Source organism: Gelidibacter algens, from assembly GCF_001678675.1.
GTDB lineage: Bacteria > Bacteroidota > Bacteroidia > Flavobacteriales > Flavobacteriaceae > Gelidibacter > Gelidibacter algens.
Window position 1 is genome coordinate 57,672 of record NZ_LZRN01000012.1, and the last position, 53,552, is coordinate 111,223.

The 53,552-nt window shown below is 36.0% G+C and carries 51 protein-coding genes, 1 tRNA gene and 2 pseudogenes; 21 read left to right on the top strand and 33 right to left on the bottom strand.

The genetic code is table 11. The annotated features are described in order from the left end of the window. Window positions 1–77 precede the first annotated feature (77 nt). The 7 genes from A9996_RS07860 (at window position 78) to A9996_RS20495 (ending at window position 5,363) form a co-directional block, all read left to right on the top strand. The gene (locus tag A9996_RS07860; RefSeq protein ID WP_066433052.1) at window positions 78–983 is read left to right on the top strand and encodes a leucine-rich repeat domain-containing protein; all 906 of its coding nucleotides are present in this window, start codon (window positions 78–80) and stop codon (window positions 981–983) included. A 166-nt stretch (window positions 984–1,149) separates the two neighbouring features. Beyond that, window positions 1,150–1,222, top strand: a tRNA-Met gene (locus tag A9996_RS07865). Between the two features lie 575 nt (window positions 1,223–1,797). Further along, the gene (locus tag A9996_RS07870) at window positions 1,798–2,412 is read left to right on the top strand and encodes a hypothetical protein (RefSeq protein WP_066432957.1); all 615 of its coding nucleotides are present in this window, start codon (window positions 1,798–1,800) and stop codon (window positions 2,410–2,412) included. A gap of 108 nt (window positions 2,413–2,520) precedes the next feature. Further along, window positions 2,521–3,144, top strand: a complete 624-nt coding sequence (locus A9996_RS07875) for a hypothetical protein (RefSeq protein WP_066432960.1) — start codon at window positions 2,521–2,523, stop codon at window positions 3,142–3,144. 7 nt (window positions 3,145–3,151) lie between these two features. Beyond that, entirely contained in the window at window positions 3,152–3,937 is a 786-nt protein-coding gene (locus tag A9996_RS07880; protein ID WP_066432962.1) for a hypothetical protein, read from the top strand. 34 nt (window positions 3,938–3,971) lie between these two features. Next, entirely contained in the window at window positions 3,972–4,571 is a 600-nt protein-coding gene (locus A9996_RS07885) for a hypothetical protein (protein WP_111625958.1), read from the top strand. 564 nt (window positions 4,572–5,135) lie between these two features. Continuing rightward, the gene (locus A9996_RS20495) at window positions 5,136–5,363 is read left to right on the top strand and encodes a DUF3995 domain-containing protein (RefSeq protein WP_248912329.1); all 228 of its coding nucleotides are present in this window, start codon (window positions 5,136–5,138) and stop codon (window positions 5,361–5,363) included. Window positions 5,364–5,733: 370 nt separating this feature from the next. On the opposite strand, the gene A9996_RS07895 is transcribed toward A9996_RS20495, so the two are convergent. Continuing rightward, on the bottom strand, window positions 5,734–6,000 hold the full coding sequence (locus A9996_RS07895; protein WP_066432969.1) for a DUF3601 domain-containing protein: 267 nt from the start codon (window positions 5,998–6,000) through the stop codon (window positions 5,734–5,736). Window positions 6,001–6,518: 518 nt separating this feature from the next. On the opposite strand from A9996_RS07895, the gene A9996_RS07900 reads away from it, so the two are divergent. Continuing rightward, on the top strand, window positions 6,519–8,885 hold the full coding sequence (locus A9996_RS07900; protein WP_066432971.1) for a TonB-dependent receptor: 2,367 nt from the start codon (window positions 6,519–6,521) through the stop codon (window positions 8,883–8,885). 4 nt (window positions 8,886–8,889) lie between these two features. Continuing rightward, window positions 8,890–9,735 carry a DUF4249 domain-containing protein gene (locus tag A9996_RS07905; RefSeq protein ID WP_066432972.1) on the top strand — a complete coding sequence of 282 codons (846 nt, stop codon included), beginning with the start codon at window positions 8,890–8,892 and terminating at the stop codon, window positions 9,733–9,735. 677 nt (window positions 9,736–10,412) lie between these two features. On the opposite strand, the gene A9996_RS07910 is transcribed toward A9996_RS07905, so the two are convergent. The 6 genes from A9996_RS07910 to A9996_RS20505 form a co-directional block, all read right to left on the bottom strand. Beyond that, window positions 10,413–11,327, bottom strand: coding sequence for an acyl-CoA thioester hydrolase/BAAT C-terminal domain-containing protein (locus A9996_RS07910; protein WP_066432973.1), 915 nt, complete (start codon window positions 11,325–11,327; stop codon window positions 10,413–10,415). A 437-nt stretch (window positions 11,328–11,764) separates the two neighbouring features. Continuing rightward, window positions 11,765–12,334 carry a pyridoxine/pyridoxamine 5'-phosphate oxidase gene (locus tag A9996_RS07915; protein WP_066432974.1) on the bottom strand — a complete coding sequence of 190 codons (570 nt, stop codon included), beginning with the start codon at window positions 12,332–12,334 and terminating at the stop codon, window positions 11,765–11,767. 1 nt (window position 12,335) lies between these two features. Next, window positions 12,336–12,734: a GNAT family N-acetyltransferase gene (locus A9996_RS07920; RefSeq protein WP_066432976.1), complete on the bottom strand. Its 399-nt coding sequence runs from the start codon at window positions 12,732–12,734 to the stop codon at window positions 12,336–12,338. Between the two features lie 117 nt (window positions 12,735–12,851). After that, window positions 12,852–13,550, bottom strand: a complete 699-nt coding sequence (locus tag A9996_RS07925; protein WP_066432978.1) for a LytR/AlgR family response regulator transcription factor — start codon at window positions 13,548–13,550, stop codon at window positions 12,852–12,854. A gap of 224 nt (window positions 13,551–13,774) precedes the next feature. Then, on the bottom strand, window positions 13,775–14,131 hold the full coding sequence (locus A9996_RS20500) for a sensor histidine kinase (protein ID WP_248912330.1): 357 nt from the start codon (window positions 14,129–14,131) through the stop codon (window positions 13,775–13,777). Continuing rightward, window positions 14,128–14,514 (bottom strand): hypothetical protein, encoded by a 387-nt coding sequence (locus A9996_RS20505; protein WP_066432981.1) that lies wholly within the window; start codon window positions 14,512–14,514, stop codon window positions 14,128–14,130. Before A9996_RS20505 ends, A9996_RS20500 begins: the two co-directional genes overlap by 4 nt. 257 nt (window positions 14,515–14,771) lie before the next feature. Here A9996_RS20505 and A9996_RS07940 point away from each other — a divergent pair, with 257 nt between their 5' ends. Continuing rightward, window positions 14,772–15,635: an ABC transporter ATP-binding protein gene (locus A9996_RS07940; protein ID WP_066432982.1), complete on the top strand. Its 864-nt coding sequence runs from the start codon at window positions 14,772–14,774 to the stop codon at window positions 15,633–15,635. 59 nt (window positions 15,636–15,694) lie between these two features. Next, the gene (locus A9996_RS07945) at window positions 15,695–17,242 is read left to right on the top strand and encodes a hypothetical protein (RefSeq protein ID WP_066432984.1); all 1,548 of its coding nucleotides are present in this window, start codon (window positions 15,695–15,697) and stop codon (window positions 17,240–17,242) included. Between the two features lie 309 nt (window positions 17,243–17,551). Here A9996_RS07945 and A9996_RS20100 read toward each other — a convergent pair whose 3' ends face one another. The 10 genes from A9996_RS20100 to A9996_RS07995 all read right to left on the bottom strand — a co-directional run bounded on the left by A9996_RS20100 (window position 17,552) and on the right by A9996_RS07995 (window position 26,308). After that, the gene (locus A9996_RS20100) at window positions 17,552–18,715 is read right to left on the bottom strand and encodes a hypothetical protein (RefSeq protein ID WP_211272641.1); all 1,164 of its coding nucleotides are present in this window, start codon (window positions 18,713–18,715) and stop codon (window positions 17,552–17,554) included. A gap of 95 nt (window positions 18,716–18,810) precedes the next feature. After that, window positions 18,811–19,449, bottom strand: a complete 639-nt coding sequence (locus A9996_RS07955) for an alpha/beta fold hydrolase (protein WP_245905334.1) — start codon at window positions 19,447–19,449, stop codon at window positions 18,811–18,813. Window positions 19,450–19,986: 537 nt separating this feature from the next. Beyond that, the gene (locus A9996_RS07960) at window positions 19,987–20,346 is read right to left on the bottom strand and encodes a DUF4406 domain-containing protein (RefSeq protein ID WP_066432987.1); all 360 of its coding nucleotides are present in this window, start codon (window positions 20,344–20,346) and stop codon (window positions 19,987–19,989) included. 18 nt (window positions 20,347–20,364) lie between these two features. Then, complete coding sequence (nudK, locus tag A9996_RS07965; RefSeq protein WP_066433054.1) at window positions 20,365–20,943, bottom strand: GDP-mannose pyrophosphatase NudK; 579 nt, start codon at window positions 20,941–20,943, stop codon at window positions 20,365–20,367. Window positions 20,944–21,071: 128 nt separating this feature from the next. After that, a complete protein-coding gene (locus tag A9996_RS07970; RefSeq protein WP_066432991.1) occupies window positions 21,072–21,743 on the bottom strand; it encodes a CPBP family intramembrane glutamic endopeptidase in 672 nt (223 codons plus the stop codon). 91 nt (window positions 21,744–21,834) lie between these two features. Then, a complete protein-coding gene (locus tag A9996_RS07975; protein ID WP_066432997.1) occupies window positions 21,835–22,755 on the bottom strand; it encodes a serine aminopeptidase domain-containing protein in 921 nt (306 codons plus the stop codon). Window positions 22,756–22,791: 36 nt separating this feature from the next. Beyond that, the gene (locus A9996_RS07980) at window positions 22,792–23,991 is read right to left on the bottom strand and encodes a S41 family peptidase (RefSeq protein ID WP_066432999.1); all 1,200 of its coding nucleotides are present in this window, start codon (window positions 23,989–23,991) and stop codon (window positions 22,792–22,794) included. Between the two features lie 48 nt (window positions 23,992–24,039). Further along, window positions 24,040–24,714 carry a hypothetical protein gene (locus A9996_RS07985; protein ID WP_066433000.1) on the bottom strand — a complete coding sequence of 225 codons (675 nt, stop codon included), beginning with the start codon at window positions 24,712–24,714 and terminating at the stop codon, window positions 24,040–24,042. A 201-nt stretch (window positions 24,715–24,915) separates the two neighbouring features. Beyond that, a complete protein-coding gene (locus A9996_RS07990; protein ID WP_066433006.1) occupies window positions 24,916–25,905 on the bottom strand; it encodes an ankyrin repeat domain-containing protein in 990 nt (329 codons plus the stop codon). A gap of 37 nt (window positions 25,906–25,942) precedes the next feature. Beyond that, window positions 25,943–26,308: a hypothetical protein gene (locus A9996_RS07995; RefSeq protein WP_066433008.1), complete on the bottom strand. Its 366-nt coding sequence runs from the start codon at window positions 26,306–26,308 to the stop codon at window positions 25,943–25,945. A gap of 147 nt (window positions 26,309–26,455) precedes the next feature. Between A9996_RS07995 and A9996_RS08000 the strand changes: the two genes are divergently transcribed. From A9996_RS08000 to A9996_RS08015, 4 genes are all read left to right on the top strand, one after another. After that, window positions 26,456–27,160 (top strand): LytR/AlgR family response regulator transcription factor, encoded by a 705-nt coding sequence (locus tag A9996_RS08000; protein WP_066433010.1) that lies wholly within the window; start codon window positions 26,456–26,458, stop codon window positions 27,158–27,160. After that, window positions 27,157–29,139 carry a tetratricopeptide repeat-containing sensor histidine kinase gene (locus tag A9996_RS08005; protein ID WP_066433012.1) on the top strand — a complete coding sequence of 661 codons (1,983 nt, stop codon included), beginning with the start codon at window positions 27,157–27,159 and terminating at the stop codon, window positions 29,137–29,139. The genes A9996_RS08000 and A9996_RS08005 overlap by 4 nt, the downstream gene beginning before the upstream one ends. A gap of 312 nt (window positions 29,140–29,451) precedes the next feature. Continuing rightward, the gene (locus tag A9996_RS08010) at window positions 29,452–30,642 is read left to right on the top strand and encodes an ATP-binding protein (protein ID WP_066433014.1); all 1,191 of its coding nucleotides are present in this window, start codon (window positions 29,452–29,454) and stop codon (window positions 30,640–30,642) included. A 278-nt stretch (window positions 30,643–30,920) separates the two neighbouring features. After that, on the top strand, window positions 30,921–31,331 hold the full coding sequence (locus tag A9996_RS08015) for a hypothetical protein (RefSeq protein ID WP_066433015.1): 411 nt from the start codon (window positions 30,921–30,923) through the stop codon (window positions 31,329–31,331). A 514-nt stretch (window positions 31,332–31,845) separates the two neighbouring features. Here the strand turns inward: A9996_RS08015 and A9996_RS20510 are convergent. Further along, window positions 31,846–32,030, bottom strand: a pseudogene (locus A9996_RS20510) (site-specific integrase); the annotation flags it as partial. A gap of 469 nt (window positions 32,031–32,499) precedes the next feature. Between A9996_RS20510 and A9996_RS08020 the strand changes: the two are divergent. The 3 genes from A9996_RS08020 (at window position 32,500) to A9996_RS08025 (ending at window position 36,377) form a co-directional block, all read left to right on the top strand. After that, complete coding sequence (locus A9996_RS08020) at window positions 32,500–33,588, top strand: NAD(P)-dependent alcohol dehydrogenase (RefSeq protein ID WP_066433017.1); 1,089 nt, start codon at window positions 32,500–32,502, stop codon at window positions 33,586–33,588. 48 nt (window positions 33,589–33,636) lie between these two features. Next, window positions 33,637–33,807, top strand: a complete 171-nt coding sequence (locus A9996_RS19855) for a hypothetical protein (RefSeq protein ID WP_157487196.1) — start codon at window positions 33,637–33,639, stop codon at window positions 33,805–33,807. A 470-nt stretch (window positions 33,808–34,277) separates the two neighbouring features. Next, window positions 34,278–36,377 carry an amino acid carrier protein gene (locus A9996_RS08025; protein WP_066433022.1) on the top strand — a complete coding sequence of 700 codons (2,100 nt, stop codon included), beginning with the start codon at window positions 34,278–34,280 and terminating at the stop codon, window positions 36,375–36,377. A 93-nt stretch (window positions 36,378–36,470) separates the two neighbouring features. On the opposite strand, the gene A9996_RS08030 is transcribed toward A9996_RS08025, so the two are convergent. Further along, entirely contained in the window at window positions 36,471–37,448 is a 978-nt protein-coding gene (locus A9996_RS08030; protein ID WP_066433023.1) for a L,D-transpeptidase, read from the bottom strand. Between the two features lie 303 nt (window positions 37,449–37,751). Between A9996_RS08030 and A9996_RS08035 the strand changes: the two genes are divergently transcribed. Genes A9996_RS08035 through A9996_RS08045 form a run of 3 tightly spaced genes read left to right on the top strand, consistent with a single transcriptional unit; the run spans window position 37,752 to window position 40,278 of the window. After that, window positions 37,752–38,534: an MlaE family ABC transporter permease gene (locus A9996_RS08035; protein WP_066433024.1), complete on the top strand. Its 783-nt coding sequence runs from the start codon at window positions 37,752–37,754 to the stop codon at window positions 38,532–38,534. Further along, a complete protein-coding gene (locus tag A9996_RS08040; protein ID WP_066433025.1) occupies window positions 38,535–39,287 on the top strand; it encodes an ABC transporter ATP-binding protein in 753 nt (250 codons plus the stop codon). It begins immediately after the preceding gene. Window positions 39,288–39,291: 4 nt separating this feature from the next. Further along, window positions 39,292–40,278, top strand: coding sequence for an MlaD family protein (locus A9996_RS08045; RefSeq protein WP_066433026.1), 987 nt, complete (start codon window positions 39,292–39,294; stop codon window positions 40,276–40,278). A gap of 202 nt (window positions 40,279–40,480) precedes the next feature. On the opposite strand, the gene A9996_RS08050 is transcribed toward A9996_RS08045, so the two are convergent. The 14 genes and pseudogenes from A9996_RS08050 to A9996_RS08105 form a co-directional block, all read right to left on the bottom strand. Beyond that, a complete protein-coding gene (locus tag A9996_RS08050; RefSeq protein WP_066433028.1) occupies window positions 40,481–42,199 on the bottom strand; it encodes an efflux RND transporter periplasmic adaptor subunit in 1,719 nt (572 codons plus the stop codon). Between the two features lie 137 nt (window positions 42,200–42,336). Further along, a complete protein-coding gene (locus A9996_RS20830) occupies window positions 42,337–42,459 on the bottom strand; it encodes a hypothetical protein (RefSeq protein WP_262510712.1) in 123 nt (40 codons plus the stop codon). A 122-nt stretch (window positions 42,460–42,581) separates the two neighbouring features. Continuing rightward, the gene (locus A9996_RS08055; protein WP_066433030.1) at window positions 42,582–43,073 is read right to left on the bottom strand and encodes a DUF305 domain-containing protein; all 492 of its coding nucleotides are present in this window, start codon (window positions 43,071–43,073) and stop codon (window positions 42,582–42,584) included. Between the two features lie 21 nt (window positions 43,074–43,094). Then, window positions 43,095–45,842 carry a heavy metal translocating P-type ATPase gene (locus A9996_RS08060; RefSeq protein WP_066433032.1) on the bottom strand — a complete coding sequence of 916 codons (2,748 nt, stop codon included), beginning with the start codon at window positions 45,840–45,842 and terminating at the stop codon, window positions 43,095–43,097. A 73-nt stretch (window positions 45,843–45,915) separates the two neighbouring features. After that, a complete protein-coding gene (locus A9996_RS08065) occupies window positions 45,916–46,473 on the bottom strand; it encodes a helix-turn-helix domain-containing protein (RefSeq protein WP_066433033.1) in 558 nt (185 codons plus the stop codon). A 1-nt stretch (window position 46,474) separates the two neighbouring features. Further along, window positions 46,475–46,768 carry a phosphoribosylpyrophosphate synthetase gene (locus A9996_RS08070; RefSeq protein WP_066433035.1) on the bottom strand — a complete coding sequence of 98 codons (294 nt, stop codon included), beginning with the start codon at window positions 46,766–46,768 and terminating at the stop codon, window positions 46,475–46,477. 21 nt (window positions 46,769–46,789) lie between these two features. Then, window positions 46,790–47,245 carry a heme-binding domain-containing protein gene (locus tag A9996_RS08075; protein WP_066433037.1) on the bottom strand — a complete coding sequence of 152 codons (456 nt, stop codon included), beginning with the start codon at window positions 47,243–47,245 and terminating at the stop codon, window positions 46,790–46,792. Between the two features lie 69 nt (window positions 47,246–47,314). Further along, complete coding sequence (locus A9996_RS08080) at window positions 47,315–47,974, bottom strand: DUF3347 domain-containing protein (RefSeq protein WP_066433039.1); 660 nt, start codon at window positions 47,972–47,974, stop codon at window positions 47,315–47,317. Between the two features lie 54 nt (window positions 47,975–48,028). After that, window positions 48,029–48,415 (bottom strand): DUF302 domain-containing protein, encoded by a 387-nt coding sequence (locus A9996_RS08085; protein WP_066433041.1) that lies wholly within the window; start codon window positions 48,413–48,415, stop codon window positions 48,029–48,031. Window positions 48,416–48,420: 5 nt separating this feature from the next. Then, on the bottom strand, window positions 48,421–48,510 hold the full coding sequence (locus tag A9996_RS20515; protein ID WP_245905336.1) for an SHOCT domain-containing protein: 90 nt from the start codon (window positions 48,508–48,510) through the stop codon (window positions 48,421–48,423). Window positions 48,511–48,632: 122 nt separating this feature from the next. After that, entirely contained in the window at window positions 48,633–49,259 is a 627-nt protein-coding gene (locus tag A9996_RS08090) for a hypothetical protein (protein ID WP_066433043.1), read from the bottom strand. Window positions 49,260–49,292: 33 nt separating this feature from the next. Then, window positions 49,293–50,606, bottom strand: coding sequence for an APC family permease (locus A9996_RS08095; protein ID WP_066433045.1), 1,314 nt, complete (start codon window positions 50,604–50,606; stop codon window positions 49,293–49,295). 2 nt (window positions 50,607–50,608) lie between these two features. Next, window positions 50,609–53,092 carry a multicopper oxidase domain-containing protein gene (locus tag A9996_RS08100; RefSeq protein ID WP_066433047.1) on the bottom strand — a complete coding sequence of 828 codons (2,484 nt, stop codon included), beginning with the start codon at window positions 53,090–53,092 and terminating at the stop codon, window positions 50,609–50,611. 94 nt (window positions 53,093–53,186) lie between these two features. Further along, a pseudogene (locus A9996_RS08105) lies at window positions 53,187–53,552 on the bottom strand (transposase); the annotation flags it as partial.

Below are 53,552 nucleotides of genomic sequence, written 5' to 3' on the forward strand. Positions count from 1 at the left end.
AGTTCATCGAAAAAAATTGGATTTTCATCGGCATTATTATACATTCGTTTATAATTGTGCCAACCAAATCTATTTTTATGAAAACTTTCAAACTTACACTACTGCTTTTTACAATGACCATAGTGTCTTTCGGTCAAATTTCAACACAAGAAAAAAATGCACTTATTGCACTTTATAATTCCACCAAAGGGCAAGAGTGGCAAAACACTTGGGACCTTCAAGCTCCAGTTGAGACTTGGTATGGGGTTAAAGTTGTAGATGACAAAGTTGTGGCAGTCAATTTAGATTACAATAATTTGAATGGACCATTGCCAAATGAATTGGGAGACTTGGTTTACTTAGAGGAGTTAAGTATGTTCAGAAATTCAGTTTCTGGAAACATTCCAACAACCATAGGTCAGTTGGGTTCCTTAAAAGAAATCAATTTGAGCTTTAATAAATTGGAAGGCACCATACCTTATGAGCTGACTACTTTAGCAACTTTAGAAACTTTGAGATTATTTATGAATGAACTCTCTGGAAGTATTCCTAAGTCTATCGGAAATCTTGATAACCTAAAAATACTAGAATTATATAGTAATAATTTAAGCGGAATACTTCCAAAATCGATAGAAGACTTAACCGAGTTAGAAGAGTTGCTTCTCAGTAGTAATGCGTTTATTGGGAAGTTGCCATCTGATTTTTCTAAACTCAAAAACCTAAAAGTGTTAAGCGTTTTTGACAATCAATTAATGGGTACCATCCCAGCCTCTATCGGAGATTTGACAAATTTGGAGGAGTTAGTGCTTTCTAACAATGCATTTTATGGCGATTTGCCTTCAGAATTGAGACAGTTAACAAAGCTTAGAGCCCTGCTGTTAGGTAGTAATAATTTTAAAGGAGAATTAGCACAGTTGGGAAAAAGTTTTCCTAACATAGTAGAGTTTGATTTTGCAAATATAAACTCTGTAGGAGTGCTTGCAACCTTAGACACAGAAGATTAACCTTGACGTCAATATTTATTGAACTCCTAGCTTAATATGTTAGGAGTTTTTTATTTAAAAATGTTTTTGTTATCGGAAAAAACCTCATATATTTGCAATCCTAAAATGGTCCAGTCGGCATTATGAACCGAGAGTTAAAAGCTAAGAGAACCTTTAGAGTTTACATCGCGGGATAGAGCAGTAGGTAGCTCGTCGGGCTCATAACCCGAAGGTCACTGGTTCGAGTCCAGTTCCCGCTACTAGCAAAGACAAGGCTTCACAGAAATGTGGAGCCTTTTTTGATAAAAAACAACGATTTCACTGGTTCTCCCGACGCTTCGGGACAGTTCCCGCTACTAGTAAAGACAAGCCTTCACAGAAATGTGGAGCCTTTTTTTATTAGGATAGGTACAACATAGGTACAACATTTTGATGTTTTTCGAATTTCCTAAGAAAAAAAATGACCAGGCCAATGAAATTAAGGCTCATCTTAAAGAATTTCAGTGATGATAGGAAAGGGAAAAAGCATATCGCACACCAGGGCATGTATTTTTCTATTCAAAAAATGATAACGTATTTCTGCTGATTCAAAGCGCCTATAAAATCAAAATCATTAAAATTTCTTTAAACAGGACTGAAAGATAAGGGGAACAAACTCGTCATCAACTATCACGTTACAATTAAAGTTTGCAATTTCTTCAATCGTATATTTCAATATCTAGTCAAAATAAAACGTTGTCTGCATATTTAAAACGCCGTTCGTCTATTGCTTGTTTTTTAAAGTTTACTTAAAACTTACTTTTGAGCAAAATATCTAAATAAACAACAACAGATCATGTCAACAAAACAAAAACAAAGATCAGCATTAGTAATGTCAGCAATAGTGCTTATGTGTGTCACTACTTTTAGCCAAACCAACAAAAAGCCTTCAGATTATTTTAATGTACCAGGACCGATTATGTTTGAGCAAAACTCCTACCATCTGAACTGGAGCAGTCATCCTTCAGCGACGTATTACAAGCAAGAATATATTCCAAAAGGAGAAACCACAGAAGCCTTCAAAACAATGCTCATGCTGGAAGTACTTACTTCAGGAGCTGACGCAAAAACTGCAGTTGCCAATAAACTCGCAGAATTGAAACAGATGAAAGCTGCTAACCCTTTGGTGCAATTTTCAGAAATCAATAACCCTAATAGCGGCGAATATATGATTGAGTTTGTTTTAACCGCCAATGCAGCTGATGGTACTGTGACTATAGCAGAGCGAAATGTGTACCGTTACAAATCTTATGCTGGTAAATCAGGAAAAAAGGGAGTAGTTTTATTTGCAGTGAGTAGCCGAGCCTATGGAAAAGAGGTGCCTGCGTTTTTTTCGTCATTAAAAACGAGTCAAAATAGCTTGGTGAAGAAAGTGATGTCATTTAAATTTCCAGAAATAACGATACGCTAAAAGCAAGTTGAGTATTTCTGAACAAAATACAGGTTTCTGTTTACCTTTTTATCGTGAATGTATTCCATAAAAAATTGATTTTAATCTTAATAAAATAAACTTCATACGATGTATAATTTAACTTCAAAGGAATTGTATTTGGCAAACAGCGGGCAAAAACTGTACATATATAAAGATGGTTTTGGTGATGTTTATAATGCCACTCCAGAAGAAGAAGCCGAATGGGCAAAGGAAGTGGTAGCAAAAAATTTGGTCAAAAATCAAACTGAAACTAACAGCACAAGTTTGCAGTTTGCCATTGAGGCATTGCAGTATCATAAATATCCGGAGCTGGAAGATTTGCTCCTACAGAGTTTAGAGCATACGACTGCGGTATGGCAAATTGTTTTTGCTTCGGCATTATGGACTATGGTGAATAACCAACAAAGTTTTGATATCATTTACCAGAATCTCCTGCAACATAGAGTTGACTGTTTAAACGATGTATTTTTAGGGCTTGGGGATTTTAAAAATCACAATGGAGCAAGACGTTTTGTAATAAAGTGCCTGGAAGGAGATGATGATGAACTCGCTGTTAAAGCGAATGTAACACTTTCAATTTGGGCATGGTCTGGATTGCCGGAGTTAAGAGAAAACAAGTTATTGGACATGCTACAGCCTGAACATAAACAGCAGCCAACATTTAAGCCAGCAATCGAACAATTGAAACAACTATTAAACATCGTAAATTAAGTAGAAGATGGGACTATTTGATTTTTTAAAACCGAAAGTTGAGCCAAGGCAGTCGATACAGATAATTCCTGCAAACCGGCTGGAATGCGATAGCAGCAAAACAGCTATTGTAGCGGCACTTTTCAAAACTCCAAAAGAGCAAAGAGATGCAGTTTGGGACAAAACATTTTACGAAAATGTGGCCCACGCAAGTTTCGCATGCGCTACGCCACAGGTTTTAACTGGACCTGATGGATTTCCTTATTTTATTTTGAATACTCCCGAAGAAAACAAACCATTCGAATCCTTCTGTATCAGCAATATGAAAGATGATTTTTTATTGGCAAATGGATGGGGCGTTGTGTTTAATCCGACAGCATATAATTCTGCTGATTGGGTTTTTACTTACGGCGATATCGTCGGGTTGCATCTGAACAACAAATTTATTGATGAAACAGATCCGTCCGATATAGAAAATATTGAATTTACGAAAACGGTAGGCGCACTAAAAAAGGAAGAAAAAGTCATGATTGCCCAGCCTTCTGTAGACTATCTCCCATTTGCTACGCGCCATGCACTGAAATTATTTCTTCAAAGTAAGGGAATTAAAAAACCAAAGCTGATGTTATTGAATTGTTATACAGAGAGTAAAGTGACTCGTAAACTGGCCTTTAATATTCATCCGGAAGATTATCCCATCACAAGTCAATTGGATTATCTAATGCAACAGGTGGGTTGGTTTCTTCCAAGGCAATACATCATCATTCCTTTACCCAAAAAAAGTCCGCTGGCTTCTGGTTTTTATGACATGTAAAAGATTTAAAATTTTAACTAAAAACTAAAAACTAATGAAAATAAACAACATACATCGCCTTTTGGCAACATCAATCCTAACATGCAGCCTTTTCCTTTGTTTTTCTTGTGGTGACGCAGTGGCACATAATAAGGAGAAAATCGCAATGGTACAAAACAATCCAGACACTCCAAAGCAAGTGATCATCAAGTTTTTGAATTGGTATAAGATCAATTTGAACAAAGCCAATAATTTCCCTTTTCTGATAAAAGATAGTGCGGATAATTTTATGGTTAACACATCGGCCTTTACCGACTACCTGAACTTTCTTGAAACCAGTGACTGTATTTCGCAACAATATATTGATGACTGGACTGTTTATTTTAATGATAAAGCCGAGGAATTAAAAGAGCATCCGCTCCAATCTGATGTCCCTGAAGGTTTTGATTTTGATTTTGTTTTGATAACGCAGGAACCGGATTTATTGTTGAACCAGATTGACAGCATCATATTCACCCCCATTTCTGCAACTGATTCTGTCGCCTTGATCGGTTTGAAATGGCCCGGAGAAAATACTTCGGAATATGAATTTGAAATGTATAAAACAAAAGCCGGTTGGCAAATCGGTTACATCTCGACACCAAATTATGACTAATCAATAACTTCAATCAATGGTGTCCGATAAAGACTTAAGACCGCTACAAGACATAAGACTTGATTCGCAAACATTTGAAAATTAAGGAAATCTAATTTTCATTTTCAAACTCAAAACTTAAAATAGATTTTAGAACTTTAGCAAGGTGTTATATTTTAAAATTTATCCGATATAGAGACTATTGAATTTACGAAAACGGTAGGCGTACTAAAAAAGGAAGAAAAAGTTGTGATTGCCCAACCTTCTGTAGACTAACTCCCATTTGCTACGCGCCATGCACTGAAATTTGTTCTTCAAAGTAAGGGAATTAAAAAAACAAAACTGATGCTATAGAGTTGTTAGCACCAATTTGAGAAAAACGAACTGAAATTATGATTTTATCAATTTTATTAAGCTTAAAATTAATTGGACTTGGAATGATTCATTTCAATTGGGTAATTGGAGGGAAATTTGGATTTTCGGAATCATTACCGACCAAAAAAAACGGAGAAAGAGTCTTGAATACCGAAAAAAATTGATTGCGCTATCGTTGGATTTGGATTAACAGTATTCGGAATTTTTTATATTCTTAAGTCTGGACTTATTGAATTCAATTTACCTGAATGGATTATGACATACGGAAGTTGGATAATTCCTATAATATTTCTTTTACGAGCAGTTGGAGAATTTAAATATGTTGGATTTTTTAAGAGCGTAAAAAAAACGGATTTCGGAAAATTGGACACAAAATTCTTCTCGCCTTTGTGCCTTATAATCGGAATATTTGGAATAATAATTCAACTAATGAAATAAAAAATTGGAGCTAACAATGTATAAAAATAAAGGCTCAAATTTGTGCTTAACCAAAGGTCGATGCAGGTTCACTACATCTGATTTTCCTGCGGAAAATCCTCGCACACAAGCCCGCAACCATTCTTATACAAAACTGTTATACAGAAACTAAAGTGACTCGTAGACTGGCTTTTAATATCCATCCGGAAGATTATCCCATCACAAGTCAATTGGATTTTCTGGTGCAGCAGGGTTGCCAGCTTTAAGACCTATGACCATGGATATGGTGATGAAGATGCAGAAGTTGCGTCTCATAAATATCTGAAGGGTAAAAAAGTGTCCGAGGAGTAAAGTTCAAACAACGTATTCTATGTTATTTCCCTCTGGAAATTTAGATTTCAATTAGTTCTACATAGTTCATAAATGTATTCAATAGCTCTTGTTGTTCCTCTGGTATTGCTTGGAAGCGATAAATTACATCTTTGCCATTTTCAATTACGAACAATGAAAGTCCAGAATGATAGGGTAAAAATGTCGTTTTGTCAAAAATCCATTCTTCTCCAATTTCATGGATTATTCTATCATAATCAGCAAATTTGGTTATAACCCTATATGGTTTGCCTTTCGTTAGTTTATTGATATCTGATTTATATTCCATAATTTTTGATACGACTATTTCAGTATGCTAATGCAAAATAGCAAACAACGTTTACCAAAATTTTTGGTAACAGGTTTCATATTCCAAAATTCGCTATTTCCGCTTTGACAATAAAATTATTTTGTTAACCATTCTCCTAAAACGGGCATATCTAAAATTAAAAAAAGGGATTTCTATTTTTCTTTTTCGATAATTATAAAAACTTTTCTCCCGATTCAAAAAAGAGCAAGACTATTAAGACCAGAAAATTCCTTGGCAAAGGAAAGAACCGTAAGTCTATCTCTCTTATTATCATCAATAATGATAGAATTAAACGTTGCAATTCATCATTGATTTAGCTTCAAATATAAATAGTTACTAAACTTAAAATGTTGTCTGCATAATTAAAACGTCGTTCATCTATTGCTTCTATTTTAAAGATTACTTGACAATTACTTTTGTGCAAAATTTAAATAAATCATGAAAATAAAATCAATGATTTAATACAATTAATATCAATTTTAATAATCAATCAAATCATGAAACAGTTAAGCTTACTAATTATTTTATTCACATCACTTTTATCAGCACAAGAGAATTATACCATAAGTGGTACCATTAAGGATGTAAACAATGGAGAAACCGTATTTGGAGCCTCGGCGTATTTTAAAGATACCACAACGGGCGTATCGTCGAATGAATATGGGTTCTTTTCTCTCACCGCCCCAAAAGGCACTTACACGCTGATAGTCTCTTATATGGGATATACTGACTATTCCAAAACTATTGTCTTGGATCAAAATCAAAGCTTTGACATTGAGCTTACGGAAAACTCTACCCAATTAGATGAGGTCGTCATCACTTCGGAGGAATCAGAGCAAGTGAGCATCAAAAAACCGCAAATGAGTGTCACCAAGTTAAATGCTACTACCATAAAGCAAATGCCAGTTGTTTTGGGAGAAGTGGATCTTATCAAATCCATCCAAATGTTACCAGGAGTCACCAATAATGGAGAAGCCTCCAGTGGTTTTAATGTGAGAGGCGGCGCAGCAGATCAAAATTTAGTTCTTCTGGATGAAGCAATTATCTACAACACTTCCCATCTATTAGGATTCTTTTCCGTTTTTAACGCCGATGCCATAAAAGATGTCAAATTATATAAGGGTGGCATTCCTGCACGATTTGGTGGACGCGTTTCATCCGTATTAGATGTCAGACAAAAAGATGGTAATAATAAAGAATTTGCTCTTACAGGAGGCGTTGGTATAATTTCAAGTCGGTTAGCAGCCGAAGGGCCATTGTATAATGATAAGGGATCATTTTTAGTAGCAGGGCGTAGTTCGTATGCACATTTATTCTTAAAAATGGCAGGAGAAAAAAATAGCTTATCATTTTACGACCTTAATCTCAAAACCAATTACAACATAAATGATAGCAATAAGATATTCCTATCAGGCTATTTTGGTAGAGATAATTTTGATTTTTCTGGGAATTTTAAGAGTAACTATGGCAATCTATCTGGAAATTTACGTTGGAATAAAATTTTCAATGAAAAATTGTTTTCAAACCTATCACTTATTTACAGTAAATATGATTATCAGGTTATCTTCGACGCTGAACAATTGGATTGGGTTTCGGATATCAAAAATTACAATGTCAAGTATGATTTTAAATACTTTACCAGCCCCAAAATAAGTTTTGATTTTGGAGCAAGTACAATTTATTATGAATTTAATCCTGGGGAAGTAAAACCCACTGGCGATGATTCTTCAATAAACTATTTAAAGTTAGATCAAAAGCGCGCTTTGGAAAGTGGCTTATACCTAAATGCAGAACACAAAATTACCGATGTGCTAACCGCAGAATATGGGATTAGACTCAGTACGTTTTCAAGATTGGGTGGTCAGACCTTAAACGAATATGAAAATAATCAACCAGTGGTTTACAACGACGTTTTAGGTGTTTATGAAAGCGGAACCGCTATAGGCGAGACGGTTTATAAAAAAGATGATGAGATTGAATCTTATAGCAATTTAGAACCACGTTTGGCGCTCTCTTATCAAATCAATGAAAATTCATCAGTTAAGGCCAGTTATAATAAAGTGTCCCAATACATACATCTTCTGTCAAACACGGCATCGGTAAGTCCACTCGATGTTTGGGCACCAAGCGGTAAATTCATCAAACCCCAAATTGCTGACCAGTTCGCAATGGGCTATTTTAGAAATTTAAGAGATAATTCATTGGCACTTGAAGCAGAGGTGTATTATAAAACTGTTGACAACCGAATCGATTATATCGACGGTTCCGATTTAATTGGTAAAAACAATATTGAGACGCAAATTCTAAATGGAGAATCAAGAGCCTATGGACTGGAACTGTTATTAAGAAAAAGCAAGGGAGATTTTACAGGCTGGCTGGCTTACACACTTTCTAAATCAGAACAAAGAGCCTTGGGAGGAAACGCTGGAGGACCTGGTATCAACAATGGAAATTGGTACAATACTGCTTATGATAGAACCCATGATATATCATTCACAGGGGCTTATAAATGGAATGACAAATGGACCTTTGGCACTAATTTGGTGTTCCAAACAGGGCGACCAGCAACCTTTCCTAATGGGCAGTATCAGTATGAAGGACAAAGCATTGCCAGTTATTCTGAAAGAAACGCCAATAGATTGACTAATTATCACAGGTTGGATATTTCAGCCATATATACGCCAAATAGAAAGCCGGATAATAAGTTGAGAGGTGAATGGATGTTTGGTATTTATAATGTCTATAACCGTAAAAATGCAGCCTCAATTTCATTTGGTCAAAACAAGGATTCGGGCGAAAATGAAGCCACTCGAACAGCTATTTTTGGTATCGTACCATCAGTAACCTATAATTTTAAATTTTAATATCATGACAACATTAGCAAAATATATATTTTTAGTAATTACACTCACATTCATGTCTTGTGAAGATGTAATCGATTTAGACCTACCAGCTGCAGCACCACGCTTGGTCATTGAAGCCTCTTTAGATTGGGAGAAGGGAACCTTGGGCAATGAGCAAACCATAAAATTGAGTCTGTCAAAACCGTATTTTGATGCCGATGGCATTACTGCTGTGATTGGTTCATCAGTTAAGGTCACCAATGATACCGATGGAACCGTATTTGTGTTTATAGACCAGAACAATGGTCTTTATACGACTGATAGTTTCATACCCATCCTCAATCAATCCTATACACTGGAAGTTATCCATAATGGAGACACCTATATAGCTCATGAAACACTGATGCCAGTGGTGGATATTCAGGATGTTAGACAATCTTTAGAAGGCGGTGATGACGATGAAGCTTTGGATGTGACCATTTACTTCAACGACCCAATCGCAGAAACCAATTTTTACTTACTCAAGTTTAAAGAGCAAGGTGATTTGTTTCCAGCCCTGTTTGATTTAAAAGATGAATTTACAAATGGAAACCAAATGTCTGCATACTTTGAAAAATTCAATGATGAAGAATCCGATGAGGAAGAATTTGTATCAGGCGATGTGGTAGATATTCAATTTTATGGAGTTTCGCAACAGTACTACAATTACCTGCACATATTAATTGGGCAACTAAATTCGGGTGGTGGGCCATTTGGTTCAACTCCTGTAGGTTTAAAAGGGAATTGTCTTAATACGTCAAATCCATCAAAGACGGCATTTGGATATTTCAGATTGACACAGGTAGTGCAGACTTCTTATATATTTCAATAACTTAATGAATTCATTTATTATGAAACCACTTATAAAGACTATAAACAAGCTATTCAATGATTTTTTCTACAGTGTCTATTTACAGTAATTACTGTTGACACTTAATAATCCCAACCTTTCAAAAAAAAGAGCCCAATTCGTTAATAAGAACATCCTATTTTAAGGGTGTTGGGTTGGGCTGTGGAGAGTCTCGATGCACAGCTCTCCAAATAAAAAATGGCTTTGGGGAATCCGTAGACTTTCCAAATGGGTATATCCAAAGCCATGGTTTATAAGGTGTTAGCTGTAGTTGTATTTTTCATCAACATTCAACATAACGTCAGACTATTTTTTATTAGGCTCGACAAAATGGTAATATTATTTCATCTCTTTGTCGATTCTTTTTCTTGCTTCAATTTCAGAAAAACCACGCTTATTGATGTTTGCTTTAAACCTTAATTGCCGTAACGTTTTATCATTTGGTTGTGCATTTCAATAATTCTGACTAACGTTTATGTACAGTTTTGATGGCAGCTATTATTTCCCAACACTCGGTATTTCCGATTGGTCAAGAAAGATTATTTTATTTTCTTGCCTTCCAACGTTCACCATTTCATCTGCACCTGTCGAAGCTCCACTCTAAAGCTGCGGTTAGATTTACCCAATATCGATGCTGGATAAGATTTTGATTTTCATGATTATTTAGTTTTTTCAAGTTGAGACAAAACGAATTCTACACTTTTGGTCATGGCTTCTTTAAAGGCGTCAATCGTTCCACCGAAGTGGGCAATCACGTTATTCATCTTTGAAATAATTTGCTTTTTATCTTCTTCAGTTGCGAAAGGAACGAGGAACCCGTGTCCTGCATCTGGAAAGTCAAGATGTTTTACATCATATTTGTATTCTTTAGCTTTTAATCGATGCTCAATATTATTTGCCATTGCAGTGGAAGGCCAGAATTGATCTTGGCCTCCCGATAATAGAATAACCACTGCTGCTGAATTTTCCATAGGAATGATTGTCTTTTCATCTATTTGTTTTTCCATTGCACCCAAATAGAAATTGACGATGGGATAATAACCACGACTATAATCATAAAGAAGAAAAGGCAAAGGAAGACCATCTTTTGTCCATGAAGATTTTGGAGTAGCATATCCTTCACGATTAACACTCTGCCACACCGCATGACTGGGAGAAGCTGCAACAACTAACTTGATTGACTTGTCTTCAGATGCTAACAGCAAAGCTGCTTCCGTTCCTTTGGATACGCTGATGACGCTGATGTGATTGCCATCTACACCAGGCAATGTTTTTAATTTGGATAAGGCAGATTGGAAATATTCAAGTGGCACTTCTTCCAATTGAGCAGGAAGACAGGGTTCGCCAAAGTAGGCGAGCGCCATGACACCAAAACCTTTTTGTGTCAATACCTTTGCCCATTGTTGTCCAAAGTTCAGTCCACCTTCAGAGCCACCCAAAACGAGCACTGCAGGAAATTTTTGAGATTTTGGTGGAAACCATTCATAAACGAGTGCGCTTGTTTTTGTGTCCTGTACTTGTACAGCATGAGTAATGCCGATTAGAAAAATGACAGAATAGATAAGTGATTTCATACTTGTGTTTTTTTAGCTTTTGTTGTTTCTGCCTTATTTTAAGCTTTCAATTTTTAATTTTTTCGCTTCTTTGAACCAAAATATTTCGAGAATTATTGTGACTACTCCTAATACAATGGCTACTGGTGTATTGTCTGTCCATAACCATTTTATTTCTGTGTTGCTAAAAGTAAACGCAAAACATAAAAGCCCGCACATTAGTGTAGAGCTCATAAATAAATTTCATTTTTCATTGTATTGAATTTTAGTTTGACATTCATTTGTCGATACAAAAGTATGTCGCACTTAAATTAAACGAAAGAAAGTTGGGGTTGAAAAAAGGTTGATGGTAGGGTTGAAAAAAGGTAGGTTATTCGTCTGAATCGTTTATGTCTTTGTATTTCTTCAAAAAGGTAAATTTCACTTTTCCCAAATCAAAGTCGGTAAAATCTGCATTATCATGACTGAAGTTGTTTTAAATTCCACTCGCCATTTTCAATTTCGTAAAGTTTCCTATCGTGATAGCGTGTCTTTTTGAAATCCATGAATTCAATTCGTAAGGGTTTAATTGAAAATCCACCCCAATTATTCGGTCTTGTAATTGCGGTCTTTTCCGAAACTTTTTCCAATACTTTCTTTTCCAGTTGTTCCAGATTGTCAATTTCTTTTCCTTGCTCACAAATCGAAGATACAGCTTGGGAATTCAAGTTGCGTTCGCTGAAATAGTGGTCCGCAAGTTCTTCGGATAATCTTGATGCTATTCCTTGAATTCTGATTTGCCGTTCTGTTTCTGTCCACCAAAATGTCAAAGCCACTTTGTCATTAGTCTCCATTTCAATTCCTTTTCTTGAATTTAGCGAACCTGTAATAATGAAGCAATTATAAATTAATTCTTTATAGGAAACAAATCTTGCGTTTGGAAAAGAATCCATTCCGATAGTGGATAAACTAACTGCGGAAGAAATTCTTGCTTTTGATAGTTTCAATTCTTCGTCAAGCCATTTTTTGAAAATTTCTATTGGTTCCATTCTATTCTTTTCGGTTAATGATAAAACTACTGTCCTGTTTCGTAAAACCTACTTTTGGATAATAGCCCATTGCTGTGGGTACTGAAAGTAGAAGAACCATACATTGTTCACCAACTTTTTCTTTGGTCAACTCAATTAATTTTTTACCTATTCCGAATTTTTTGTAGTCGTGTCTTACGGCGAGGTCAGCAAGATAACAGCTCCAAACCCAATCCGTAATATTTCGTGAAACACCTACCAAAACTTCGTCGTCCCAAGCTGTAATAATGAGGTTAGAATTTTGAAACATTTTTTCTATCCTTTCTTTGTCATTTGTTGGTCTTGGCAACCCAGAATTTTCGTAAAGTGCGATAATTTGTTCCGCTGTTGGTGTTATATCAAGTTTATAGTGTATGTTCATTTTCGATGGTTGTGTAATCTTTTTAGTTTGAAGAGAACTTAAAACAAATCAATTGTTTGGAATGTTTATTTTGCTTGGGTTATAGGTTTAAGATGCTTTTTTGAACCACTTGACGAACTAAATCTTATCTAAAACATCCTTTCTATAGGATTTCCCAATGGGTAATTTGACACTGTTAGATAAGACAATTTGATTGCCGTCAATCAACTTTAAGTGATTGAAATTTATAATATAAGATTTATGTATTTTTAAAAACTCTTTAGGCAACTTGGTCAACACATCTGATAGTGTTTGTGGTGTTAAAATCATTTCATTGGTAAAAATTTTGATATAATTACCGAATGCCTCAATATATTGAATGTCATTAAAGTTAATTTTTATTATTTTCTTATCACTCTTTACAAATAATGAAGTGGTCAATTCTTCCTCAACAATTGGCACCGTACTATTTTGAGTTGGAGATTTTTTCTGCACTTTCAAAACAGCCTTCAAAAAACGTTCAAATGAAAAGGGTTTCAGTAAATAATCAGCAACTGAAAGCTCAAAGCCCTCAACCGCATATTCAGGGTAAGCAGTCGTAATAATAACATCAGGCTTTTGCTGTAGTGATTTTAATAAACTTATGCCTGAAAGTTTAGGCATATTAATATCCAAAAATAAAATGTCCACGTGTGTTGACTGCAAAACCTCCATCACTTCAAAAGCATTTTTGCAAGATGCTGCCAATTCTAAATTGGGAACTTCTTGAATATAATTTTCTAAAATTTGACGAGCAATCGGCTCATCGTCTGCGATAATGCATTGCAATGTTTTCATCTATTTTTTTTTGGCAACTACTTGTTTAAACATAGATACTTAAAGATACACAATATTCGTTTTTCTCTCTCTGTATTTCCAATGTGTGCTTCTCGGGGTAAATTAATGATAACCGTTTTTTTACTATTTAAAAGTCCTATGCCACTTTTCCCCTTTTCTATAGTATCTTCTATTTGAAAAGTATCACTATCAAACGTATTGACACATTTAAAAAAGAGTTGCTTCTATCTATTTCGATTGAGACAACACTCGGTTTTTTTATTTCCAGAAACACTTAAATGCTTGAAGGCATTTTCAACAAAAACAATTAACATCATAGGTGCTATTCTTTTTGTTATATCATTTACTTTATTTTCGAATACAATCTCTGTTTGGTCTTCCAACCGGATTTTTTCCAACTCCATGTAATTTTCCATATAGTGAATTTCTTTTTCCAATGAAACCATAGCTTCTTTAGTTTCATACAAGCTATAACGCAATAAATCCGACAACTTTAGCATCAAACTTGGTAACTTATCTGATTTGGTTACGGATAGACCGTATAGGTTATTTAGTGTATTGAATAAAAAATGGGGATTCAGTTGTGTCTTTTAGCTAATTTTAATTCTGCTTCTTTTTCTTGTTGTCTTCTCGTAAAACTATCCCTTGCAATTTTAATCGTTGAAGCAAAAATTAATGCCAAGACCATCACTCCTAAAAAGTTGATAAACATATTTCCCTTAAATGGCTGATTTGTTACGACTGTGATAAGAAAAACTGCGATTATGGTAAATAGTAGAACATTCAGAATGAATAGAAGGAAAAATACAATTCGGTTTTTAGCAAAAAAAGGAAGGATAAACAAGTTGTTAACATACACGGAAGGAGCCAATAAAAGTATAATCAATAGAGAAGAAGAGACTCTATTTTCAGCTTGAATAACCGACAATAAAATTAAAAAAAGAAAAAACCAAATAGAAGACATTTTGAATAATTTTATTATCTATCCATGTATCTAATTTCGACATTCTGCTTGTATAAAAAATTATTTCAAAAATAGCATATTATAACTCTCATTGCATTTTTTAATGACAAAAGGCACTCGTTTAAGTTTGAACCTTCTTTTTTAAGTGATAAAGGTTATAAGAGGGTTTAGTCATTTTTAAAAGATGGTTGGTCATTCTTATTTTTGTTTAACAACCAAACTTCTCAATTTTGATGTAACAATTAAACCTATAAAAAATGCAATTAGTAATTCATAATGTCTCGAAAAAATACAACAAAAGCAAATACGGAATAAAAGATTTTTCCATAACAATAGAAAACGGGATTTTAGGCTTGCTTGGGCCAAATGGCGCAGGGAAATCGACCTTGTTAAAAATGATAGCAACAGTGAGCAAACCTACCGACGGTATTATAACTTTAAATAAAAACAACATTATTAAAGATGCCAACTATATGAGAAAACAGGTCGGATTTCTACCTCAAGATTTTGGCGTGTATCCTAATTTGAACGCTTTTGAGTTTTTGGAATATATGGCAGCCATGAAAGGCGTTGGTGGCGAAAATCTAAAGATGAGAATTGCTCAATTGTTAGAAGGATTAAATTTAATTGACGATGCTAAAAAACCTATTGGAACCTATTCGGGTGGAATGAAACAAAGAATCGGCATTGCACAGGCCTTATTGAATGACCCCAAGATTATAATTTTTGATGAGCCAACCGTAGGTTTAGACCCAGAAGAACGTGTACGTTTTCGAAATCTAATCTCCGATTTGGCGAATGATTGTATCGTCATCCTATCGTCGCATATTGTATCTGATATCGATACCATTGCAGACCAAGTAGCCATCATGAAAAACGGCCAATTGCTGACTTATGGCAATCAAGAGAATGTCATTAAATATGTAGAAAACAAAGTATACGAGGTTATCATTGAAAAAGAACAATTGTCAGTTTTTAAAACCGTACATATTGTAGTCAGTACAAGCCGAAAAGAGGGGAGGTTACTGGTGCGTTATATTTCTGAAAAGCCCGTAGACATGTCAAAAAGCAAACAAGCGAATTTAGAAGATGCCTATTTATATCTAATTAGAACAAATTAAAATTTTGTCTTTAGTCTGCCTAAAATTTTCAACCAATAACTCTTACAAAACTTTGAATTATGAATTCATTTTTCACCATTATAAAATCCGATTATTTGCAACGAACCAGAAGTTATTCGTTTTTAATAACCTTGTGCGCAAGTTTGGCCATAGCCTATACATTTGTTCCTGAACCAAACACCAATTATACCACAATAAGAATTGCAGATTATGTTGGTTATTACAATTCGGCTTGGTTTGGTTATATCACGGCAATTATGGCGAGTGTCTTTTTGTCGCTTGTTGGTTTTTATCTTATTAATAGTGGCATTAAAAAAGATATTGACCTTAAAGTTGGTCAAATCGTTGCATCCACTTCTATTTCCAATTTCAAATATTTGTTTTCAAAAGTTTTAAGCAACTTTTTAGTACTAATGACCATCATTTGCATTGTATTTACAATGAGTATAATTCTTTTCATGCTCTATAACGATGGATTTCCTTTCGAACCATTTCAATTTATAAAACCTTATTTTTTTATCACAATTCCGACGATGTTCTTAATTTCTGTTTTAGCTGTCGTTTTTGAAGTCTTATTCGGAACCTATTCAGTGCTGCAAAATGTTGCATTCTTCTTTTTATTCACAACCATTATGTCATTGTCAGCTAAAACAGGAAGTGACGCTTCACTGGATTTTTTCGGGAACGATAGTGTGTTGCGCAATTTGGAAGAAAAGGTTAGAGAGATTTCCAAATCTGATGAAAAACCAAATTTGACAATTGGTTATACTATGGGAAATAGGGACGAAAGCAAAAAATTTCATTTCAATGGAATTGATTTTCCTACAAAATTCATCTTTAGTCGATTGGTTCTAATTTTATTTGGTACAATTATAATTGTAGTAATATCTCCCATATTCCATAGGTTCAATGTCAAAGAGCAAGCAGCTTCAAAGAAGTTAGAACCCATTATAGAAAGACAAAAAGTAATAAAAGAAATAAGTCTGCCCAGCCTGCCAAAACCTCAAATAAACTTCGCTATTCTTCCATTGGTAAAGACAGAATTTTTGCTGTTGTTGAGAAAAGGTAAAAGATGGCTTTGGCTACTTAATTTAACAGGAATGATTCTTTTGGCTGTACTTCCATTAAAAATAGCTCATCAAATGGTTCTTCCAATACTTTGGTTTTTGCAAGTTAGCCGATTATCCGACTTAACTACTAAAGAAATAACTAACAATATTCAGTATTTTTCATTAGCATCTTACAGACCGATTAGTAGGTTATTTGTGTCACAATTATTAGCTGGTATCGTTTTAATGCTATTGACAGCGTTGCCGTTAATCGTCCGGTTAGGACTGCTATCAAATTTTTCGGAAGCAGTCTCCGTAACATTAGGCGGAATTCTAATCGTGGTGTCAGCAGCTTTATTCGGCATTATATCAAAAGGAACAAAACTGTTTGAAGTTTTGTTTTTTATGATAACCTATGCCAATATCAATGGTATTGTTTTGGTTGACTATTTCGGGGGGTTTGAACATCATTCATATTATATGCTACAGATAAGCGCACTTATAATTATTGGAATGAGCATTAGTTTTATCAAGAGAAACTATCAGTTGAGACAATGAGATGTATTGTGATCTTTTTTAGTTTTTGTAAAACAAAAATTGCATGTTTATTTCTATATTAGATTTAGGAATGCCATTTCAAATCAGATTTTCAACATAAAAACAGAGATGTTACACTAAGGCTACGTTCAATATTTAGTTTTCTACAAAAAAACGAGACTAAAAGTGGCACAACAAAAACCTTCTTCCTTGCCAAGGTTCTCGCAAACTTCTCGAATTCCGCCTTATCTACAAAATCCGGATCAGTCAACAAATTATATAGCGCTAGCCTATCGGTGCGCCATATACTTAGTTATTGGCAACTAGTTTTTATTTTAATTGCTTTTCTAAAAGTTGATTAATCATATTTAAATCAGACCCAAACATTTCTTTTCCTAATTCTGGATTTGATATTTTCGCATAAATCAGAAACATTGCAAGACCTTCATCTTGTGACCACCATTTACCACCACGCCTCATTCCCTTAACAGCTTTTTGAATATCTAAATTTCCGCCTTTTGGATGGGTTAACCAAGCCACAGTAGTATATTGTCCGATTCCTTCCATTGTTAAAAAAAAATCATCAAGTGTATTATAGATTGCTCTATCATTAACGAAATATTCTTTTTGTCTTCTATTATACATTTCTAATCCTTTGGTGGCTAATTGTTTGGTTTCTAAAATGTTATTGGCATGAAAGGCATCATAAAACATGTTTATTTCTGCTTTAATCTTTTTTGTATAAATACTGTCTTTTTCAAAGTCTTCTTGAATCATATCATCGCTCAACTCAAGCTTAAATTTATTATCACGGTCAAACTGGTCAAGTTTTACTCCAAATATTTTGTTTTGTTGGGTATGTGCAAATTCGTGAAGGAAAACGCTTGTATATAAATTTTCATCTCCAAGTTCTTTGCTCGTTACTTTAGCATTTTTCCAAAATAAAGGAACACCCATAACAAAAAATGCTTTTTCCGAGCCATTACTAATTGGTGCAGTAAACGACATAAGTCCGATTGGAACTCGTTGGTTCGTGGGAAGTGTAAGACTGTCATTGTGTTTGAATTTAGTCCAATTAAGCTCTTTTCCGAAAAATTTTGGACCGTTTATTTCAATACTGTTTTTAGGTGGTTCGTTTGAATTCGTATATACATATTCGTCATCAAAAAACAACATCAACGGTGGCTCGTGAGGTTGAATTTTCAAAATGTCATTTGCAGTTAATTTCCAAGCATTAAACCACTTTTGTACTCCAACTAACTCAAATTCAATTTCTGAATTATTCCTTTCTTTATTTTGTTGTTTACAAGAGCATATCGAAATTAGTATTAAAACAATAACAAGGTTTTTCATTGATAAATATTTTTTCATAGGACGACTGGTCTTTTGCTTTGTTACGCTGTTCATTAAATTGTTGCCAAAGTTTTGGCGCCTACCGAGGTGGCGATTTTCACCACCAAACTTGATGCGGAGAACCAATGTTTGATTAGCCACAAAACTGTCTGCGGAGTACTGAACCGCCACTTTTGCCGGTTCCGTTCAACCGCGGCTTCATAGTATGTCTTTCAGACGCAACGAAGCCTTTGCTGTTAGTGGTAGTTTTTTATTTGTTTTCCAATATAGTTCAAAGCCTTATCGTGTGTTTCAATTCCGTGCCCGACATTATTAAATACTTTTACTTCTTTCAATTTGTTTATTTGTCTTTTTGCATTTTCAATAGACTTTTTAAATGGAAATAAAAGGTCTTTATCCCCTTCAAGTAAATATATATCAACATCAACTTCTTCAAGTTGTTTATCCATATAATATGGTTTTTGTGTATTGTCCTTGTAACGGCTAATGGCAAAAACTTCGTATTCCACCAGCATTTTTTCAGAGCGTTCAGAGAGTTTATGGTTGGGTTTTGAAAAAACAGCTTTGTCAAGAAATTTCAATACATTCTTTTCAGTTGGTTTTAGTATTGGTAGAAGATTAAAATATAGATTTTTAAATGTCAAAGAAAAAGGCTGTAAGCAACCGGGATTTAGTAAAAATGCAGCTTTGATTTTTTCAGGATTTGCAATTCCAAGTTTCATACATATTAATCCGCCAAAAGAAGCACCAGCGATATATGTTTTTTCGATTTTCAACTTTTCTAAAACTTCGTTTGCCCAGTAGCCATAGTCCAAAGATTTAATGTCTGGTGTTTGACCACCACTTAAATTTGGAAGTCCGTTAGTTTCTACCATAAAAATGCGCATTTTATGATTGAAGTTGTCTAGTCCTTTATCAAAGTCCCATATTAAAGCGGTTGTTCTTGCTCCTGGAAAAATTACTAAGGTGTCTAAGTGTTCTTCTTTTGTAAAAAGTCCGCAAACGTGTGTTTTACCAAGGCAGGTTTCAATTTCATATCGCTCGTAGTGTCGGTCGTTATTTTTCTCTAGTTGTTCTACCCAATTTTCAAAATAAATTAGGTCGTTCTTTTCGTCTTTGAAGAACGATTTATTTTTTATTTCCTTGTTTGTATTTGTTGTTTGCTAAAAGTACCACTAAAGTTAGTTTGTGAATTAACTAAAAATATATGTCTGAGCATCGTCTACATCAAATTTTTCTTTAAGTGCTTCTGAATAACGCCACTTTTTGGCTTGGTTTTTTCACAGCATGAATTTCACTAGATGTAAAGAAGTTGGCAATTTAGCAGTACCAAACTGTCTGCTACCACAATAATTTATACGTAGATTAATCCCTATAATTCCTATGTTTGCAAAGGTATTAGTTGCCATTTATTAGTAGGTCGAATTGGGAATTTCGTCCAAATCATAATAAATTTTTAAGCCTCGTTCTTTTGCAATTCTAACATCTTCATCCGCTCCTTTTGATGTACCTTCAATACGGAGAACGGCATCACATTTTTCAAGAAGACGATGTGCAGCTGGGTATTGGATTTGATCCCAAACGCTGGCACCAATTTCCTTTGAACCTGCCAAGTGCATCAGGGGAAGAGCTACCCATTCTCCAATAATAGGAATATGTCCTTTGTAGAACAAGGGTAAGGCAACTGCTTCAAGTTTATCTAAATTCTTTTTTATTAAAACTGGGTCGTCATTTGTTCCTCCTCGATAAGGACCAGATATAAGTATCATCATAATTTTAAATTGTTAATATTATAGTATATTATTAAGTTTTATATGTTGAAGTAACATGATTGTTTTTCCGTCTTTTATGTCTCCGGTTTCTATCATTCTCATTGCTTGGTCAATTGCAATTTCCAAAACTTCAATATTTTCTTCTTCGTGTTCCACTCCGCCACCTTCGGATATTTTCATGTCTTTTGAATATTCCGCAATGAAAAAATATAATATTTCAGTTACAGAACCTGGTGACATATACGCTTCAAATATTTTACGTACTTCTGTAATTTTATATCCTGTTTCTTCTTCTGTTTCTCTTTTGATACAATCTTCGGCGTTGTCTTTATCTAATAAACCTGCACAAGATTCAATTAACATTCCTGTTTCATTACCATTTACAAATGTTGGAAGTCGAAACTGTCTTGTAAGAATAACCGTTTTCTGCTCTTTGTTATATAGCAAAATCGTTGCACCATTTCCTCTATCATAAGCTTCTCTACTTTGCGTTTGAATTGAACCATCTTTCTTTGAATATTGGTAGGTAATTTTTCTTAATGTGTACCAATTATCGGATAGAATTTCGGTATTGGTAATCTTTACTTTGTTTATCATTTGCAACATAGGTTTTTTATGAGAATCGTAAAATCATATAACCAACTAAATGTCAGTTTTGCACTTCAACCGAATTTAAAATCCATCAGCGTTCAAAGCATAGCAAATCTTATTGAGTTCAGTATCGATTACATGTCTCCACCAATTAGAGGAATAAGTACATTCGGTATAAAGTCAACCATAAAATGGGCAATCATAACAGCTTTTAAATCTCGGGTTTTCCAATAAAAGGATGACATGACAAGTCCACCCAAAGTCGCAATTATTATTCCACCGATACCTTGTTGATAATGCATTAGTCCAAACACTACAGATGGAAAAAGAAAAAACACAAGCCAATTACTATTTATTTTATATAGTCTCTCCATGACGTATCCACGGTAAAAAATTTCTTCAAAAATTCCCGCTCTTAGCATCATGAAGGACACAACCCAGAGAGAAACTTGATTGTACTTACCATCACCCTGTCCATAGGAAATACCAATTACTTTAAATAAAGTGAGGCAACCCAAAACCACGGCAATAAAAACAACCATAATTAAAAGACTCCATAAAATCGATTTCCCCCAATGCCTATTATGCAGGCCTATAGATGCGAGATTTAATTTTTCACCTTTAAAAATTATTAGAATTAAAATACCCAATATTGAGAACAGAGCCAATTCCCTAATAATTACAAAAGAATTAGTCAGCGGGTCAGGTGATATTGACCGAAACGCAAGTAGAACTATGAATGGAATCAAAAAAGAAAAACATAATCCTAAAATGGTATATACTGAAACTGGAGTGGATTTTTTCATAACGAATTTATTACATTTTGTTATACAAATTTAAGAATTTACCATTATTCGGAGCTATGTAACTTATAATAATTAACTCACAATCAATGTTTTATAACCGATGTTGATGATAGTTTTTTATAATTTCTCCAATATAGTTCAGAGCCTTATCATAGGTTTCAATTCCGTGTCCAACATTGCTAAATACTTTTACTTCTTTCAATGTCTTAATATGGATTTTTGCATTGTCAATGGATTTTTGATACGGAAATAATAAGTCTTTATCGCCTTCAAGAAGATATGTGTCGACTTTAACGTCGCCCAATTGTTTATCCATATAATATGGCTTTTGGGTCTTGTCTTTATAACGACTGATTGCAAAAACTTCATAATCAACCAACATTCGTTCTGAATTTTCAGATAACTGATGATTCGGTTTTGAAAAAACAGCTGTGTCCAGAAATTTCAGAACGTTTTTAGTATTAGGTTTAATGATTGGCAATAGGTTGTAATATAGATTTTTAAACGACAATGAAAAGGGCTGAAGACAGCCAGGATTGAGCAAAAATGCAGCACTGATTTTTTCTGGATTTACAATTCCTAATTTCATACAAATCAGCCCGCCAAATGAGGCACCAGCAACAAAAGCCTTCTCTATTTTTAAAGCTTCAAATAATTCTGCAGCCCAAATACCGTAGTCCAATGAACGAATATCGGGAGTTTCACCATGACTTAAATTTGGTAAACCGTTCGTCTCAACCATATATATTTTCAGTTTTTGATTTAGGTTATCCAATCCTTTGTCAAAGTCCCAAATTAAGGAAGTCGTTCTTGCTCCAGGAAAAATAACGAGTGTGTCAAGGTCCGTTTCATTGGTATTGAGACCCCAAACTTGCGTTTTCCCGAGTGAAGTTGCTATTTCATATCGTTCGTATGTTCTACCATTATGAGTCTCTAAATTATCGGCCCAATTTTCAAAATATTCAATGTCAGCTTTCGCATCTTTGAAATATGATTTATTTTTTATCTCCATGTGTTTTTAATTTGTTCTTTTTCCAATTTTTATAAGTCATTCCAAAATCTTTTCAATTGCTTTGTCATTGGCTTTTATAAAGTCATAAAATGAATTTGAAATAAATATATCGGGAGTTAATGAACCTTCCTTGTTTTTCCAGTTTTCCCAGTATTTTGTAGAATAAGTAACTCTCATATTTAGAGTAGGCAATTCGAAATTTTTAATCTCTCCAAAGTGATTTATATTCCCTCCTGTAGGCTCTCCTACAAATGTTGCATTTGTTGACTTCTTTAACTCAATTGCATTCATTAATGATGAGGACATAACTTTTTGTCCTATCACAACAAAAAAACTATTTTTAGTATTCAAAACACTTTTTTTAATGGCCGCTATGAACGGATTTAATATGGCTGAATTACCACCACCATTAAATCTCAAGTCTAAAATTAATTTTGTAGGCTTTTTTTCATTAATGACCGCAAATAGTCTTTTGTTAAACGCTGCAAAAGATTCATTTTCGCTTTCAGCGCAACTCCTATAATTGAAATAAAGTACCTTCTTGCTTTCATTGTATTGAAACCAGTAATTGCTGACATTAGTATATGCTAAAATCTGCTTGTAAGGCGCTGCATATTTCCAATTTGTAATAACCTCTTTTTTAATTGCACTCACCGTGGTAATTACTGTGTCCCCTTGTGGTGATAAGAGCCTAAATGTTACTTCTTGAAGATTTTTGATGATGCCAAGTCCTTGTAGAATGGAAGTGTCATTAAAATAAAATGCTTCAAAGAATTTGGAATATGAAGGATTGTCTTGTTTGATAGTCGTTTTCAATAAGGAAATGATTTCTGCAGTAGGAGTATCATCTATTGAAAGTACCCTATAAAGCAAATATTTTGTATGCAAACTATCTGTAACAGTAATTGCAATTCCTTCGTCAAAAAATTTGAACTGAAAAGGAAGGTAGTAATCGGCGTTAGGAAACATTATGGTATGTTCATCCCCAATTGATGCGTTTACTTTTAACAATCTGACGATAACTTGTTCTTTATCTAACTCTGTTACTTCTGAAATCAAAGTATCAAGTTGCTGATTAAAAAACTCTTTCGATATTTTTGTGAACGGACTTTTATGTTTATTGGAAATCGTCTTGCGATACAACTCTATGTCAGAGACAACCTTGTCCTGTGAAAATGCAAGTTGAAAAAATACAGTAAACAGAAAGAAGAAAATTAGACTTTGTGTTGTTTTCATAAAATTGCTTGCTTGTTGTTTTTTTGGAGATTAAAGGTAATTTTCAATCTACCTTTTCAATCCCTCCATTCTTTTATCCGTCATAGTTGCGGTTTTTGACATTCCATTTATAATCTCGAAAACCATTGTTAACGTAATTGCTGGATATAATGCCATTTTTGTTTCTATAAGAATCATAGCCATTGCATTTAATGTTATTTCTAATAATTCTTTTGTGCTTTCAGTATGGAAGTTTTTATTTATGAATTTTCTCGATTCGTATCCGGCTTGTAGTGGCAATAAAAATGGTTTGTTGTTATCTGGAACTCTTAAGTTGAGGTTTCCCCATTCTTTTTCGCCCACGTTTTTAGCGTAATTTTCAAAAATTTCAGTCAAAGATGGAAAAAAATCAGATTCAAATTGCCAATCGATTTTGCTTTTGATTTGTCCAAAGACACACTCTTTTGGTAACTGATTCCAATTGTTGACATTGATTGGCCCAACAAGCAATTCATTGATTTTATCTGAAAATAGTGCTGAACCCGGCTCAAAGTTGTGGTCGTTTATTGAATATTCATTCGCGGCTTCGATACATCGTTCAGCGACTATTGTGGATATTAAACATATCGCATCTTCTACACGAATGCCTTTTTGAGTTTTGACACTGGTATAGACGTAATTCACTATCATTTTTGACTTATTTTCGTCTAGTGGTTTAGTATTTAAAAAATTTGAAATTTCCATTGGTTGTTTTATATTATTTTGGTTAACCCTAATTGGTTTTCTATGTATACAAATAAGGTTCTTACTGTTGAAACATTTTTTTACTTTCAGTAATCAAAGACTCGACTTTCGCCGAGCCCTATCAATAAATTAATCCCCATTAATTAATTTTTTAAAGTATGATACTAAATAGGTTGCGCACTATTATGCATTGAAACAAAATTAATTTTCCATTGCTGGCATTGTATCCTTATTGTGTTGTTTTAACCATACCACTACCTTGTCAAAATCTGGTGGCATTGTAATTTTTTCAGCTTGCGCATCTACAATGATTTTTTCAATAATGTTTGTCAAGTTGTAACCGTTAGAGGTGGTATAATTGTAGTCGGCGTTTGCATCCTCCAAAAGGTAACGCACCACTCGCCAAGTATCGGCCCGCTCCACATTGGTGCCTACTTCATACGCCGCAAACATGACTGGTGTAAAACCGTTTTCGCGTTTTGCATTTACGTTTGCTCCGCTGCGCATCAATAAAATAGCAATATCGTTTTCCCTCTTACTGCTTTTTCCAATCATTCGGAATAAAACCGGATAACCGTCTATTAAACTATGAACATTGGGATTGGCACCTGCGGCTAAAAAATCAGCAATTATCTCTGGTGGCAAATATTGAGTTGCCTCATCCAATGCAGGTGTCGGGTCAGAACCATTTGCAATAAGTATTCGAATAAGTTCTGGGTTACTTTTCAACCTTACAGCAAATTGCAAATAATTTAAACCAGGCCAACCCCAAACTTCAATGCCCTGTATGTTCAAATTTTGTTCCTTTATCAATCCTTTTAACGAAATTGTATCGTTGTTTTCAATGGCTGAAGCAATGGCGATTTGTTTTTTATCCTTGTAATATGTTTCTGCTTCTGATTTTTCCTGTTTAAAGGAAGGAAGATTATTGGAAATTAAAATTCCCAATCCAATTATCAAGGGTAAAACCGCAAAAAACCCACCTATAACTTTGCTAAATGCCGAATGTCCATAATGCAGAGGAACTGCAGCTAACAATAGCACCAGCAATCCAACAATCACTAATACATAAAACCAGCCACTTTCTATAGCATCTACGTTTCTATCGCTGGTATCTACATAATAATAAATAATAAGAACAATTAACGCGATGGCATTAAGACCTACAAGAATCCATAATATTTTAAGCATTTTTTATCTTATTTTGATTGTTGATTTTATAATTGAATTACTCCAAAACAAAAGGCAAGTCATATTCTTTCGAGATGATTTTCGAACTACGTGTCTTCACGTCTACTTTTGCTTTTAAATTTGGACTAATCAGTAGATACGTTTTCACAAATTGATCTTCATGGACCATCCAAGAATGGTCTTCCAACAAATAGTCGTTAGTATCTTTCTTGCTCGCTTGATACGCCCAGCGTTCTACAGCCAATGGTTCAAAGTTTACGATGTTTCCCATAAATACTACTTGCAAACCTGGCTTGTTTTCATTACCAAGTTCCGTGCAACTTATGACTGAAATGGTGATGGCGGAGTTATCCTCGAGGTCTTTGACCGACCATTCTTCGATAATTGTTTTTGTGTTTGACATTTTAATTTATTTAAATATTTTTCTCAAAAGTAGGTTGTTGGCAATCTTTAAAATAGTGGCAATAGACGAACGACGTTTTAAATATGCAGACGACGTCTATTGATTAGTAAGGATTTATATTTACATTTGAAGAAATATCATTCCTAAATGGCAACGTTCAATTGTATCATTATAGATGATGACGAGATTGATAGACTTACCGTGCTATCCTTTGCAAAGAAATTTCCCGTTCTTAATATTCTTGGTGCTTTTGAATCTGCAGAAAGGGCGTTCTCAACTATTGAAAAAGAAAAAATTGACATCCTTTTTCTTGATATAGATATGCCAGGATTAACTGGTATGGAATTGAGACAAAAAGCGCTTGAAATTCCTGTTTGTGTTTTTATTACAGCCCATCCTGAACATGCTGTGGAGAGTTTTGAACTGGACACTTTAGACTTTATTGTGAAGCCCGTAAAACTTGAGCGTTTCTCCCAAACTATGAAGCGCATTGAAGAGTTTATGGAAATAAAACTAAAATCCCAACTTTTTGAATCCAGCATTGGAGGCAATACTATTTACATTAAAGAAGGTCACACACAAACCAAAGTAAAACTGCACGACATACTGTATCTTGAAGCCTTAAAGGATTATACACTTGTGGTCACCAATCAAAAAAGACATTGTGTGTTATCTACTATTGGCGCACTTTTAAAGGAAACGCATTTTCAATCTTTTGTAAGAATCCATAGAAGTTATGCAGTTCAAAAACAATACATTCAAAAAATTGGTTCACAGGAAATTGAATTAAAAAACAATGTTTCAATTCCTGTCGGAAGAAGTTATAAAGACAGTCTTGCTTTCTTATTATGAAAAAAATATTACTGTTCTTGATGCTTTGTTTCACATTGATTTCATTTTCCCAAAAGGAAGGTCAAGCACTCATTGATTCTTTGTTAGTGGAGTTGCCTAAAATGTCGGAAGATACTTTGAAGGTTGCGACTTTAAATAAATTGGCTGTTGCCCATCAAAATTTTAATGCTTCTCAAGGTTTACAATACGGACAAAAAGCACTTACTCTTGCCAAAAAAATACAATGGAATGATGGCATAGCAGAATCTTATAATGCTATTGGAATGAATTATTTTTCAGAAGGAAATTTTTCTGAAACCAAAGATTATTATCTAAAAGCATTGCAAGTAACTAATAATAAAAAGATAAATAATCTGACTTTAAAAAGCTTGGGAGTGTACTATTCTTCTCAAGGAGATTATTCCAAAGGGCTTGATTATTGCTTTCAAGCATTGAAATTGAGTGAGGAATTAAAAGATGAAGAAAACATAGCGAAGGTACTTTCAAACATTGGTGTCAACTATTTCAATTTAAATGATGTCAAAAAAGCCATTGAATATTATGAAAAAGCGTTAAAGCTCAATACGAAAATGGATGCTAAATTGAGCATGTCCAAGAATTTGAGAAATATAGGGAATGCTTATCTCTACTTAAAAGAAAATGATAAAGCGATTGACTATTTTAATAGAGCACTGAAAATTGATAGGCAACTGGGAAATAAAGTAGGAATCGCAGTCAATTTGGCCTCATCATCTGCCATTTATTTCGAATTGAAAGACTATGAGAAGGCCATAGAATATGGCACTAAATCTTTAGCGCTGGCCAAAGAAATCAATCGCCCTAATATCATTGGTATCAACTATAGTAATTTAGGTGGTTTTTACTTACAAATGGCAAAGGAAGAAAATGACAAGGCTACTGCAACTAAATTATTGGATAAAGCCTCCACAAATAGTCTTGAAGCCCTAGATATTTATAAAAAAATGAACGATATAAGTAATTTATATATTGTTTATAATCAACTTTCATCTATAGAAGAATTGAAAAACAGTTATAAAAGTGCTTTAGACTATCACAAATCTTCAGTCTTTTATAAAGACTCTATTTTTAATTCCGACAACAGAGAAACCATAAAAAACCTTGAAGACAAAAGAGAGATAGAGCTCCGCGATAAAGAATTGAAAATTAATAAATTGACTTTAGAAAATAAAGATAGACAGAAATGGTATTTGGTTCTTGGCATTTCACTTCTTGGCGTTATTGGATTTTTACTGCTTTTTCAAAGTATGAACCGCAAAAAAGTCAATCAAAAATTACAACTTTTAAATACCGAACTTGATCAATCAAACAAGATAAAAGCACAATTTTTTGGAATTTTAAATCACGATTTACGAAGTCCGGTTGCTAATTTGATTCATTTCTTGCATCTTCAAAATGATGCTCCAGAATTGCTTAACGAGGAAAGTAAAACCAGATTGAATAATAAAACAATGGTATCTGCCGAAAATCTTCTCACATCCATGGAAGATATTTTGCTTTGGAGCAAAGGCCAAATGGAGAATTTTAAACCTCAACCTAAAAATATTGCGATAAATTCACTTTTCGAAGACACAAAAAGCCATTTTTTTAGTGAGGAAAAAGTGCAATTATCATTTGAAAATAAACAAAACATTCATATTATAACTGACGAATGCTACCTCAAAACCATCATTAGAAACCTAACAGGCAATGCCATAAAAGCAATGGAACATACCGAAAAACCTATTATTGTTTGGAAAGCTTGGAAAGAAAATAATAAAACCTTTTTGTCGATTTCTGACAATGGCTCTGGTGGTTCTCAAGAACAATTCAAGGCTTTGTATGACGATAATGAAGTTGTAGGAATAAAAACAGGATTAGGATTACACTTAATTCGCGATTTAGCAAAAGCAATCGACTGTGAAATAACGGTTGATTCAAAACCTAAAGCAGGAACGACTTTTATATTGTTTTTTAAATAACTATTGATAAGTTAAAACAGGGGTAAACTTACTTAAGATTCGCGATTGTTACAAACTATACTTCAAAGACACAATCAAATTTCGTCCTGCGGTTGCATTCCCTGAAGAATAAGGTTGATAACGCTGATTCTGTGATATTTTCCAAACTTGCTACAATGGTTGCAGCGTCTGTTATCTTATATTGGGTTCCTAAAACTTACGGTTGAATAAGAAACTTATTTGGGTTAGGATTGATAAAAACATAGAAATATTTAATAATTGCACACCTAAAAGTGCAATAAAGACACTATATTGCACATACAAATATGCAGCATGGAGCAATTATTAGAAAAGTCAGCAGCTTTAGTGCAACGGATAAGCACTAAAAAAAAACGCTATCTCTACCATGAGATAAACTGGAATAACAGATTAATAGGTGTCAAAGGTGCAAGAGGCACGGGTAAAACCACACTTTTGTTACAAAAGCTAAAAGAGCTGCAGTTACCACCAACACAGGGCACATATTGGTCTTTAGACGATTTCTATTTTATAACGCATTCCTTGGTAGAAACCGCCGAAGAATTCTTTAAAAAAGGAGGGGAATATCTTTTTTTGGATGAAGTGCATAAGTATGAAAATTGGTCTATACATATAAAAAACTTATACGACTTCTATCCAGACCTGAAGATCGTATTCACAGGATCTTCCATTATCGATATTTCTAGAGAAGAAGGCGATTTAAGCAGAAGAATGGTAATGCACACTTTACCTGGACTTTCCTACCGCGAATATTTAGCATTTAACGATTTGTATGATTTCGAACCTATAACTTTAGAAGACATGCTTTCTGTAAATCGTAAATGGTCAGAAAGGTTTCCTCCCGAATTTAGACCATTAGCCCATTTTCAAGACTATTTACAGTACGGATATTATCCATTTTCAATGGAAGACAAACAAGGTTACGCTTCACGCTTGCAACAATTGGTGCGCTTAATTGTGGAGTATGATATGGCAGAGCTAAAAGGTTTTGACATCCGTAATGCAAAAAAGATGTTACAATTGTTAAATGTAGTTGCCGCTAACGTGCCCTTTCAGCCCAATATTACCAATATTGCTGCAAAAAGTGATATTCATAGAAATTCAGTAGTAACCTATCTTCATTTTTTAGAGCAAGCACAGTTAATAAGACTATTGTATGCATCGGGAATAAGTCTGGCTTCACTTCAAAAGCCCGAAAAAGTGTATTTAAACAACCCGAATCTTGCCTTTTCATTTTCGACGGCTGATCCAAATAAGGGAAATTTACGGGAAACTTATTTTATTTCCCAAGTTGCAGTGCGACATAAAGTCTCATATCCTAAGCAAGGAGATTTTTTGGTTGACGATATGTATACTTTTGAAGTTGGGGGCAAGGACAAAACCAACAAACAAATAAGCGACGTAAAAAATGGCTTTGTGGTTGCAGATGATGTAGAGTATCCCATAACTAAATTGCCACTCTGGTTGTTTGGATTTTTATATTAATAGATATGAATATTATATCCATACAAATAAAGTATTGCACTATCTGTCAGTGAAAGCTATGTTGTTTGCCAATGCAATTCAAATGAAGCATGTTAGTTATCGTTTACGATGGAAAACTCTAATGACGAACATGTTGCCAAGTGGACAAACCATGAAAGTTTGGAACAGGTTTTCAGTATTCTCAATAGAGATCTTAAGAAACTTTTCACACCAGAGAGACGTCTTATTATAGAAAAAATATTTAATTTAAGATTCCAAAAGCTTAAAAGCATTATTCAATGACTATGTTAAAGCGATTTAAAAAATACATTAAGTCTCAGGTCAAGGCAAATGATTTGCCTTGTACTTATGAGCAGATTAATCACAACCCTAAATTTCAATTAAAATATCACGATAACAGTATTGGGTGTTTGAATTTTAGTGATGATGTGTGGTCTTTCATATATGCTGATTGGTTTAAAGATCAAAATGATCTACAACCTCTATTTGAATTTCCTTCAAAAGAAAAATTTTATAAATCAGCTGAATTGTGGCCTTTTTTTGAGAGTCGTATACCTTCAATAATGCAACCTAAGGTTCAGGAGTATCTAGAAAGTCATCCATCAGGTCGAAACAACGAAGTAAAGCTATTAGAGCTTTTTGGAGTGACCTCGGTCAATAATCCTTATAAACTGATTATTAATCTATAAAAAAAAAGGTACGGCAAGCACCTTTTTTTATAGATTGAAATTGTCTCTTCGATATCTAATCTAATATTCCGTAGAATTATATGATTAAGGCTCTTAATTAATGGAGTGAGTATTAATTCATAGGTGAACTAATATAATAAGGAAAGAATTCTCATTTTTGACTTCGAGGTCTTGGTTGTTCTACTTAATTATGAATTTAAAAATATATACTTTTAGGATTATGTATAAGTTTTTTGTTAGTAGATTTCTGGGTTGGACTTACCTAAATTTAAAGAATTAATGATTCGCCGGCTTCATCAAGCTCATGTGATTCCAATTCTTTGAAATAAGACTTGGTAGTGCTTAATTCTTTATGAATTAAACTAGGGCTAATAATTTCTGTGGAACTTCCATTTTACTCATGATATTTGCGAAGGTATGGGCTTGATAACTTTTATTGAAGCCAAACAATCACTTAAATATTAGCTCGAAATAGGATAGATAGTTAAGTTCTTATTTCAACGTTTGTATACGATTAGAAATTGACTACACTATCCAAAGCATCATCGGCATCCTTGTGGATGAAATTGGATTGATAGCGTATGGTAGTGGTTACTGAGGAATGGCTATACAGTTTTGCAACATTTGTATAGGGATTTTATCACCAGAAATATTTCCAAAACTATGTCTCGCAATGTGCATACTTATGTTTTTCTTTATATCCAATTGCAAGATTTTCAATTTGGTTTCGAACAGTTACGGACATATTCCGAATAAACTCTTCTTCAAGAAGGTCGAACGGTTATTGACAGATACCAGCTTGAAATACCACAAGCGCACCTTCAATGGTATCAATCCAAATCATAGGTTCATCAAGCACTAATTTGAATTGGATTTATACTTTTTTTCAAATATCTCATACTTAACAAAAAAACAGAAGTAATAGATTCACATAATTTCACGAGTGTAAATTTTGGAGCTTGGCAAAGTAAATGCACGCGTTATATCTTTTGACTTATCATCAAATTAAAAAGGTCAATATTTAAATCATCTGAGTTAATATTCCTTTTTCATTTAAAAGCGTTATCCCCTAACTTTATGACACCCTGAAAAACAAAGTATTGGGTGCTAAAATTGAAATCTTTTTCTATTCCTACCAGACTTAAAATTAACTTTAAAAAAATTACATATGAATCAAGAAATCGAATACACGGAAAAAACGTTTACAGTAAAAGGGTTTGGAGCAAAAGGAGAAAATAACACGACTTTAGTCGAAATGGATATAGAGCGACCGATGATTAAAGATAATGAAGTCATTATCGATGTTTTATATACGGGAGTTTGCCATAGTGATATACATCAAGTTGCCAATGATTGGGAAAATACACGTTATCCTTGCATACCTGGGCATGAAGTGATTGGCAAAATTTTAAAAGCAGGTGCAAACATCAAAAAATTTAAAGAAGGTGATATAGTAGGCGTTGGTTGTATGATTGATAGCTGCCAGACCTGTGCGCAATGCGAAAATGATGAGGAGCAATTTTGTACAGGACCACATGGACCAACAATGACCTATAACGGCTATTTTGGAGATCCAGATTCAGATTATAATACCTATGGAGGCTTTGCGAGTCATATTGTATCTACTGAAGACTTTTTATTAAACATCCCTAAAGGATTAGATATTAAAAAAGCAGCACCTATACTTTGTGCCGGGGTCACAACCTATTCGCCACTAAAACATTGGAACGTAAAAAAAGGCGACAACATCGGCATTGTAGGTGTTGGAGGTTTGGGTCATATGGGAGTGCAAATCGCCAAAGCTATGGGTGCTAAAGTAACGGCTATCACAACCTCTGAATCTAAAAGAAAAGATGCATTAGAGCTTGGAGCTCATGCTGTAATTATATCTTCAAACCAAGAGGAAATGAAAGCGAATCAAATGACTTTTGATTTTATCTTAATAACCATTCCGGAAGCCTTCGATGTTAATCCTTATGTTAACCTTATTGCACCAAGAGGAAGTTTGGTTACCGTTGGTTTATTAGGTCCATATAAAGAGCCAACAAACAATATGAATGTAGCTATGTATGCACGTCAATTAGGTGGATCGTTCATTGGTGGTATCAAAGAAACCCAAGATGTTCTCGATTTTTGTGCCAAACACAACATTCATCCTGAAGTAGAAATGATCAAGGTTGAAGATGTCAATAAAGCTTTTACTAAGGTAAATGAGGGAAAAGTGCGGTATAGATATGTTATTGATATGAAGGCTTAAGGGTCATTAAAACTATAGAGGAAAATGGAGGGTTTATTTGCATGAATAGTGTTTGGAGAAAATGCCATTGAAGAGCTTACAGAAGAGTGGGAGGAGGAAGATTCACCTTTTGTAACTATAGCAAAACAGTGTATTCCTAAACAGGCAGTGCCTGCTGACGGACATTTTCAGGTAATGGAAAATCTGTCTCTCACAATAAATCAAATCAAAAATAATTAAGTCACTGATTTTAAGCAGTATTATGATTATTTGATGGCGCGCAGGACTAAGCCAATAGACCGAAGTTCACTAGTTTGAGTACAGTTCCCCACTACTAGCAGAACCAAGCCTCTCAAGAAATTGAGAGGATTTCTTTATTCCATAGGCCATACCCTAAAGATATCCTATGTTTAATTAGTCCCTATATTATTATCATCTAGGCAAAATTTTAATTAAAGTCTATTAAAACCTACAAAGAGAACTATTGGTTTAAAAAGAAAATCTAAACCATTTAGGTAGTTCTCTGGCTCCTCGGGGTGCATTTTATTAATAGGATTTTTGAGAGATAAAAAAAAACGAGTAGGTCCAACCGCATATCTAAATTTAGGGATTACACAATTGAAAAAAAAACTTGATTATCTTGGAAGAACTTCTGCTTATCACTAAATTGTGGTTTTCAAAGCATAAATCGCGAACTCATAAATTACTTGATGATAAAATCTAGGCTTTTTGCCCTTTTGGGGCTGTTGCTCATTACATTCACTAACGCTCTAGCTCAAGTTGAATCTGCTGGCGACATGGCCGTACAATTAGAATTTAACAATCCCTCATCTGAAATTAATGACGGAGTTGCCAAGGTAGTGGTAGATGGTGGACTTGCTCCTTATCAATACAAATGGAGCAATGTAGACACACCTTTAGATGCTACACAATCAGTTGGTTTGATTGAGGGCATGGATCATTCCGTAATTATAAGTGATGCCAGCGGGAATACAGTTTCTAAGACATTTAAGATCCCTGCAAAATCAATTACCGAGATTTTCAACAGCAAGGTGCAGCCGGCGGTAGATGTGCTTGGAGCCGTTCTATTTTGGGATGCTTTTGCTGCCCTCGGAATATATGATCCAGTAGTATATTCCTCTTATAAAAATATTCTCCTTCCGCCACGTGAGGTAGTTATCGATGAAGAATATCAAGTAAAAAAATGGTTGTTCGCAGAAGGAAGCCAAGTAAAAGAAGGTGATAAAATTGCATTGCTGGAAGACGAGCAAAATATAGAACTATCTATATATGCTTCGGCCGATGGTACTTTAGAACAGGTAACTAAAGAAGGAGACTTCATTTCCAGATTGCCCGAAACTGGTTCTTACAATGCCCCACTTTTGGCGGTCATCAATTTTCAAACGCCCCAACCGCTTTTACATCCCAATGGCGGTACAAAAACCAATACCATCCCTTTCATTGTTGTTTGGCTTATTTTGGGAAGTATATTCTTTACCCTGCGTTTAAAGTTCGTCAACATTCGTGGCTTTCGACATTCTATAGATTTGGCAAGAGGAAAGTATGACGATCCAAATGCTCCCGGTATGATAACGCATTTTCAAGCAATGGCCACCGCGGTTTCGGCCACAGTGGGCTTGGGAAATATTGCAGGGGTTGCGGTAGCAATTTCCCTGGGTGGTGCAGGGGCTACTTTCTGGATGTTCCTCGCCGGTTTTTTTGGAATGTCTTTAAAGTTTGCAGAATGTACTTTGGGAGTGAAATACCGAATTATTGATGATGATGGCCGTATTTTTGGTGGTCCTATGAACTATTTGCGCTATGGTCTCGAAAAGCAAAACCTGAAGCGTCTGGGAAAATTTTTGGCCGTACTCTTTGCTGTTCTTGGGGTAGGTGCCTCATTTGGCGGTGGTAATATGTTGCAGTCAAATCAGGCTTTTAAAATAGTATCAGAACAACTTCCATTTTTACAGGGCCAGGGATTTTGGTTCGGAATTGGTTTCGCCTTGTTGGTAGGTGTCGTAATTATTGGTGGAATTCAAAGTATTGCCAAGGTGACGGCCAAAGTAGTGCCTTTGATGGCCATTTTATACGTGTTGGGTTGTTTAGTTGTGATAGGCTATCATATCGAATATATTGGTGGGGCTTTTTTAGCAATTGTGGATGGTGCGTTTTCTGCCCAAGCTTTAAAAGGTGGATTTATTGGAGTGCTGATCATAGGTTTACAGCGCGCCGCTTTTTCTAGTGAAGCGGGTGTAGGCTCGGCAGCAATTGCTCATAGTGCCTCCAAAACCAATCATCCCATTGCCGATGGATTTACGTCTTTGGTTGAGCCCTTTATCGATACGATGCTGGTTTGCACCATGACCGCCCTAGTTTTAATATTTACGGGCATGCATATAACGAGTAGCGGACTGGGCGGTGTAGAACTTACTGCTGATGCCTTTGGAAGTGTGGTGTCTTGGTTCCCTTCAGTTTTGGCGGTCGCTGTATTTTTATTTGCTTTTTCCACCATGGTTTCCTGGTCGTATTATGGAATGCGCTCTTGGAGTTTTCTATTTGGAAGAAGTAAAAAGACGGAACTGGTCTACAAAATCCTGTATTTAGTTTTTGTAGTGTTGGGCGCTTCGGTAAGTTTGGGTGCAGTTTTAAGTTTTGCTGATATGATGATTCTGGCGATGTCTTTTCCTAACATCATAGGATTGTATATTATGGCTCCTGAAATAAATGCCGATATGAAAATTTACTGGCAGAAATTAAAAGACGGAAAGTTATATATCAATCCAAGATTTATCAAAGCGAAAGAGTAGTGTATCAAAAATAAAAATCTTGGGGTGGCAAAATCCTGAATATTAAGTTTTTAGGTTGTAGAGTGAAGTAATCGAAATGGGTATTTTCTCTATTTATAATAGCGTATCACCAGTTGTTTCTTTTAATTTTATGTTCTCAAAACCAGGATAAATATCTTTAAATTCGACGGTTTCCCCTTCGTCATTTTTTCCTTGCAATTCATATGTAAAGACCACTTTAGTTCCTAGTGGTGCATAATAATAATAAACAATCCATGCGTCAGATTCTCTTAGGCCAATGCAACCATTGGAGGATGCTTTTTCCAACGTAGCCAAGTTAGTTGTAGGATGGATAAGTTGCCCAACGCTTCGCCCATTTATGGATGGTTCCAGCCACGGAATAGCGGGCAGGGCCGTATTTTTGCCATCATCTCTATTTGTTCTCTCGTATTTATGATTATTCTGAGGATTCATAAATATCGGTTTTTTATTTACTCGGATTATTTCACCTATTCCAGGTTTTGTTCTCATATCTACGTCACCTTTGGCCATAGCCAAATATCGTTTGCCAACTTTCCCCACTCTCACGGGAAATTTATGTATTTCTTGTCCGTCTTGAATGATGCGAAGCCTAAATTCCGGAATGTTCAGTTCTAAAGAAGTGTTGTTTAATTGCGCTTTAAGGTGTTGCGTTTGTATAGAATCAGGAATGATCAAAACTTGGTCTTCTTTCAGTGCTAGCAATGATTGGGAGTCTTCATTAAAAATCCCTTTATCCATGAGATAATAATAATCGGTATGTGCTAGGGTGTCCAAAATCCATTTGTTGTGATGCACAATAATGTACTCATCAATGGCATAGTTATGGGTTTGGTTGTGTTTTGTAACAATGCTGTCCATCCATTTAAAATAGGACCGAATAGGAACATCTTTATGGACGACTATTTCAATTGGTGTTGCTATTTTCTCTACTTTACTATCAGTTTCAATGATCTCATTTTCGTTGTTTGATTTCACTTCCGTATTGACTTTATCGCTGTTTAAGCAACCTACAACTATAAAAGAAAAGATAAATAGTAAAATAGTTTTCATCAGTTTGAATTTAATTTTTTAAAAAAGAACCTATTTAAACAAATGTTCGGAGCACATTTTAGAACTCTTATGAATTTATTCATTAGCCTTTTGAATATAGAATCGGACTTTATGAAGACGTAGATTCTAATTAGAGTCAAACGTATGCAATCAATCGTCAAAAGGACATGACATTGATCACCTGTGCGAATATTTATTTTTAGGTTGAGATGGCTGGGTATTTAATTCATCAAAAGCTTGTTAGCTGATTTAAGTCATACCACTTTAACTAAATCAACATTACATTTGATGCTATACACTTAAATGAACAACGAAAACGCCATCTTATCTAATACGAAGTCATTTTTTGCCGAAATTGGCGATATGACTTTTTTTGCGGGACGTTTCTTTAGAGAAGTCTTCAGTCCGCCATTTGAATTTAAGGAACTGGTTCGTCAATGTTACAATATGGGCAATCGGTCTTTGTTGTTGGTGAGTGTCACTGGGTTTATTTTAGGGCTTGTATTTACGCTACAATCAAGACCTACGTTGATGCAGTTTGGTGCGCAGTCCTGGATGGCCTCTATGGTGAGTCTTTCCATTGTTCGCGAAATTGGACCTGTAATCATTGCGCTTATTTGTGCTGGCAGGATTGGGTCAGGTATTGGGGCAGAACTTGGTTCTATGCGCGTGACAGAACAGATAGATGCGATGGAAGTTTCGGGCACCAATCCTTTCAAATATTTGGTGGTAACCCGTGTTGTGGCCACTACCTTGATGCTGCCGTTATTGATCATTATGGGAGATGCCATTGCGCTTTTGGGGTCTGCCATTGTTGAAAATTTAAAAGGGGATGTTTCTTTTTTGCTTTACTTTAACCAAGTATTTGATGCCTTACAATTCTCTGATTTGCTACCGGCTACGGTAAAATCGGTATTCTTTGGTTTTGCTATTGGATTGGTAGGCTGTTATAAAGGTTATAATTGTGCGAAAGGAACTGTCGGGGTAGGGGAAGCGTCAAATTCCGCTGTCGTTTATATCTCGATGCTGCTGTTTATAATTGATTTTATTGCTGTTTTTGTAACCGATATATTTTTTGACATCTAAATGACATCTAAGAAAAACATAAAACCCGTATTGGAGTTAAAGAATCTTAAGAAAAGTTTTGGAGACAATCACGTGTTAAAAGGTTTTAACCTCAAACTTTTTGAAGGAGAAAACTTGGTGATTATGGGGAAGTCAGGTTCTGGAAAATCGGTGATGGTAAAATGCCTTGTGGGACTTATTCAGCCCGATAGTGGCAGTATTAGGATAAAAGATCAGGATATCATCACCATGGGCCAAACGGAATTGGATTTGCTTCGTACTGAAATAGGGTTCCTGTTTCAAGGAAGCGCGCTTTATGATTCCATGACCGTTCGGGAAAATCTGGAATTCCCCTTACGGCGTCATAAAGATAAAATAGAAAATTTTCAAAGCACAGAATTTTCGGTAAAAGAAGCCTTGGAGAATGTAGGATTGGCGCATACCATAGACTTAATGCCTGCAGAGCTTTCGGGCGGAATGCAGCGCAGGGTTGCCATGGCAAGGGCATTAATCCTAAAACCTAAAATTATAATGTATGATGAACCAACCACAGGGCTGGATCCCATTACAGCTAAAGAGATCATCCAGTTGATGCGGACCATTCAAAAAAAATACAATACCTCTTCCTTAATTATTACGCACGATGTGGACTGTGCGCGGGTCATTTCAAACCGGATGATTTTGTTGGTAGATGGAATCAATTATGCCGAAGGAACCTTTGAAGAACTTTCTAACTCGAAAGATGAGCAGGTACAGGCATTCTTTAAAAGCTAATCGTATGGAAAAATCAAATTCGCAAAAAATAAAAGTCGGCATTTTTGTTGTCGTCGGCACAGTTCTTCTTATCGCGGCCCTTTATTTTATTGGAAGTCGGCAGCAAATGTTCAGTAAGAACATTGACCTATATGGTGTTTTTGAAAATGCGAATGGCTTGCAATTGGGAAACAATGTTCGCTATTCAGGGGTTAATGTTGGTACGGTGAGCATGATAGAAATGGTGGAGGAAGGAAAGATCATCGTGGCGATGTCCGTAGAAGAAAAAACAGCTTTCTTTATCAAAAAAGACGCCGTTGCTTCTATTGGTTCAGATGGTTTGGTTGGGAGTATGGTAGTGAACATCCTGCCAGGAAAAGATATCAAAGCAGGGTGGGTGGTTTCTGGTGATACCATCAAGATCCATAGTAAGGTGAGCACTGATGAGATGCTTTCCACCCTAAATAAAACCAATGAAAATGCAGCGTTATTAACTGCAGATTTGTTGAAGATAACCAATCAAATTGTTGCAGGCAAAGGTACTTTGGGTGCCTTGGTGAGTGATAGTTTGATTGCAAAAGATATTAGACAATCTGCAGCAGAGTTAAAAAGAATGACTTCGGGCGCTACCCACGCCATCTCTCAGATCAATACCATTATTTCAAAAATAAATTATGACGAAAGTGCCGCAGCCTTACTGTTGAGTGATACCGTTTCGAAAAACCAAATCCAGAAAGTCTTTGGCAATCTCGAAAAATCCAGTGCTAATATCAAAGAAGTCACCAAAACCCTTGATGACTATATTAATGAAATACAATCAGGAAAAGGAACTTTGAATTACGTTACACAAGATGAAGTTTTGGTACAAACAATTGACTCTACAATGATCAACATCAAGGAAGCTGCAGAGAAATTGAATGAAAATATGGAGGCATTAAAGCATAATTTTCTTTTCCGTGGCTATTTTAGAAAATTGGAACGGAAGGAACGAAAGGAAGCTAAGGAAAACTGATAGTCTGCTGATAGTTTTTATTTAGGCCATTTTTACTGATATTCTTATTCTTATGGATCCTTGGTTTTGTCTGTCACTCTTAATTAGAAAAGAACAACATCGGTAATTGTAATGACAGCAAAGCAAAACGCCATAAGTCATACACATTGGGTTTTCCTAGTAGTTGTTTGGTTTTAATTTTAAGATTTCTATTTACTTAATTTTATTTTATCTCCTCAATCACACTTCCGCAAGTCATCATTTGCTCCCCATAATAAGGATTTCGAATGTCTTGTTCAGTGCTTAACCAAACAGCGCCTTTGTTGTTATTTGCCATAGGACATTTCTGAACATAGAGCATCGGGTCAACGCCTCCAACATTCATCGCTATCGGAATTATATTTTCGTTCAGGATTACAAAATGAGCACGCTGGTTTTCAAGCTTGTCATTTATAGCAATGGCATCCAGCATCTCGATGCTTTTAATGATGTGGGATTGTTCCATCTTTCCCAAAGCGTCTATTTCTATGGATTTCAGAGACTTTGATGTCGCTTTCGCAAAAATCGAAACTTGAGCAGCATCACTATCTACAAAGGCATCTTTCATTTGAAGATAGGGACTGAAAACTTTCGTAAAATTCTTCTGGAAGCTGGCTGATAATTCTATTTTCATGTCTGCCATTGGCATAGTCTCTTTACCGGTCTTCCCTTGGTTCATCATTGATTTTTTTCCTTGCAGTTGTGCTGCAGCATCAACCGTGAATGTGCCGTTGGTCACAATCTCATCGCCATTTTGAAGGCCTTGGGTAATCGTGTAAAACTCGCCATTACGATTGCCGATGGTGACTTCTCGCATTTCAAAAACAGGTAAGTTGGGATTTGTTTTTATATAAACTAATGATCGTTCTCCTGTCCACATCACTGCGCTTGCAGGAACGGTAAGCGTTTCCGCAGTAGCTTTCATTGCGCCTTTGAGTTTGCCAGTGACGAACATTCCAGGTTTGAATAAATCTTCGGTATTTTTTAGTGTTGCCCTTACCGTCACGGTGCGCGTTGTACTGTTCAATAAAGGGTCAATAAATGATACGCTCGCATCAAATTCTTTATTGGGATAGGCATTGGCAACTACTTTTATTTTTTGGCCTTCCTTTAAATTTGAAATCTGATTTTCATAAGCGTCAAATTCTGCCCAAACCGAATTCAAGTTACTCACTTTAAGAATGGGCTGCCCTTGTTTTACGTAATCGCCTTCCCTTGCCATGACTTCAGAAACAGTTCCGGAAACCGTGGCATAAATAGGAAAGTTATCGCGCACATTACCAGATGATTCTATGGCGTTGATTTGTTGGTCTGATAGTTTCCAGTTTTTTAGCTTGTTACGTACAGCTTTATACAAAGCAGGTTGCGATTCTTTTAAGGAAGCCGTTGTGAGCAGTTCCTGTTGCGCAGCCACTAAATTGGGCGAATAGATTGTAGCCAGTAGCTGACCCCGATTTATTTGCTGCCCTTCATAATTGACATTCAAGCGCTCAATACGTCCGTCAAAATAGCTAGCTTGGACACTGTTGTTTTCTTCATTGGCTGCAATTTTTCCTGAAAGGGAGATCATGCCATCAGCATCAGAAGCAGCCGCATTACCAACCACGGTGGTTTGAATATTGGCAAGCGCCATGGCGTTTTCGGTCATTTTGATTTCATTCATCGCAAGACCTTCGGCACTAGATTCGGCTGGAATAAGATCCATTCCACAAATAGGGCAATCGCCAGGTTCTGGTTGCATGATTTGTGGATGCATGGAGCAGGTCCACATTTGGATTTGTGTTTCCGACGTATCTGAGACATTTTTGGTGTTTGCAGAACCTTCCGAAGAAGTCCCGAAAAACACGTAGCCTAAGACGAGTCCTGCTATTAATAGTGCGATGTAAATGATGTACTTTTTCATAGTTATACTGTTTTTAAACCTAACAGGTTTTCAAAACCTGTTAGGTTTGTAAGCGACGTTTTTTTGCGCTAGGGATTAGGCATGAATTATGTTTTTTTGATCTCGTGAATTAGTTGTTCAACCTTTTTATCAGAATGTTAGTGCGGATCTGAAGCAGTTTTGGATGACAATAAAGTGGTGCCATTTTTTCCAAATAGGAACCAGCCAAGTAAAATGCCAGCAGCTACCGCAAGTATGACATATACACTATTTTTTATCATAATTCCTATATTTCATTAAAATGACTACACTGCGCTAGGGATTGCAGCGGCATCCTTTTTTTGTTCTTTTTCTGAACAAAAAAAGATATAGCGGAAAGCCCGCTCGAGCGCCCAAATTCAAATTATTCAGTATCTAACCTTTTGATCATTTGCTTCATCTCTTCAATCTCCTTTTTTTGAGCTTTGATGATATCTTCAGCCAATTGCTTTACCTCTGGATCTTGAATATCGGCACGCTCACTGGTTAAAATCGCAATGGAGTGGTGCGGAATCATCGCTTTCATCCACAATACATCCCCAATAATGGGTGCTTGGGCGCGTACTAATCCCAACGCGCTTAAAAAGAGAGCGATACTGCCAACAATAATGGCGATATTCTTCTTTTTATTTTGATACATCCCGCGCATGGCCACATACATAATGATTGCCATTGCAGAAATCCCCAAACAACTCATATAAAATCGGGTCAAACTAAAATACACATGATCGATGGCATAGGTGTTTAAATACATTGTGATGTACATTGCCACAAAGGATGCGGCCAGCATTCCCACAAATTTGGTGTAGTTGTTTTGCTTTTTTGAATCGTGATTCATTTTGCCTGTATTTTCCATTGTTATTGGTTTTGGTTACTATTAGTTTATTTTTTTAGTTTTTAATCTTAACGCATTTGCAATTACAGAAACCGAGCTAAAACTCATTGCCAGCGCTGCTATCATAGGCGATAACAAGATCCCGAAAAATGGGAATAATACGCCTGCTGCGATTGGAACGCCAAGTGTATTATAAATGAGTGCAAAAAATAGATTCTGTTTGATGTTTCTCATGACGGCGTGACTCAAATTTTTTGCTTTTACAATCCCGTGCAAATCGCCTTTGACTAAGGTAATCATGGCGCTTTCAATGGCCACATCGGTTCCTGTTCCCATGGCAATCCCAACATCACTTTTGGCAAGGGCGGGTGCATCGTTGATGCCGTCGCCAGCCATGGCAACTACTTTGCCTTGTTCCTGTAATTTGGTTACTTCTTTGAGTTTGTCTTCGGGTAGCATGCCTGCTTTAAAATCGGCAAGGTTGAGTTCACTAGCCACGGCATGAGCGGTGTCGTGATTGTCTCCCGTTAACATGATGACAGCAATCCCTTTGTCTTGCAGTTCTTTAATCGCTTTGGCACTCGTCTTCTTAATTTTATCGCCTATGACGACATAGCCTGAGACTTCGCCATCGACCGCCAAGTAAGAAACGGTTTTGCCTTGTTTCTGAAAGGATTGTACTTCGGTTTCCATTTCAGTTGAAATAGTGGCTTTTGCATAGGCCATCATTTTGGCATTTCCTAAATCGAGTTTTTTGCCATCCACCGTGCCTTCTACACCTTTACCGGTTACGGCACTGAAGTTTTCGGTTTTTGAAATTTCGGTTTTTTGTGCTTTACCGTATTTGACAGTGGCTTCAGCAAGCGGATGCTCACTGGAACTGTTGAGCGACACGATGAATTTCAGGATTTCGCTTTCGGAAAAATTTGCACCGAAAATGCCTATTTTTTCAACCGTTGGTTTCCCTTCCGTAATGGTTCCCGTTTTATCGATGATGAGGGTGTCTACTTTATCCAATTTCTCAAGGGCTTCGGCATTTTTAATCAATACACCGTTTTGCGCACCTTTACCAACACCAACCATTATTGACATAGGTGTTGCCAATCCCAAAGCACAAGGACAGGCAATAATAAGCACAGCAATAGCATTGACCAAGGCATAAACGTAGGCTGGTTCTGGACCCCAAATTGCCCAAACTGCAAAAGTGATTAATGAAATACCGACGACCACAGGCACAAAATAGCCTGAAACCGTATCTGCCAGTTTTTGAATGGGCGCACGACTGCGGCTCGCGTCATTGACCATGTGTATAATTTGAGAAAGCAAGGTATCGCTCCCCACTTTTTCGGCTTTCATCAAGAATGATTGATTGCCGTTGATGGTGCCGCTGCTTACTTTATCAGCTTCGGCTTTGTCAACGGGAATGGGCTCTCCAGAAATCATGGATTCATCTACGGTGGTATGTCCTTCCGTAATCACACCATCCACAGGGATTTTATCGCCTGGTTTTACCCGTAAAATATCTCCTTTTTGAATCTGATCTATGGAAACTTCTTCTTCGGTGCCATCTACTACTTTAATGGCTTTATTTGGTGCGAGTTTTAGTAATTCTTTTACTGCGGAATTGGTTTTGCTATGGGCACGCGCTTCCAGTACTTGTCCCATCAATACCAAAGTGAGAATTACGGTAGCCGCTTCAAAGTACACGTGAACTGCGCCAGATTCTGTTTTAAATTGTTCTGGAAAAAAATCTGGGAACAACATCCCAAAAACACTGAATAGCCAAGCCACACCTGCACCAATACCAATGAGCGTGAACATGTTGAGGTTCCATGTTTTGATACTGCGATAGGCGCGTTCAAAAAACATCCAGGTGGCGTAGAATACCACAGGAATGGAGAGACCGAATTGAATCCAGTTCCACCATTTCTGTTCCATCAGGTCATATAATGGATTGTTTGGAATCATCTCGCTCATTGCCATCAAGAAAATGGGCAAGGTGAAAGCAACTGCAACCCAGAATTTCTTAAGTAGATTTTTATAGGTTTTTTCTTCGGAAGAACTATCGGGTTGCATCGGAACGAGATCCATCCCGCAAATTGGGCAGGCTCCGGGTTCATCTTCTACGATTTCAGGATGCATGGGGCAGGTCCATTGTTCTGAAGTCGTTGCCGATAGGTTTTGCTCTTCTACCAAATCCATTCCGCATACTGGACAATCGCCAGGTTTGTCGTAGGTTTTGTCGCCTTCGCAGTGCATAGGGCAGTAGAATAGCCCTGACCCCCCAAGGGGACTTTTCTCACTCTTATCTTTGGAATTCTTTGGGCTCCTCCCCTCTGGAAAGGTTGTGAGGGGACTCTTATGAATGCTATAGCTGCCACCATCATCTTTAAGAGCTTTTTGAAATTTTTCAATAGGAATATGTGCTTCCATTTCAATTGTAGTTTCCTCTTTTTCCAGATCAACCATAGCCTTTGAAACGCCTTCAACTTTAGAAAGTATTTTTTCAACGTGGCTTCTGCATCCGTTGCAGGTCATTCCATGTATGTGATAGTTGTGTGTCATCAAGCCTTTTCCTTCTGGCATATGGATACTATACCTACCACCATCATCTTTAAGCGCTTTTTGAAATGTTTCGATAGGAATGTGTGCTTCCATTTCGATTATAGCTTCCGATTTTTCTAAATCTACAGAAGCCTTGGTCACGCCATCTACTTCAGAAAGTGTTTTTTCAACGTGGCTTCTGCATCCGTTGCAGGTCATTCCATGTATGTGATAGGTGTGTTTCATTGGTATTGAAATTATTATTTGTTCAAAAATACTTCTCGTTTATCATATTCATTGGTAGAATTTTGGCTACTATTTACACAATTTGGTCAATGGCCTTTCTGTTCCATTGTTGCAGATTTTTAAATGCCGTCATCGACATGCCTGTGACGTTTTTGAACTGCCTTGCCAAATGACCACTGTTATTGTAATCTAAACTGTAGGCTATTTCAGAAAAATTCAACTGTCCCAACTGTATCAGTTCTTTTACCTTTTCAATTTTTAGATTGATTTCATATTTTTCAATGGTCATCCCTTCCGTTTTACTGAACAGCTTGCTTAAGGCTGAAGCCGATTTGTTAAAGGTCTTAGCTAAAAATGAAGAGAGATTTGCGTTGTCTTGATTTTCAATTTTTTTAATAAGTGCAATCTTTATTTCTTCAATCAATACTTCCGTTTCCTCTTTTATGATTTCAAAGCCGTGTTTCTTAAGTGTCTGTTCTAGTATAGAATTGTCACGAGGGATATTTCCGTTAAGAACTACCTGACCCAATTCAAGCGAATTAACAGTATAACCCAAATTTTTTAGTTCGCCTAATACAGTCGACTTGCAACGGTCGCAGACCATGTTCTTGATGTGAAGGATTTGCGTCATGTTATTTTAATTTTTTTCGCATGGCTTCTGAAATATTTTCAGCATAAACACCATAGGCGTCGACCAAAACACCTTTTACTCCTTTTTTTGAATGTACGGCGTAAAGAATACTGTTGTCGTCGGTACTGCTCATGCCTTCAAACCGAAAGACTTCATCGACTTCAAAATCTTCGGGATGTATTTTTAATTTTAATGAATGGCATTCGATATGTTCATGCTTCAAATTAAAATCATAAGTGTAACCACGTTCTTGCAAACTGTTGATGGCTTCTGAAAGGGTGTCGTAATTTTCCATTTGAAATTTGTTTAAGATTAATTATTCTATAGTATCTATCAAGCTATACATATAATTTTCTAATGTGCTCTTGTCTGAATCACTTAAAATGGCATTCCTATGCATCAATGTGTAAGAGTATAGTGGCATTTCAGCGTCTTTCACTTGATTGATAATAGCCTTTAATTTACTCCTTTTCCTTCTATCTGAAAGCTCATCCCAAGTATTAAAATTCAATTCACCTTTACCATGTTTAACGTGGTCTTCCAAAAACCAAGCTGCAGGCTGTATCTTGTTGTACCAAGGATAACCTGTGTTATTACTGTGACAATCGTAGCAGGATTCTTGTAAAATGGCACTGATATTTTGCGGTGGATTGTTGACCAACAAAAAATCAGTATTTGGTACCACGCTATTTTGATTGCGCTCCGTGGGAAAAAATTGGATGGCCACAAAAGCAAACAAAAATAACCAAGCTATGATTTTAAAAATTTTCATCTTTACTTTGTTAAACCGACAAGGAACCCCGCTGAAGGGCGGGGAACACCTTGCAGGTTTATGTGCTGGTTACATAGTGGATTTGATTTCCTTTTGCACGTTACCACAGGTCATCATTTTGCTTCCATAATATGGGTTTTTAATGTCTTTTTCCATACTCAACCACGCACTGCCTCTATCGTACATTGGGCAAAATTGTTGGTATAAGGTTGCGTCGGTTCCCGTAATTGCTACCATATCCATCATATCTTTACTCAAGGATTTAAAATGCTCGCGTTGGTGGTCCATTTCGCTTTTGCCGATATGTTCGGCATGCTCTTTAGCATCTGTAATGATGTCTTTGAGTTCTTTTTGTTGTTCTGCAGTATAACTGCTAACATCAAAGCCCTTTAACGTGCTTACCATTTTATTTCCTGCTTTTGCAGCGGCATCTTTATTGGTCGCCACCAAAGCATCTTTAACCGCCATATAATCTGCCACTACTTGTTTAGCATCCGTGTTCTGCATATTGGAATCCATCATAGTATTGGAGGTGTCCATAGTGTCATTATTCAACATTGAACTATCGTGATCCATTATTGAATCATTATGATCCATCATTGAATTATCATGTTCCATCATTGAATCATCCTGATGCCCTTCTACTTTTTTAGTATCTCTACAAGACATTGCTGTAAGGCTTAAAAAAGCCATTGTCAAAATTGCTGTTGTTACGCGTACTTTTTTCATACTTTTTTGATTTAAGTTTTGATTATAAATTAGTGTTTATTCATTTTTAAAGCCTTATAATTTTTCAATTACTTTCTCGAGCATTGCCGTTATGTCCTTAGCGATCCCGTTCAGCTTTTCATTTTCCACAGCTTGCATTGATGCCATTGGGCTTACAGCTGCTACCTCAATAACGCCGTCTTCAATTTCCTGCACGATGACATTACAAGGAAGCATTGTCCCAATTTTATCTTCTGCCTGTAGGGCTTTGTATGCATAAGGTGGATTACAGGCACCAAGGATTTTGTACTTCTTGAAATCCACATCAAGTTTCTTTTTCATGGTTTCTTTTATGTCGATTTCTGTGAGTATGCCAAAACCTTCTTCTTTCAATCCTTTTGTGACTTTATCGATTGCCTCTTCAAAAGTGCCTTGGATTTTTTTGTTAAAATAATACTTCATTGTTTTTAATTTTTAGTGTTCAACGTTCGTTTTTGTTCTTCAAATTCTTCTTTGTTTATCTCGCCTTTGGCGAACCGGTTGTCCAGAATATCCATTGGATTTTCTCTCTTCACCCAATACAAGCACAACCGGTATCAGTATCCACCACCACATCATCATAACTTTATTGTTTTAATAGCTAACTAATTGTTTTTTATTTGTAGTTCAGAAGAGGAATTTATTGTCCTTTATTTTTCATTTTCCCTTTCATCTTTTGCATCATTTCAGGATGTTTTTCCATCATTTTCTGCATCATTTCTTGCATCATTTCAGGATTTTCATTCATCATCTGCATCATCTTTTCTTTCATCTCATTGTTCATCATTTTATTGTTGTGGATTGTATCCATCAGCATTTTACGACCCATTTCACTCCCCATCATTTTATCGAGCATTTTTGACTGCATCTGTTGCATCATTTCTGGTTTGTTTTCCATCATCATCTCCATTTTTGATTGCATTTGTTGCATCATTTCCGGGTTTTTTTCCATCATCATCTGCATATGGGATTGCATTTTTTCTTTCATGTCGGGATTTTTCTCCATCATCATTTTCATGTTTCCAGATTCCATCTGTTCCATCTGAGCCTTCATCATTATCTTTTTGGCTTCTTCATTTTTTTGTGCTTCATTGATGAAATTGGTCAATTGGACAGGGTTTGAAATGATTTCTTGATAAATAGCCTTTCTATTTTCTTCTACCTGCAATGTCTCGTTGGCATTGAAGGTTGATTTGCAACTGATCATTGTTCCCACTAATCCAATTGCCATCAAAATTTTTACGGTGGTTGTTCTTGCATTTTTCATATGTATTGATTTTAAATTATTTATATGTATTTTTTATTCTGAATCCTGGTTGTGTTTATCGGTTGTCAAAAACCATCTTTCTCCTGAAAGGATAAGCGTCATGGCCACAAATGCCACGATGATGACTGTGATATCTGAGCTTGCTTTGATCCATAAAAAAGCACATAAAACGATGACGTCTAAAAGTATCGCAATTATGATTATAGCTGAATTGGCCTTGACTTCTTTTCTTAAGTTACGTAATATTCCCCATTGGATACCGATATCCATCACTAAATAAAATATGGCACCTAGAGACGCGATACGGCTTAAATCGAAAAATATAGTGAGTATAATTGCAATAATGGCAACATATACCAACATGTGTTTTTGAACATTCCCAGGCATACCAAAATGTTTGTGCGGAATAAGCTTCATATCCGTTAACATTGCTGTCATTCTTGATACGGCAAAGATGCTGGCTATAATTCCAGATATGGTCGCTACAATGGCTATACCAACAGTGAACCATAATCCGTACTTACCAAAAGCCGGCTTGGAAGCTTCGGCCAATGAATAATCCTTTGCTGCAACAATTTCTGAAATAGTTAAATTTGATGACACTGCAAATGCCACTAATAAATATAGTATAGTACATACTAAAAGTGAAATTATAATTGCCCGCCCCACATTCTTTTTTGGATTTGTAATTTCTCCACCGCTGTTTGTGATTGTGGTAAATCCTTTGTACGCCAAAATAGACAAGGCCAGTGCCCCTAAATAATCTGTGGTCGCATACTCTGTCGAATTACTTAATGTAATAGCCGCCTGAAAATAAAATCCAGCAGCGTAGAGCGCTCCTATGGCAAAAATAGCGATACCTCCAACCTTTATGATAGCCATAACTAATGACGACTTTCCAATAATGTTGTTTCCTGAAATATTAATTAGAAAAGCTCCCACAATAAGAAGTACTCCTAATATGGGAACCCAAACACTATTGTTGCCTACATTAAAGAGCTGCAAGGTATAAGAACCAAAAGTACGGGCGACCAGACTCTCATTGATAATCATTGAAAATGCCATTAAAAGTGCACCCGATGCAGCAACGGTTCCTTTGCCATAAGCTTTGACCAAATACATCGCTATACCGCCAGAGGACGGAAATGCATTTGACAGTTTGATATAACCATAAGCACTAAATCCTGAAATTATCGCTCCAGCAATGAAGGCAAGTGGAAATAAATTGCCAGAGAGTTCAGCAACCTGACCCAATAAGGCAAAAATTCCCGCACCAATCATTACACCAGTACCTAATGCTACAGCTCCTATTAGTGATAGACTGTCCTTTTTATAGTTATTATCCATATTTAAAATCTTACTGATAGTCCACCACCTGCGCCGAAACGGTTATCGTAGCTTGCCATCAATGAAAAGTTTCGCGATAAAAAATATTCTATACCTGCATTCCATACGACTTCGTTTGCGAAATCATCTCCCACAGGAAGGTCATTGACCCAACCAAAATCTACTTGATATTCATAGCTACCGAAAATGGCTGTTCTGGGAAAAATGAGTATTTCTCGGCTCAAACCAATCTGTGGTCGCAGTTTATTATCGATACGCACATCGAGATTAAAGAGATAAGGTGTTAGATATCGAACTCCTACGATAGCCGTTGTTGAAATCTCGTCCAAACTATCCTCCATTTCATTTTCAATATTTACACCACCAAAAATCCTTAAATAATCGTGCAGATAGCGTTCATAGGTAACTTCAGCTTCCAGATTTTGATTCCAGCCATATTCTGCCATAATATTGAACTGGTTACGAATGTTTGAAGCAACAAAATTAAACTCTGTCATATGGGAAGCGGCATCCAACATCGACCACGAATAAAACATATCTGCTTCCTTTACCAATTTTGACACTGGAAATTCTTCCATTCGTGGGTCACGAGGCGTATCATAACTGATTACCCTTGCCATCCCACTCATCATGTGATAGAGAATGTGGCAATGAAAGAACCAATCACCATACTCATTCCCATAAAATTCAATCGTCACTTCCTGCATCGGTGGCACATTTACGGTATGTTTCAAGGGCGAATAGTCGCCGTTTTTGTTGATGACCCTAAAAAAGTGTCCGTGAAGGTGCATTGGGTGGTGCATCATCGTAAGATTGTTTAATGTTATTCGTGTCACCTCCTCATGGTTGATTTTTATTTGGTCGGTTTCCGAAAGTGGCACCCCGTTCATACTCCAGATATAACGAGCCATATTCCCGGTAAGGTTTAACAGGATTTCCTTAACGGGAATAGTTTTGTCATAGGACGTATTTTCAAGCGCTTTAAGATAATCGTAATTATATTCTGAAAACATGCCCATTCCTTTCATCTGCATCGTATCCATACTATCTATTTGTGTAGTAGCAACATTCATCCCTGCTTTGCCTCCAGGCAGGTTTATATTATTATTATTATTATTATTATTATTATTATTATCCATCTTCATTTTGGAATGGTCCATCTTATTGCCCATCATTGAATCCTTTGGCATTTCCATAGTCATCTTTGAATGGTCCATTTTAGAATGGTCCATTTTTTTATTCAACGTTGAATCTTTTGGTATATCCATTTTCATTTTTGAGTGCTTCATTTTGGAATGGTCCATTTTCATTCCATCCATCTGCATTCCATCCATCTGCATTCCATATTCTTTTTTCATCTCAAAACGCTCATCTTTTTTGGGTTGGAATTTTAGGGCGTGCGCACCCATCTTCATCTTCATTTTTGCCATTTGCTGCATCATCTGAATTTTATCAGGTTTGGCAACCACTTCTGCAGGTAGCACATCGCCGTTACCAATAAAAGCAGTGGCTGTACCCGAACCATCTTGTGCCATCGCCCTCAACTCAATCTTGCCGTTCTGTGGAATGGTGACTATAAAATCATAGGTTTCCGCAACAGCTATAAACGTTTTGTTCTTTTGTACAGGTTCAACATTGAGCCCATCGGCAGAAACCAATGTGGGCATTCCGCCACCAAAAGTCATCCAGAATTGCGTAGATGCGGACCCATTTATGATTCGCAACCTCACTTTTTCTCCGGCTTTAAAACTGGGATATTCTGGCTGTTGTTGTCCATTAACCAAAAAGGCTGGGTAATAAATATCTGCTAAGTCAGCGCCTTCCATTCGCTGGCGCCAAAAGTTGAGCTGTGCACCAAATGCACCTCTTGCAATGACCCTATTTAGTGGTGTTGATGTCCCCTTTTTCATTTGGTACCATTCATTGCCACGCTTTAGGTTTCGCAGAACGCTCATTGGTTTTTCATTGGTCCAATCGGAAAGCATTACTACCAAATCTGTATCATAATCCAAGAGCTTCTCTTTAGGCTTAATGACGATGGAACCAAACACACCGCTCTGTTCTTGTAACAATGTGTGGGAATGGTACCAATAGGTGCCTGATTGTTTGATGGGAAATTCATACTTGAAGGTTTTACCTGGTAAGATGGGTGGCGTGGTTAAATACGGAACACCATCATAAAAATTGGGAAGGATAATACCGTGCCAATGGACGGAAGTTTCTACGTCCATTTCATTTTTCACATAAATAACGGCATATTCTCCTTCTGTAAACTCCAAGGTTGGGCCGGGAATTGTACCGTTTACGGTCATTCCCATAACGTCTTTTCCTGCTTTGTTTACCATGTCTTTGTTGATGGTCAATGTGTATTCATGAACTGGCCAATTTTCTTCATTTCCCTCCTGGGATTTCTCATAAAGATTTTGACCAAAAATGGTTTGGCATCCCATTATAATAAGTAGCGCTTTGTATTTTATGTTTTTCATTTCGGATAGTCTTTTAAATTGCAATTTATCTCTTAGACCTAACAGGTTTTCAAAACCTGTTAGGTCTGGGGAAACCTGTTAGGTCCTAATAATTCTATTCTAAACTGATTTCCTGAATAACGTCTACGTTAATATTCTTCGATTTTAAGACATACTTGAAATTATCTACATCATCAAAAAATTGGATAACCTCATCCCTTTTTAATAAAGTTTCTTTTTGGCTAATCAAAGCAGCATACGATGAATATTTATAGGTTCTAAAGTCATCTATTTGATGGTGCGATGCGTTTGTGTTCACATATATAATCAGGTTTAAAAAATATTCCTCTTCGGAAATTTTTATTCTTTTCAAATGTTCTTGAAACAAACTGCCTTTTCTGTTGTATCTTTTGTTAATTGCTTTGGTATAGGCATTTAACATATTTGAAAATGGCTGATGCAAAACTGTTTTTTTTTCCTT

Coding starts and splice junctions, on each gene's coding strand:
- A9996_RS07860 (WP_066433052.1), top strand. CDS start 78: ATGAAAACTTTCAAACTTACACTACTGCTTTTTACAATGACCATAGTG.
- A9996_RS07870 (WP_066432957.1), top strand. CDS start 1,798: ATGTCAACAAAACAAAAACAAAGATCAGCATTAGTAATGTCAGCAATA.
- A9996_RS07875 (WP_066432960.1), top strand. CDS start 2,521: ATGTATAATTTAACTTCAAAGGAATTGTATTTGGCAAACAGCGGGCAA.
- A9996_RS07880 (WP_066432962.1), top strand. CDS start 3,152: ATGGGACTATTTGATTTTTTAAAACCGAAAGTTGAGCCAAGGCAGTCG.
- A9996_RS07885 (WP_111625958.1), top strand. CDS start 3,972: ATGAAAATAAACAACATACATCGCCTTTTGGCAACATCAATCCTAACA.
- A9996_RS07895 (WP_066432969.1), bottom strand. CDS start 6,000: ATGGAATATAAATCAGATATCAATAAACTAACGAAAGGCAAACCATAT.
- A9996_RS07900 (WP_066432971.1), top strand. CDS start 6,519: ATGAAACAGTTAAGCTTACTAATTATTTTATTCACATCACTTTTATCA.
- A9996_RS07905 (WP_066432972.1), top strand. CDS start 8,890: ATGACAACATTAGCAAAATATATATTTTTAGTAATTACACTCACATTC.
- A9996_RS07910 (WP_066432973.1), bottom strand. CDS start 11,327: ATGAAATCACTTATCTATTCTGTCATTTTTCTAATCGGCATTACTCAT.
- A9996_RS07915 (WP_066432974.1), bottom strand. CDS start 12,334: ATGGAACCAATAGAAATTTTCAAAAAATGGCTTGACGAAGAATTGAAA.
- A9996_RS07920 (WP_066432976.1), bottom strand. CDS start 12,734: ATGAACATACACTATAAACTTGATATAACACCAACAGCGGAACAAATT.
- A9996_RS07925 (WP_066432978.1), bottom strand. CDS start 13,550: ATGAAAACATTGCAATGCATTATCGCAGACGATGAGCCGATTGCTCGT.
- A9996_RS20505 (WP_066432981.1), bottom strand. CDS start 14,514: ATGTCTTCTATTTGGTTTTTTCTTTTTTTAATTTTATTGTCGGTTATT.
- A9996_RS07940 (WP_066432982.1), top strand. CDS start 14,772: ATGCAATTAGTAATTCATAATGTCTCGAAAAAATACAACAAAAGCAAA.
- A9996_RS07945 (WP_066432984.1), top strand. CDS start 15,695: ATGAATTCATTTTTCACCATTATAAAATCCGATTATTTGCAACGAACC.
- A9996_RS07955 (WP_245905334.1), bottom strand. CDS start 19,449: ATGGTAGAAACTAACGGACTTCCAAATTTAAGTGGTGGTCAAACACCA.
- A9996_RS07960 (WP_066432987.1), bottom strand. CDS start 20,346: ATGATGATACTTATATCTGGTCCTTATCGAGGAGGAACAAATGACGAC.
- nudK (WP_066433054.1), bottom strand. CDS start 20,943: ATGATAAACAAAGTAAAGATTACCAATACCGAAATTCTATCCGATAAT.
- A9996_RS07970 (WP_066432991.1), bottom strand. CDS start 21,743: ATGAAAAAATCCACTCCAGTTTCAGTATATACCATTTTAGGATTATGT.
- A9996_RS07975 (WP_066432997.1), bottom strand. CDS start 22,755: ATGGAGATAAAAAATAAATCATATTTCAAAGATGCGAAAGCTGACATT.
- A9996_RS07980 (WP_066432999.1), bottom strand. CDS start 23,991: ATGAAAACAACACAAAGTCTAATTTTCTTCTTTCTGTTTACTGTATTT.
- A9996_RS07985 (WP_066433000.1), bottom strand. CDS start 24,714: ATGGAAATTTCAAATTTTTTAAATACTAAACCACTAGACGAAAATAAG.
- A9996_RS07990 (WP_066433006.1), bottom strand. CDS start 25,905: ATGCTTAAAATATTATGGATTCTTGTAGGTCTTAATGCCATCGCGTTA.
- A9996_RS07995 (WP_066433008.1), bottom strand. CDS start 26,308: ATGTCAAACACAAAAACAATTATCGAAGAATGGTCGGTCAAAGACCTC.
- A9996_RS08000 (WP_066433010.1), top strand. CDS start 26,456: ATGGCAACGTTCAATTGTATCATTATAGATGATGACGAGATTGATAGA.
- A9996_RS08005 (WP_066433012.1), top strand. CDS start 27,157: ATGAAAAAAATATTACTGTTCTTGATGCTTTGTTTCACATTGATTTCA.
- A9996_RS08010 (WP_066433014.1), top strand. CDS start 29,452: ATGGAGCAATTATTAGAAAAGTCAGCAGCTTTAGTGCAACGGATAAGC.
- A9996_RS08015 (WP_066433015.1), top strand. CDS start 30,921: ATGACTATGTTAAAGCGATTTAAAAAATACATTAAGTCTCAGGTCAAG.
- A9996_RS08020 (WP_066433017.1), top strand. CDS start 32,500: ATGAATCAAGAAATCGAATACACGGAAAAAACGTTTACAGTAAAAGGG.
- A9996_RS08025 (WP_066433022.1), top strand. CDS start 34,278: ATGATAAAATCTAGGCTTTTTGCCCTTTTGGGGCTGTTGCTCATTACA.
- A9996_RS08030 (WP_066433023.1), bottom strand. CDS start 37,448: ATGAAAACTATTTTACTATTTATCTTTTCTTTTATAGTTGTAGGTTGC.
- A9996_RS08035 (WP_066433024.1), top strand. CDS start 37,752: ATGAACAACGAAAACGCCATCTTATCTAATACGAAGTCATTTTTTGCC.
- A9996_RS08040 (WP_066433025.1), top strand. CDS start 38,535: ATGACATCTAAGAAAAACATAAAACCCGTATTGGAGTTAAAGAATCTT.
- A9996_RS08045 (WP_066433026.1), top strand. CDS start 39,292: ATGGAAAAATCAAATTCGCAAAAAATAAAAGTCGGCATTTTTGTTGTC.
- A9996_RS08050 (WP_066433028.1), bottom strand. CDS start 42,199: ATGAAAAAGTACATCATTTACATCGCACTATTAATAGCAGGACTCGTC.
- A9996_RS20830 (WP_262510712.1), bottom strand. CDS start 42,459: ATGATAAAAAATAGTGTATATGTCATACTTGCGGTAGCTGCTGGCATT.
- A9996_RS08055 (WP_066433030.1), bottom strand. CDS start 43,073: ATGGAAAATACAGGCAAAATGAATCACGATTCAAAAAAGCAAAACAAC.
- A9996_RS08060 (WP_066433032.1), bottom strand. CDS start 45,842: ATGAAACACACCTATCACATACATGGAATGACCTGCAACGGATGCAGA.
- A9996_RS08065 (WP_066433033.1), bottom strand. CDS start 46,473: ATGACGCAAATCCTTCACATCAAGAACATGGTCTGCGACCGTTGCAAG.
- A9996_RS08070 (WP_066433035.1), bottom strand. CDS start 46,768: ATGGAAAATTACGACACCCTTTCAGAAGCCATCAACAGTTTGCAAGAA.
- A9996_RS08075 (WP_066433037.1), bottom strand. CDS start 47,245: ATGAAAATTTTTAAAATCATAGCTTGGTTATTTTTGTTTGCTTTTGTG.
- A9996_RS08080 (WP_066433039.1), bottom strand. CDS start 47,974: ATGAAAAAAGTACGCGTAACAACAGCAATTTTGACAATGGCTTTTTTA.
- A9996_RS08085 (WP_066433041.1), bottom strand. CDS start 48,415: ATGAAGTATTATTTTAACAAAAAAATCCAAGGCACTTTTGAAGAGGCA.
- A9996_RS20515 (WP_245905336.1), bottom strand. CDS start 48,510: ATGGATATTCTGGACAACCGGTTCGCCAAAGGCGAGATAAACAAAGAA.
- A9996_RS08090 (WP_066433043.1), bottom strand. CDS start 49,259: ATGAAAAATGCAAGAACAACCACCGTAAAAATTTTGATGGCAATTGGA.
- A9996_RS08095 (WP_066433045.1), bottom strand. CDS start 50,606: ATGGATAATAACTATAAAAAGGACAGTCTATCACTAATAGGAGCTGTA.
- A9996_RS08100 (WP_066433047.1), bottom strand. CDS start 53,092: ATGAAAAACATAAAATACAAAGCGCTACTTATTATAATGGGATGCCAA.